The following is a 57671-nucleotide window of genomic DNA, read 5'->3' as shown; positions in this document are numbered from 1 at the left end:
GCGACGGCGGACCGATGAACCTGGTCATGGACATCTCCCAGCCCAACAACCTGGTCGGGCTCATCGTGGGTGCCGCGGTCGTCTTCCTCTTCTCGGGGCTGGCGATCAACGCGGTCTCGCGGTCCGCGGGAGCCGTGGTCTTCGAGGTGCGGCGGCAGTTCCGTGAGAAGCCCGGGATCATGGACTACACGGAGCAGCCGGAGTACGGCAGGGTCGTCGACATCTGCACCAAGGACGCCCTCCGGGAGCTGGCCACCCCCGGCCTGCTCGCGGTGATGGCGCCCATCGCCCTCGGCTTCACCCTGGGTGTCGGCGCGCTCGGCGCGTTTCTCGCGGGCGCCATCGGCACCGGCACGCTGATGGCGGTCTTCCTGGCCAACTCCGGCGGCGCCTGGGACAACGCCAAGAAGCTCGTCGAGGACGGTCACCACGGCGGCAAGGGCAGTGAGGCGCATGCCGCGACGGTGATCGGCGACACGGTCGGCGATCCCTTCAAGGACACCGCGGGCCCGGCGATCAACCCGCTGCTCAAGGTGATGAACCTGGTGTCGCTGCTGATCGCGCCGGCGGTCATCAAGTTCTCGTACGGCAGCGACAAGAACCTCGCCGTGCGGATCCTGATCGCGGCCCTCGCGCTGCTGGTGATCGCGGGCGCGGTGTATGTCTCCAAGCGCCGTGGCATCGCCGTGGGCGACGAGGAGAGCGCCGAGCGGGTGGCCAAGTCGCCCGACGCGGCGGTGGTTTCGTAGCCGGTCGCACGACACCCGCTTCAGTGCCTGGTCAGTACGGGACAACGGGGCGGGGGGGGGGGGGGCGCGCGGGGCGGCGGCCGCCCCCCCGCCCGGGTTGTGGGCGCGCTGGGGGCGCGGCGGCGGGCGGGGGGGGGACCCACCCACACGCGGGCGCGGGGGGGGTGTGGGGGGCGGGGGCCCCCCCCCCCGCGGGGGGGGGGGGCCCCGCGCGGCCCCCCGGGGGGGGGGGGCGGGGCCCCCCCCCCCCCCCCCCCCCCGCCCCGTCCGTTTTCGTCCCTCTCTGCGTGACCCTTATCTCTCCTGGTGCAATCAACCGGAAAGAGGTGCGAAGGCGACAATCGGTACGCGGCTGTCGCCGGGTTGGCGTGTATGTTCCGGGGCCGAGAGCCATGGAAGGGACCAATCCGGTGAACAAGAAGCTCGCGGCCGCGCTGTCCGGCGGTGCGGTACTGGTACTGGCGCTGTCCGGGTGCACCAGCAGCGACAAGAGCGACACCAACGACAAGCTCGACGGCTGGGCCAAGCAGGTCTGCGACGCGGTGCAGCCGCAGGCGAAGAAGATCGCCGACGCCAGCGCCGCGATCCAGAAGGAGACCTCGGACAACAGCACGCCCGAGCAGGTCCAGAAGGCGGACGCCCAGGCCTTCCAGGACATGTCCGACGCCTACAAGGCGATCAGCGCGTCCGTGCAGCGGGCGGGCGCGCCCGAGGTCGAGAACGGCGCGGCCAAGCAGAAGAACGCGGTCAAGGAACTCGACGGCATCTCCACGGCGTACGCCGCCCTGAAGAAGCAGGTGGACGGACTCGAGATCAAGAACCAGGCCAAGTTCGCCGACGGGCTCACCGGCATCGCGACCCAGCTCGACAAGCTGAGCAAGAGCGGGAACAACGCGCTCAAGGAGCTGGAGGCCGGCGACGTCGGCGCGGCGATGGCCAAGCAGGGAAGCTGCAAGACCGCCTCCGCGCCCGCCTCGGCCCCGGCGACGACCGGCTGAACGGCGCGTTTCGGTTGCCCGGTGGGGCGGTGAGGGCCGCCCCACCCGAGCCACAATGGGGGCGTGAGTAACTCCAGTCTGTCCACGCTGCCCTCCACCGATCGCACCGATGTCACCGCACGGCTGCGGGATGCCCTGCTGGCGGCCTCCTTCACCGCCGACGGGCTGCTCGAACTGCTCGGTGCGCCCGCGTACGCGGCGCTCGCCCGCAGCGAGACCGTGCCCGCGCTACGGGCCACGCGCGGGGACACGCCGTTGGAGACCCTCGTACGGCTGTTCCTGCTGCAACAGCCCGTGCCGCCCGCGCGGCTGGCGGACGTCCTGCCCGTGGACACGTGCCTGGACGCCGGCTGGCTGGCGCGCACCGGGGGCGGCGAACTGGCCGCGACCCTGGACGTCCGGCCGTACGGCGGCTCCGGCGACGAGGACTGGTTCATCGTCTCCGACCTGGGGTGCGCGGTCGGCGGGGCGGGCGGCATCGGCAGCGGGGACGAGCAGGTCGTCCTCGGCGTCGGCGGCGCGTCCACCACCCTCGCCGGTATCACCGTGCGCACCCCGGTCGGCTCCGCCCTGGACCTCGGCACCGGCTCCGGGATCCAGGCCCTGCACGCCGCCCAGCACGCCACGCGTGTGACCGCGACCGACGTCAACCCGCGCGCCCTGCACATCGCCGCGCTGACCCTGGCACTGTCCGGCGCGCCCGCCGCGGACCTGCGCCAGGGCTCGCTGTTCGAGCCGGTCCGGGACGACGAGACATACGATCTGATCGTTTCCAACCCGCCCTTCGTGATCTCGCCGGCCGCCCGGCTCGTCTACCGCGACGGCGGGATGAGCGGGGACGATCTGTGCCGCACGCTCGTTCAGCAGTCGGGGGAGCGGCTGAACCCGGGCGGGTTCGCGCAGTTCCTCGCCAACTGGCAGCACGTCGAGGGGGAGGACTGGCAGGACCGGCTGCGCTCATGGGTGCCGCGCGGCTGTGACGCCTGGATCGTCCAGCGGGAGATCCAGGACATCACCCAGTACGCCGAGTTGTGGCTGCGGGACGCGGGTGACCACCGCGGCGACTCGGCGGAGTACCAGGCACGCTACGACGCGTGGCTCGACGAGTTCGAGGCGCGCAAGGTCCGGGCGGTGGGCTTCGGCTGGATCGCCCTGCGCCGGACGGACGCCGCCGAGCCGTCGATCACGGTCGAGGAATGGCCGCACCCCGTCGAGCAGCCCCTCGGCGACACGGTGCGCGCGCACTTCGACCGCGTCGACTACCTGCGGCAGCACGACGATGCGGCCCTGCTCGCCGGGCACTTCAGGCTGGCCGCCGAGGTCGTCCAGGAGCAGGTCGGGCTGCCCGGGGCGGAGGACCCCGAGCACGTCGTGCTGCGCCAGAACCGCGGGATGCGGCGTGCCACCAGGGTGGACACGGTCGGCGCGGGCTTCGCGGGCGTCTGCGACGGCACGCTGAGCGCGGGGCGGATCCTCGACGCCATCGCCCAACTGGTCGGCGAGGACCCCGTATCGCTGCGCGACCGGACGCCCGCGCAGATCCGGCTGCTGGTGGAGCAGGGGTTCCTGGTCCCGGCCCGGTAGCGGGATCCTCGGGGGCGGTGCCTGGAGCGGCCGGGGGCGGGGCGGCCCGGGGGCGGTGCGGAGTGCCCTGCGCGGTGCCTGGAGCGGCCGGGGGTGGGGCGGTGCGGCGCGAGGCGGGGCAGGCCGGGGCCGGAGCGGTGTGCGGTGGGACGGGGCGCGTACGGCGCACTGGGCCGGGTCGGACCGGCGGGTGCGCCGGTACGGCCGCCTCCTGCGAGCTGTGCACGCCGGTGCGTCCCGGAGAGGCGCACGTCTCCCGCACGTTCCGGATGCTCCGGATGCTCCGGGAACGCCTACGTCTCCCGTGAGCTCCGGAAACGCTCACGGCTCTCGGACACTCGTGCGCCGGAACCGGCCAACATCCTGTCCGTCGGCCGATTCCGGACGGTCGGGGCTGCGGCCGACTCCGGGTCGCCTTCGCCGGGGTCGCGGCCGGGGCCCGGAGCCGGGATCAAGGGCGGATCGGGATCGAAGGCGGATCGGGATCGGGCCCCGGCCAGGCAGCCGGGCCCCGGGCCGGTAGTCGAGCCCCGGGCCAGGCAGGGGCGGATGGGTGACGTAGACCGGGCGGGCCCTGGCGTGTTCACCCGGGGTTCGCGTGGGCGCCGTCCGGATGTGGCAGCCTCCCGTCGCTGGACAGAGCGGGAGCGGGAGGAACGGACCATGGAGAGCGGACCGGCGATCTTCGCGGGCACGGTGTTCGCCCTGTTCGGGGCCGGGCTGCTGACCTGGACCGCGACCCGGCTGCACCGCGGTGAGCCCGTCGCCGCGGGTGTGAGCCGCGTCGCATCCGCCGCCCTCGCGAGCGTCACCGGTCTGGCCGCGCTCGCCGCCGGGGCGTGGTGCCTCACGCGCCTCTGACATCACGGTTCCCGGGTTCACGCCGACCGGGACTCCGGTAATGGGGAGATCACACTCCGGAAAGGCCCGGCAGGGCTGTCCGTCACTCCGGGCGGCAGGAATGCCGGTAGTCGGGTTACCGTTCGAGTGGCCGTTGCGGGCTTTTCCCGTTTGACACGGGGGCGGGATGTACCGTCACACTCCGCAGCGTCACCATGACCCGACCCCGGGACGAAGGCCTGGGGAGGCCCCAGCCGACCGGAGAGAAGAGCGAAGTTGTCCCCGACCAGCGAGACCGCGCACGGCGGCCGCCGACTCGTCATCGTCGAGTCGCCTGCCAAGGCGAAGACGATCAAGGGCTACCTCGGCCCCGGCTACATCGTCGAGGCGAGCGTCGGGCACATCCGCGACCTTCCGAACGGCGCCGCGGAGGTGCCGGAGAAGTACACGGGCGAGGTGCGCCGCCTCGGGGTGGACGTCGAACACGACTTCCAGCCCATCTACGTGGTCAACGCCGACAAGAAGGCTCAGGTCAAGAAGCTCAAGGACCTGCTGCGCGAGTCCGACGAACTCTTCCTCGCCACCGATGAGGACCGCGAGGGCGAGGCCATCGCCTGGCACCTCCAGGAGGTGCTGAAGCCCAAGGTCCCGGTCAAGCGGATGGTCTTCCACGAGATCACCAAGGACGCGATCCAGCAGGCCGTACGCAACCCGCGCGAGCTGAACCAGCGACTCGTCGACGCCCAGGAGACCCGCCGCATCCTCGACCGCCTCTACGGCTACGAGGTCTCGCCGGTCCTGTGGAAGAAGGTCATGCCGCGGCTGTCCGCGGGCCGCGTCCAGTCCGTGGCGACCCGCCTGGTCGTGGAGCGCGAGCGGGAGCGCAGGGCGTTCCGCTCCGCCGAGTACTGGGACCTGACCGGCACCTTCGGCACCGGGCGCACGGGCGACTCGTCCGACCCGTCGACGCTGGTGGCACGGCTGGCGGCGGTCGACGGCAAGCGCGTGGCGCAGGGCCGTGACTTCGACTCGCTGGGACGGCTGAAGAGCGCCAACACGCTCCACCTCGACGAGGCGAACGCCCGTGCGCTCGCCGCCGCCCTGGAGAACACCCGGTTCTCGGTCCGGTCGGTCGAGTCCAAGCCGTACCGCCGCTCGCCCTACGCGCCGTTCCGCACCACCACCCTCCAGCAGGAGGCCAGCCGCAAGCTCGGCTTCGGCGCCAAGGCCACCATGCAGGTCGCGCAGAAGCTGTACGAGAACGGCTTCATCACGTACATGCGTACGGACTCCACGACCCTGTCGGAAACGGCGGTCACCGCGGCACGTGCCCAGGTCACCCAGCTCTACGGCGCGAACTACCTGCCCGAGCAGCCGCGCACCTACGCGGGCAAGGTCAAGAACGCGCAGGAGGCGCACGAGGCGATCCGGCCCTCGGGCGACCGGTTCCGCACCCCGGCGGAGACGGGCCTGACCGGCGACCAGTTCAAGCTGTACGAACTGATCTGGAAGCGGACCGTCGCCTCCCAGATGAAGGACGCCACCGGCAACTCGGTCACCGTCCGCATCGGCGGCACCGCCGCCGACGGCCGGGACGCCGAGTTCAGCGCCTCCGGCAAGACGATCACCTTCCACGGCTTCCTGAAGGCCTATGTCGAGGGCGCGGACGACCCGAACGCCGAGCTGGACGACCGCGAGCGGCGGCTGCCGCAGGTCGCCGAGGGCGACCCGCTGACCGCCGAGGAGATCACCGCCGACGGCCACGCGACCAAGCCCCCGGCCCGCTACACCGAGGCGTCGCTGGTCAAGGAGCTGGAGGAGCGCGAGATCGGCCGTCCGTCGACCTACGCGTCGATCATCGGCACGATCCTCGACCGCGGCTATGTCTTCAAGAAGGGCACGGCCCTGGTGCCGTCCTTCCTGTCCTTCGCGGTCGTCAACCTGCTGGAGAAGCACTTCGGGCGGCTCGTCGACTACGACTTCACCGCCAAGATGGAGGACGACCTCGACCGCATCGCCCGCGGTGAGGCCCAGGCCGTGCCGTGGCTGAAGCGGTTCTACTTCGGCGAGGGCACCGTCGAGGGCGTCGCGGCGGACGCGGGCAACGGCGACGGCGACCACCTGGGCGGCCTCAAGGAGCTGGTGACCGACCTGGGCGCGATCGACGCGCGCGAGGTGTCGTCCTTCCCCGTCGGCAACGACATCGTGCTCCGGGTCGGCCGCTACGGCCCGTACATCGAGCGGGGCGAGAAGGACTCCGAGCAGCACCAGCGCGCCGACATCCCGGCCGATCTGGCACCGGACGAGCTGAGCGTCGAGCTGGCCGAGGAGCTGCTCGCGAAGCCGAGCGGCGAGCGCGCGCTGGGCACCGACCCGGAGTCGGGCCGCCCGATCGTCGCCAAGGACGGCCGCTACGGCCCCTATGTGACCGAGATCCTCCCCGAGGGCACCCCGAAGACGGGCAAGAACGCGGTCAAGCCGCGCACGGCCTCGCTCTTCAAGTCCATGTCCCTGGACACCGTGACCCTTGAGGACGCGCTGCAACTGATGTCGCTGCCGCGCGTGGTCGGCGCCGACGCCGAGGGGCAGGAGATCACCGCGCAGAACGGGCGGTACGGCCCGTATCTGAAGAAGGGCACCGACTCCCGGTCGCTCCAGTCCGAGGACCAGCTCTTCACGATCACGCTGGAAGAGGCGCTGGCGATCTACGCCCAGCCCAAGCAGCGTGGCCGCGCGGCCGCCAAGCCGCCGCTGAAGGAGCTGGGCGAGGATCCGGTCAGCGGGAAGCCCGTCGTGGTGAAGGACGGCCGCTTCGGGCCGTACGTCACCGACGGCGAGACCAACGCGACCCTGCGCTCGGGCGACAGCGTCGAGACGATCACTCAGGAACGCGGCTTCGAGCTGCTCGCGGAGAAGCGCGCCAAGGGGCCCGCCAAGAAGACGGCGAAGAAGGCCCCCGCGAAGAAGGCACCGGCCAAGAAGGCGGCGTCCACGGCGGCGAAGAAGACGACCGCAAAGAAGACCGCGGCGAAGAAGACCGCGACCGCGGCCAAGAAGACGGCTGCCACTAAGACCGCGGCCAAGAAGACGACGGCCACGAAGACCGCGGCGGCAAAGACCGCGGCGGCAAAGACCGCGGCGGCGAAGACGGCGGCCTCGGAGGACAGCGCCGAGGACTGAGCGCTGAGCGGGTGCGGGGCCGTGCCGCTTCTTTGCGGACGGCCCCGGTTCGCCGTAGCGCGTTTCCCGTTCAGCTCCTGCGGGTCCGTTCAGCTCCTTCGGTCCGTGCGGTCCGTGCGGTCCGTGCGGTTCGCGCGGTCCGTGCGGTTCGCGCGGTCCGTGCGGTTCGCGCGTCCGGTCGGGCTAGACCGGACGGGCGAGACCCGTCGGGTGTCCGTACCGCGGCCCCGTACGGGTCCCGTCGGCCTGGCCGGGCGGGCCGTCCGGGCGTGCCGTCCGGCTGGGCCGTGCCGGGCGCGCCGTCCTGCATCGTTTCGATGACGAGGCGTGCGCGCGTTCGGGCACCTGCCACGGGCTGTCGGTACCTGCCGATAGGCTGAACGCATGACGCGAGCCGAGCAGCCTACGGCCCAGATTCCGGCCCCCGACGACGCCCTGGTCGCAGATTCCCGCGAGCGTGCCGTCCGCGCCCTGCTGCGCCGACCGCAGCTGAAACGGTTGTGGAGCGTGCAACTCGTGGGCGGCGTGGGCGACGCCCTTGCCCTCTTCGTCCTTGTCATGCTCGCCCTCCAAGCGGCCATCACCGAGGGCCCCTTCGGCGGCGGCTACCGGGGCGTGGCCTTCGCGATCGCGACCGTCTTCGGTGCGCGCATCCTTGCCGTGCTGCTCTTCGGAGCCGTGCTGCTCGGCCCGCTCACCGCGCTGACCTCCAAGGAAGGTCCGCTCGACCGCCGCTGGACCATGGTCGGCGCGGACGGCGTCAGGGCCGCCCTGCTGATCGTGGCCCCCCTCTGGACCGACTGGACCCCGGGCAACGCGCTCGCGTTGCTGCTGGTCACCGCCTTTGTCACCGGTGTCGCCGAGCGCTTCTGGACGGTGTGCCGCGAGAGCGCGGCGCCTGCCCTGCTGCCCGCCCCGCCGCCGGAGGGCGCGTCCGTGCGCCCGCTGCCGGACCATCTGGACGCCCTGCGGCGCCTGTCGCTGCGTACGGGATTCATGGCGGTGCCGCTGGCGGCCGCCGGGCTCGTCCTCGTCTCCCTGGTGAGCAATCTGCTGGGAGCGGGCGTCCTCTGGTTCGGCCAGCACCAGGCGGCGCTGGCCTCGTATGTCGCGGCGGGCCTCTTCGCGGCCTCCCTCTCCGTCGTCACCTCCCTCGAACTGCCCGACGCCCGCACCCCGCGCCCCCGGTCCCCCCTGGAGGGCCTGCGCCGGCCCCGGACGGACGGCGGCGTCGACAAGGGCCGTACGGGCGTGATCCCGCTGCTGATCCCGGCCTGCGCGGCCGTCGCCGGGGCCGTGGCGGCCGCCGTCGCGGTCTCCGTGCTGCTGGCCAAGGACCTCGGCGGCGGTCCGGTGCTGTACGGCCTGCTGGTCCTCGCGCTGACCGGCGGCACGGCCGTCGGCATCCGTACGGCACCCCGCGTGCTGCCGTCGCTGTCGCGGCGCCGACTGCTCGCCCTGGCGATCGCCTTCACCGGAATCGCGCTCCTTGCGGCCGGTCTGGTCCCGGACGTCACCTCCGTGCTGCTGATTGCCGCGCTCGCGGGCATCGGCGCGGGCGTCGCGGCGAACACCGGGCACACGCTGCTCGACCAGGAGACCGAGGACCACCGCCGGGCCCGCATCACGGAGCACCTCCAGGCGGTCGTACGGGTCTGTGTCGCCGTCACCGCGCTGGTGGCGCCGGTGGTGGCCGCGGCGATCGGCCCGCACCGGCTCCAGAACGGCAGGTTCGTCTTCGCGCACGGTGGCGCCGCCTTCACCCTGATGCTGGTCGGCGCGCTGCTGCTGCCGGTGGCGGCACTGGTCCTCGCCAAGGTCGACGACCGCTCGGGGGTGCCGCTGCGGCACGACCTGCGCGACGCCCTGCGCGGCGACGACCCGGTGGAAACGCCTGCGGGGAACGGTTTCTTCATCGCCCTGGAGGGTGGTGACGGGGCCGGGAAGTCCACCCAGGCCGAGGCGCTCGCCGAGTGGATCCGTGCCAAGGGGCACGAGGTCGTGCTGACCCGTGAGCCGGGGGCGACGCCCGTCGGCAAGCGGCTGAGGTCGATCCTGCTGGACGTCTCCAGCGCCGGTCTGTCCCACCGCGCGGAGGCCCTGCTCTACGCGGCGGACCGTGCGGAGCATGTCGACACGGTCGTCCGGCCCGCCCTGGAGCGGGGCGCGGTCGTGATCTCCGACCGGTACATCGACTCCTCCGTGGCCTACCAGGGAGCGGGCCGGGATCTGTCCCCCACCGAGATCGCCCGGATCAACCGGTGGGCGACCGACGGTCTCGTCCCCCATCTCACCGTGCTGCTGGACGTGGCCCCCGAGACCGCGCGCGAGCGGTTCACCGAGGCCCCGGACCGGCTGGAGTCGGAGCCCGCCGAGTTCCACGCGCGGGTGCGGTCCGGTTTCCTCACGCTGGCCGCCGCCGACCCCGGGCGGTATCTGGTCGTCGACGCGGGCCAGGAGCCCGAGGCCGTCACCACCGTCATCCGCCACCGGCTCGACCGGCTGCTGCCGCTGTCCGAGGCCGAGGTGAAGGCCCAGGAGGAGGCGCGCCGCAAGGCCGAGGAGGAAGCCCGCCGCAAGGCCGAGGAAGAGGCCGCGCGCAAGGCGGAGGAGGAGCGGCAGGAGCGCGAGCGTCAGGAACAGCTCGCCAAGCTCCGGGCCGAGGAGGAGGAGCGCAAGCGGCGCGAGCTGGAGGAGGCCCAGCGCCGCGAGGCGGAACGGCAGGCCGAGCTGGCCCGGGAGCGGGCCGAGGAAGCCCGTCGGCGCGCTGAGGAGGAGAAGGCGCGGCTGCTGGCCGAGGAGCAGGCCCGGCAGGCCGAGGAGGCCCGGCGCACGGCGCAGGAGGAGGCCCGGCGTCGGCAGGCCGAGGAGGAAGCCCGGCTGCGGGCCGAGGCCGAGGAACTGCGGCTGGAGAAGCAGCGCAAGGCCGAGGAGGCGCTGCTGCGGGCCGAACAGGCGCGGCGGGCCGCGGCCGAGGCGGCGGCTTCGACCTCGTCCGCGTCGTCACGCTCGGAGGCCCCGCGTACGGAGGCCCCGCGCACGGAGGCCTCGCGTACGGAGGCCTCGCGTACGGAGGCTCCGCGTACGGAGGCCCCGCGTACGGCCCTGCGTAAGGAGGCCCCGCGCAAGGAGGCTCCGGACACAGGGGCTTCGGACACGGGGGCTTCGGGTACCGAGGGTTCGGATGCGGCCGGTGGCGGTCGGTCCGCTTCCGGAGGCGGTTCCTCGCGACGCGGGACCCCGGCTGCCCGGCCGGACAGCGAGACCACCGTGCCCACGCCGTTCCCGGCATCGCCGGGTGCGTCCGGCGGGGCGGCGGACGAGACGGCGGTGCTGCCGCCGGTGCGTCCGGTGGAGAGCGAGGCGGAGACCACGGCGCAGCTGCCGAGGCCGCCGGCGCCGGAGAGCGCCGACGAGACGGCCGTGCTGCCCGCGGTCGCACCGGGAGCCGCCGACGAGACGGCCGTGCTGCCGCCGGTGGTGCCGGGTGCCGCCGACGAGACAGCGGTCCTGCCGTCCGTGCGGGGCGGTGGCCAGGCCGGTCCCGCGGACCGCTCGGACACCCCCGCGGACCGGGTGCCTCCGGGCTACTTCCGGGACGAGCGCGCGGAGCCGCGGACCGACGGAGCCGACGACCGTACGCGGGAGCTGCCCCAGCTGGACACCGAGGGCCGCCCCCGCCGCCGCCCCCGCCCGGACTGGGCGGAGGAGACCCCGCTCGACGACCTCCCGACCCTGGCGGACGAACTGCTCGGCCCGCGCGAGGACGGCGACTGGAACGACGCCGGTAACGACGCGAGCAGCAGGAACGACCGGAAGGGCAGGAACGACAGGAACAACAGGGGGGACAGGGACGACGAGCGGGGCCCCGGCCGCCGCTGAGAAGGCCGAAGAACCCGAGGAAGCCGGGAAGGCCGGGAAGGCCGAGGAGGCGGGCTTCGGGCCCGTTGTCAGTGGCGGCCCGCACAATGGACCGCGACAGGCGAGTTCACACGTAACGCAGGTGTGCAGGTACGACGGCAGGGTGGAAAGGCGGTGTCCCGTGACCGTATGGGACGACCTCGTGGGACAGGAGAAGGTGAGCGAGCAGCTCGGCGCGGCTGCCCGTGACGCCGACGCCCTCGTCACCGCGGCCGCCGTGGGCGCCCCACCGCCCGAGGCGTCCAAGATGACGCACGCCTGGCTGTTCACGGGCCCGCCCGGCGCGGGCCGTGCGCAGACCGCGCGGGCGTTCGCCGCGGCACTCCAGTGCGTGAGCCCCGACCGCGCGCTCGGCGGTGCCCCCGGCTGCGGCTTCTGCGACGGCTGCCACACCGCCCTGATCGGCACGCACGCGGATGTGACGACGGTCGCCGCCGTGGGCACCCAGATCCTCGCCGACGACATGCGCGACACGGTCCGCAAGTCCTTCACCTCACCGGCGAACGGCCGCTGGCAGGTGATCCTCGTCGAGGACGCCGAACGGCTGAACGAGAAGTCGGCGAACGCGGTCCTGAAGGCCGTGGAGGAGCCCGCCCCCCGCACGGTCTGGCTGCTGTGCGCCCCCTCCCTGGAGGACGTGCTCCCGACGATCCGCTCCCGCTGCCGCCACCTCAATCTGCGGACCCCGTCCGTGGAGGCGGTCGCGGACATGCTCGTCCGGCGGGACGGCCTGGATCCGGAGGCCGCCTTCGCCGCCGCCCGCGCCACCCAGGGCCATGTCGACCGCGCCCGTCGGCTGGCCACGGACGAGCGCGCCCGCTCCCGCCGGGCCGCCGTGCTGAAGCTTCCGCTCCGCCTCGACGACATCGGCGGCTGCCTCAGAGCGGCTCAGGAGCTGGTCGACGCGGCCGGCGAGGACTCCAAGCAGCTCGCCGAAGAGGTGGACGTCAAGGAGACGGAGGAGCTGAAGGCGGCGCTCGGCGCGGTGCAGGGCGGCCGGATGCCCCGCGGCACGGCGGGCGTGATGAAGGATCTGGAGGACCGGCAGAAGCGCCGTAGAACACGGACCCAGCGCGACAGCCTGGACCAGGCCCTGACCGACCTCACGGGCTTCTACCGCGATGTGCTCGCCCTCCAGCTCGGCTCCCGTATCGCCCTGGCCAACACGGACGCGCAGGACGCCCTCGACCGCCTGGCCCGGGGCAGTTCACCGGAGTCGACGCTACGCCGCATTGAGGCGATCGCCGCCTGCCGGGACGCCCTGGACCGCAATGTGGCGCCCCTGCTGGCGGTGGAAGCCATGACCATGGCCCTGCGCACCGGCTGAGATCTTCCGGGTCCTGGCGGTGTGCGGGGGCTCCGGCGCATTGACCGCGTCACTCGTACGAGCGGCGTCCGCGACGGTCGGCGATTGGCTCATTGCACAGGGTTACGCTCACGGGATGCAGACCAGGCGCATTTCCGGACCGTCCCCCACGCCCCGTAACCGCCGTCCACGCCGTCTCACCTCGCCCGTGTCCCGCCGCCTCCTCGGCCTTCTCCGGCCGTCCCGGATGCTGCGGACGGGCGGCGCCCTGCTCGCCGCCACCGCCCTGCTCGCATCGGCCTGCTCCGCCAGGGACGCGACCACCGCGACGACCGCGGACGCGGCCCTGGCCGCGCTGCCCCGCTCCACGCCGACGGCGCTGTCCCCGTACTACGCGCAGAAGCTCACCTGGACCGCCTGCAAGGTCCCCGGCTTCGAGTGCGCCACGATGAAGGCGCCCCGCGACTACGCCCGCCCGGCTGCCGGCGATGTCAGCCTGGCCGTGGCCCGCAAACGCGCCACCAGCCAGGGCACCCGTCTCGGCTCTCTGCTGGTGAACCCGGGCGGCCCGGGCGGCTCGGCCGTCGGCTACCTGGAGCAGTACGCGGGCGTCGGTTACCCGGCGGAGGTCCGCGCCCGCTACGACATCGTGGGCGTCGACCCGCGCGGCGTGGGCCGCAGCGAGCCGGTCGAATGCCTCACCGGACCTCAGATGGACGCCTACGCGGCGACCGACCTCACCCCCGACAACCAGGCCGAGGTGGACCGGCTCGTCGCCGCGGACAAGAAGTTCGCGGAGGGCTGCGGCCGCCGCTCGCCGACGCTGCTGCGCCATGTCTCCACGGTCGAGGCGGCCCGCGACATGGACATCCTCCGCGCGGTGCTGGGCGACCGGAAGCTGAACTACGTCGGGGCGTCCTACGGCACCTTCCTCGGAGCGACCTACGCCGGGCTGTTCCCGGAGCGCGTGGGCCGGATGGTGCTGGACGGCGCGATGGACCCGTCCCTGCCCGCCCGTAGGCTCAACGAGGGCCAGACGGCGGGCTTCGAAACGGCGTTCCAGTCCTTCGCGAAGGACTGCGTCCGCCGGACCGGCTGCCCGCTCGGTGTCCCGGGCACACCCCCGGCCAAGGTCGGCGAACACCTGAGCGCGTTCTTCCGGCAGCTCGACGGCTCCCCGCTCCCGACGGGCGACCGCAGCGGCCGCAGGCTCGGCGAGGCCCTGGCCACGACCGGAGTGATCGCCGCGATGTACGACCAGGGGACCTGGCCCCAGCTGCGCACCGCGCTGACCGCCGCGATGAAGCGCCACGACGGCTCCGCCCTGCTCGCCCTCTCCGACAGCTACTACGAACGGGACGCCCACGGCCGGTACGCCAACCTGATGTTCGCCAACGCCGCCGTGAACTGCCTGGACCTGCCGTCCGCCTTCTCCGGCCCGCAGGACGTGGAGAAGGCGCTCCCGGCCTTCGAGAAGGCGTCGCCCGTGTTCGGCGAGGGACTCGCCTGGGCGTCGCTGAGCTGCGCGTACTGGCCGGTGCGGGCGACCGGACGGGCGCACCGCATCACGGCCCAGGGCGCGGCGCCGATCGTGGTGGTCGGCACGACCCGCGACCCGGCGACCCCCTACCCCTGGGCCCGTTCCCTGGCCTCCCAGCTCTCCTCCGGCAGGCTCCTCACCTACGAGGGTGACGGCCACACGGCATACGGCCGCGGCAGCAAGTGCATCGACGCGGCGATCGACACCTACCTGCTCCGCGGCACACCCCCGGCGAAGGACACACGCTGCTCCTAGCCGCCCCCACCCCCCGGAAGCACCCCCCGGGGGGTGGTCGGACCGCCTCGGGAAACTGTGTAGACTTACCGCGTTGCTGATCGCACCATAGTGCGCGCAGCCCGCCGCCTTAGCTCAGATGGCCAGAGCAACGCACTCGTAATGCGTAGGTCTCGGGTTCGAATCCCGAAGGCGGCTCCATTCAGGCCCAGGTTAGATGCTATTTGACCTGGGCCTTTTGCTTTCCCTTGGTGATGGTCGACGGGCTTTCGCGCGGGTGAGGGGAGCGCATGCGGACAGCGGGAGCTTAGAGGTGCTGTTCGGGGAGCGAGCGGGGCCGGTGGCCTGTTGCGCTGAGTACGCGAGACCCAGCTGTGCAACGTTCCGGGATGGATGCCCAGATCCTCGGCCACCTCCGGAACCGGCTTCCCGAACTGGGTTGTTTGCCGCGGGTCAAGCCCACAGTGCGGCGAGGTCAAGGCGTGTGCTGTGGACGCCGTCTCGCCCGGCGGCCACCAGGTGGCCGTCACGGGTGACCGCCAGGGCTTGGCTTTGGTGCAGCGTCGGCAGGTCAGCCATCCGTCCGCTCAGCAGATGCCAGAGGTGGAGTCGCTGGTCGGACCAGGCAACGGCCAGCACAGGTCCGGCGTCCGTGTCGGCTGCGGCAAGGGCGGTCGGCAGAGCATCGCGACGCTCCACCGGGCTGGGTATGGCTTCTCCGGTTGTGGAGTCCCAGAGCCTGACGGTGCCGTCCAGGCTGCCGCTGATCACCAGGATGCCGTCGGTTTCGGCAGGTTCCAGGCAGGCTACGGCGGTCACGGAGGTGCGGTGCAACTGGATCGTGCGCGGGTCCACGGCTGGGTCGTGGAGTGGCCAGATGTGAATGCGGCCGTGGTTGTCGGCCACTACGACATGCTGACCGGTGGTCGCGACGGCGGTCGGCCGGTTTGCGGGGGAGACCAGCGAGGCGGCGTTGTGGTGCAAGGTGAGTCGGTCGGCACCGATGGGGACTGTGCTCGTGGTCGTGAAGCGGATCGGGTGCAGGGTTCCTGAACGGTCAAGTGCCAGCAGGCAGTCCGAGGACAGCGCGGTCAGCGCCGCGGGCGTCCAGAGTGCCCCGAAGCCGGGGGTGGCGACGGTGTGTCCGTCGGCGAGCGCATGCTGGTTCAGTCGGCCCAGCGCGTCCGCGGTCACGGCGGTGTCTGCCGATGCGGCGTCGCCGGGCAGGAGGGCGAGGGCGTCCGCCTTGCGGTGCGTCAGTGACCAGCGGGTGGCCCAGGAGCCTGACTCGGCCAATGGCCGCAGGTACTCGGCGAGAGCGGGATCCCGGCCGACCGCGGCTGTGTGCAGCAGCGCGGCCCGTTCGGTGTCCGTAAGGCCGGGGGCGGACAGTATGGGGGCGGCCCGTGTCCAGATGGCCCGCAGACTTTTGGGCGCGGGGACGGTGTGATCGGCAAGCGTGGCTGTGATGGCTGGGACTGAGCCGAGCGCCAGGTAACCGGGGTCTGCGAGCAGTTCGCCGACCCTGCCGGTGATGAGCGCCCGGTCGAGCGCGTGCTCGCGCTCGTCGGGCGCGGCAGTTCGCCAGTCCCGCTGCCCTGCGGTGGCGGGCCGGGAGGCAGGGAGCCGGCTCTCGTCGCTCTGCTCGGCCAGGTGTGTGCCCGACTCGTCTGGTCCGGCGGTATGACCGAGGTCCAGGATCATCGCCTCGTCGGCGTGTGCCAGGGCGGCGGTGTCGGCTTCGATGATCATGCGGACGTTCGGGAGTTGCAGCAGCGGTGTGATGAGGTCGCTGACGATCGCGCCCGGTGAGGAGGCTGGCAGACGCGCGGGGCCCCGGCCGGCCCGGTGCAGGTCGGTGACGACGAGAAGCACGGGCCGCGGGTCGGCTGCGAGGCGTTGGGCCAGCTGGGCCGGTTCGAGGGGGCCGTAGCCGAGGTGCCGGCCCAATTGCCAGGCCAGCGTCCGGGCGATCTGTCCTTGAGCGAAGCCCACCGCGTGGACGGTGATGCCGGGATGCTCCCCTGACGTGGCCAACAGCCAGGCCAGCAGGCGGGTCTTGCCGGCCCCACGGGGTCCGGTGACCCAGATGGTGCGGGGCTGGTCGCGCTGGAGGCCGGTGGCCCAGGCGAGCAGGGTCGGGGCGAGACGGGCCGCCGGGGCATCCAAGGGGAGCCCGGCCGCGATGCCGGATGCCGTCATGGCCGGTCCGCTCCGGTGGGTTTGGCGACGGCCTCCCGCAGTCGCCGGATTCCGGAGGCCCGTTCGGCGGCGGTGTCGCCGTAGGCGACGTTGTGGGTCAGCGAGGCGTCCGGGAACATCAACTGCAGCCACAGCGCGCAGTAGTGGCCCGGCATGAAGCACGCTTGCAGCTCGGTGTGGATGCGGGTGATCTGTTCGGGTTCGATACCAGCCGCGTACATGGCTGACCAGGTCCGCTCCTCGGGATGCACGCAGATGGACCCCGACTCGGTAACCCGGTGCCTGTCGCCGTCCGGGGCAACGAACTCGAATGTCGCGTAGACCTCGACGCTGCTGGTGGTGCGGATGTCTTCCAGCACCAGGGGCCACCAGTTCTCCGGGTCGGCGAAGGCCTGCGGGTCGGCGGCCCGCAGTGCCCGTTCCGTGGCGTGGAAGGTGGTGGCCGCCTCCTCGGGGTCATCGGTAGCGGCGATGGCTTCCAGAAGGGCGTCAAGCTCTAGCAGGCCGTCGGCGAACGCCTCAGGGGTGGAGTTCACGAACCGCTCGGGCTCGTCGTAGCCGATGAGGATGCCTCGGACGGTTCCCTCCGGGGTGACGCACAGCTCGAAAGCGCGGTCCGAGCCGAGCCTGGCCCAGGACAGGTGACCAGGCGCGTCGAGGTCCTTGCCGATGGACTCCGCGTACTCGCGGAGGGAGGCGGGCTCCTCCCGCAGGGTGTGGAAGTACGGGTTCACCCGAAGCGGCAGGGTCAGGGCGCCGATCCGTGCCAACACGGCAGCTTCTGGCATAGTCGGCACGGTGTGCCGGCCCTCGAATCGCCGGACTCCGGTCTCGCCGAACCGGACGGCGAGTCGCTCGCCGGAGCTTGTCACGTCATTCTCCTCAACGGGTGGTGGGCAGATCCGCGCGCGGCGCTAATCCTGCAGAAGGTTGCGCACATGCCTTAGGACCGCGAACCAGGACGATTCTGGATTCTCCATGGCAACGGGGTCGGCTTGGCGCATCCGGTGCACGAGCCTGTCCGCGGCGCCCTCGGGGTCGACGCCCTCGTCGGTGCTGGCCTCGGCGTCGTACTCCGGCCGTTCCTCCTCCAGCGCGTGCAGGAAATACGCCAGGGCGTCGACGCTGCTGTTGAGCAGGTGCGGAGCACCGTCCTCCGGGATGCAGTACACAATGCCGGTGGCGGTATCCACGATGACGTCGTCAAGGGCGATCCCTCCGAGCGTCAGCCAGGTCGACATGCCGAATGGGCAATTCGGGTACTTCTCCGCGACGGCCTGCCACGCCTCACCGCCGATCCGCAGGTCACCGTCGAGAAGGAACGGGTCCATCTCGAACCAGCCCACCTGGTCCGGGAGACCGACCTCGCGCAGGAAGACCCGGGTCGGCTCGTGCGCGATGGCAGTCAGCACGCCGTCGTCCAGAGCGACCAGATCGTCGGCGCTGAAGACCGACTCCATCCGAGACCGGTCGATCAAAGGGCTCATAAAATTCTGCACTTCCGGTCGGGATGGTCATCTGCCGACCCATATCATAGCATTCGCGGGAACTAATGCTCATTATTATGCAGCCCTTGGAAATTTGTCCAAGGGCTTCTTTCTTCCGGTCGCTCACCCGGGTATATTCTATTGAGCCGGTCCTCAATCTCGCGGTTTCCGTGCTCGACTGATTCCAAAGACGGACCGTACTCGATGCTGTGTGTGACGTTGGTATGGGGCATCCATTTCTGCACCCAGGCCGAGCAGTCGCTGCTGTTACTGCACGGTGCCCGCTCGGTGTAGAGATCCTTCACGTGGTGGCCACTCCCATTTTCAAGGAATGGTATCCCGAGCACCTTCTCGGAGTGGATCGGATTGTTGCTCCGGCCGACCATAATGAATTCTCGCTCACCCCCTTCCTGATCGTATCGGACCCGCATGGCGGCGTAGTTGTTGCTGGAGAAGACCGGCTCACCGGTCAGCTTGTGGGGCGTGTAGTTTCCGTAGCTTCCCTGTTCGTGCCGCGCCAGTGCGGTCGCCCGGGACAGGTCATCCTCATGGAACGGGACCTCCGTTGAGTGCTTCCGGGCTCGCGAGGCCCTCTCCTCATTGGTGCTTGCGCCCCAGGCGTAGGGGTTGTTCGGATTTTTTGGCCGACGGGGAACGGTGTCTTTATTCGCTCCATTCAGTTTCAGTGGCACGCCCAGCAGATCCCGATCCGCGTCGGTCAAATCGGCTGGGCCCTTCCCGGTGAGCCGTTGGATCTTCCCCCTGTCACCCAATAGGTAGACAGGCCTGTCTCCCAGTTGCCCCCGAAGCTCATCCCTGCTGGGCTCACAGCGGTGAATCCTGTGGAAATCTTCGGCGTGCTTCTTATCAATCTCAACGGTGTTGTCGGCAACCTTCTTCAGGTTCTTCCCCGTCGAGTGATAAAAATCCTTCACAGCCTTGCCGGCGTCCTCGCCGAGCGCTTTTCCCAGTTTCTGAGCCCCGTGCTCCAGCGCCTTGACGATTGGGTTGGTCACCGGACACTCACCCCCGCGATGTTGAGCTGGAACGCCTCCGCCTGGGCGGGGACCTTCTCTGCGCGGTCGTGCATGGTCACCGCGCGCGCTCCAAGCGCCTGAAACTGGATCGACCTGTACGTGTCGGCTCGCTGCCGACAGGGCCGCCGAGCACCTGCTCGGCGGCCTTCGCGATCGCCACCTCCGCCAGAACGCACATCGTCATTGCCGCGGCCTGATGCGCCACATATGTCGCGGTCGGCATCATCGGCTTCCTGCACAGCCCCATCCTTCGTCCTCGGCAGCTACTCAGGTGATCGCGACGCAATAGCAGGCATCAACCAACTCGTCCGTGTAGCTGGTCAACTGCCGCGCCTGCTCGGCCAGCAACTGCTCGCACGCGGCTCCCTGGTAGGCACCGCCACGCACTGCCGCGGTGGCATCCGGCGCGCGCTCACTCGAAACTCACCCCGGCCAACCTGGTCCGGAGCATTTCGGCGTGCGATGCGACCGTCCCGGCATGAGCGCGCATCAACTCCGCGTGCGTGTGCATCTGCTCCGGATCGATCGAGAAGCCCTCGCTCATCGGCCCGGTCCCGCCCTCGGTGCCGACGGACACCCCGAGCGCCGACTCGGCCGCCTGGAACACCAGCCCCGTCACCGCCCGCCCGACGACCTCGACCAGAGGATCGACAGCGGCCTCGATGACCTGCCCGATGATGTACTGCTCCAACTGCAGTTCCAGGAAGTCCATCAGCTTCTCGGCCGCCTCTACGACCAGTACCTCAGCGGCCTCGGCGAGACCGAGAGACGCCACCGCCGCCGCCTGGTCCGCGACGAAAGCGGCGGCCAGCAGGGTCAGTTCGGCGATGGCCTCCACCTTCATCCCCACGATCACGTCAGCCGCCACGTCCAGCGCGGTGGCCACGGTGTGACAGGCCTGGATCAACTCACTCATGTGGCTGTTGGACAGCTGTGCCCACTTCGCGAGCAGTGCCTCGTAGGAGGCCCCTTGGTAGGACGCGCCCAGCCGCTTGATCGTCGCGGTGGAGTCCTGATGCGTGTCGTCCACGTTCTCTGCGAACTCCCGCACGTGTGAGGCCAATTCACAAACCTTGTCCTCATTGACGTTCGGCCAGTTCACCCCGATGAACTGAAGGAACGACACCACCTCACCTGGCAGCTCTATCGCCATCCTGCCCCCCGTCGGTCATGTCCCCGACAGCCCATCATGCGTGGGGGCTCATCGTGAATACAAGGTGAGGCGAGCACAAACCGACCAACCGCATGTGCTTTGATCAGGCAGAACGTCATTCAGCAACATAGCCGGGCACCCCGCAGCACGAACGATCGCGGTGGCGTAATGCTGAGGTCTCGAGCTCGAATCCCGAAGGCGGCTCATCTGAAACCCCAGGCCGGATCCGGTTCGACCTGGGGTTTTGTCGTTCAATACGTGCGGCTACGGCGGCGGGAGCGGGCCGCGTGGGCGTCGGCGGTCTCGGTTCTGGTCTCAGTTGGGCCCGGGTCGGGGTCCGGGGGGCACGAAGAGTTCGCCCGTCTCTGCATCGATGGCAGGAGCCGGGGGCGGCAGGTTCTATGGAGTGGGGGTGGTCAGCCCCAGAGGTCGAGCGGAAGCGGCTGGACGTCGCTGAGTTTCTCCAGGAGCCCGAGGCCAACCTCCCACTCGTCGTGGGCTAGGTAGTCCCAGACGTCGTTGACCGTAGCGCCGTTCTCGGCGGCGATCTCTGCGGAGACCAGGGGGGAGGCGGTTTCCAGCAGCTTGGGGAGGTCCATGCGTTGATTCTGGACCGCGGTCTCCAGGCGGTGGCAGGAGGTGCTCGATGGCCTCCATTGAGCAGATCGCGCCCCTGGCGACCTTCGGGATCGGCTTGACCGAGGGCTCTGAATCGGTCGGCAGGAGTGCGGGGTGGGGGTTCTGGGGGCCGGAGGGGGGAAGGGCCAGGTCCGATGGGAGACCTGGCCCTTTCTTGTTTCTGTTCCCGTGGGTGGGGCGGGTGGGGTCAGTTGGTGTGCAGGGATGTGCGGAGGGTGTCGACGGCCAGGGTGATGGCGGCCTCGGCGGCGTGGGTTTCGCGGAGGGCGTTGAGCATCACGAAGTCGTGGATGACGCCCTGGAAGCGCACGGCGGTGACCGCTACGCCCGCCTCCCGCAGCTTGTTGGCGTAGGCCTCGCCCTCGTCGCGCAGGACGTCGGCCTCGCCGGTGATGACCAGGGCCGGGGGCAGGCCGGTGAGCTGCTCGGTGGTGGCGCGCAGCGGGGAGGCGGTGATCTGGGCGCGCTCGTACTCGTCGGTCGTGTACTGGTCCCAGAACCACTGCATTGCGTCGCGGCGCAGGAAGTAGCCGGTGGCGAACTGGTGGTAGGAACCGGTGTCGAAGCTCGCGTCGGTCACCGGGTAGAACAGCACCTGCTGGACCAGCGGGACATCGCCGCGTTCCTTGGCCATCAGGGTCAGCGCGGCGGTCATGTTGCCGCCGACGGAGTCGCCCGCGACCGCGATCCGGGAGGCGTCCAGGCCCTTGGCCGCGCCCTCCTCCACGACCCAGCGGGCCACCGTGTAGTTCTGCTCGATGGCGACCGGGTAGCGCGCCTCCGGGGAGAGGTCGTACTCGGGGAAGACGACTGCCGCGCCGGTGCCGACGGCCAGTTCGCGGATCAGGCGGTCATGGGTGCGGGCGTTGCCGAAGACCCAGCCCGCGCCGTGGATGTAGATGATCACGGGGAGGGTGCCCGTGGCGCCCGCGGGACGGACGATGCGGGTTCTGACCGCTCCGGTGGGTCCGCCCGGGACGGTCACCCACTCCTCGTCGATGTCCGGCCTGGCGATCTCGCCCGACTGCACCTCGTCGACGGCCTTGCGGCCCTCTTCCGGGCCGAGGTCGAACAGATAGGGCGGGTTGGCGGTGGCCTCGGCGAAGGCGGCGGCGGCCGGCTCCAGGACGACGGGGTTGGCGGGGCTGAAGGTCTGTTCGGCGGACATGGCTCTCTCCTGAAGGCGGGGACGACTGGCGGTCGCGGCTGACGACCACGCGTGGCGGATGACAGTCGGCGGTCGGTGCCCGGTCCGGGTGGCGGGCACGCATTGAAGATAGCGCTCGATTAAGTCGTGCACAACCTAATCGAGCGCGATACGGTCGTGGTCGTCCGGACGAGTACGCTGGAGGACTCGTCCGGAGTTCAGGAGTGTCAGTGATGGACCAGGGTGCAGGGCGTCCCGCGGAGCAGGAGCAGGAGCAGGAGCAGGAGCAGGAGCAGGAGCGGGAGCAGGAGCAGAAGCGGGGCTCGCTGCTGCTGGAGGATCAGCTGTGCTTCGCCCTCTATGCCGCTTCCCGGGCCGTGACCAGCCGGTACCGGCCGCTGCTGGACGAGCTGGGGCTGACCTATCCGCAGTATCTGGTGATGCTGGTGCTGTGGCGGCAGGACGGGGTGACCGTCCGTGAGCTGGGCGCGGCGCTCCAGCTCGAGTCCAGCACGTTGTCGCCGCTGCTCAAGAGGCTTGAGGCGGGTGGTCTGATCCGCCGCGAACGGCGTGCCGACGACGAGCGCTCCGTCTCCCTGCGTCTCACCGGCACTGGGGCGGAGCTGAGGGACCGGGCTCGCGCCGTTCCGGTGGCGATCGGGGAGGCCATGGGGCTGACCCCGGAACAGGACGCCACCGCAAAGCAGTTGCTCCGCCTGCTGACGGCGAACGTCACCCGCAGCTGACCGCTCGCCGGGGAAGGGCGGGGCGCACGGGCGCGGCGCTCAGCGGCGCCGTGCAGCCATGCGCTGCCGTACGGCCTCATAGGTGAAGAGGGCTGCCGATACGGCGACGTTGAGGGAGTCCACCTGGCCGAACATCGGGATCTTCGCCCTGGTGTGACTGCCCGCGAGCCACTGGTCCGACAGGCCGTACTTCTCGCTGCCGACCAGGATCGCGGTGGGGCCGGACATGTCGACGTCCGCCATCAGGACATCCGTGTCGGGGGTCGCCGCGACGGCCTTCACCGAGTGCTCGGTCAGCCAGCGCATGACCTCCTCGGAGTCGGCGGAGGCGATCGGGACGGCGAACACGGTGCCCTTGCTGGCCCGGATCACATTGGGGTTGCCCCAGTCGGTGACCGGGTTGGCCGAGATCACGGCGGTGACTCCGGCCGCGTCGGCGGTGCGCAGCATCGAGCCCAGGTTGCCCGGCTTCTCGACGCTCTCGCACACCAGGAAGAGGGAGGTCTCGTCGACCTCGATCCGGGAGAGGTCGGTCTCGATGTCCGGTACGACGGCGAGCCAGCCGTCCGGGCCCTCGCGGTAGGCGGCCTTGTCGAAGGCCTGGCGGCTCAGGCTGTAGAGGTCGGCACCACGTTCGGCGGCCCGCGCCAGGACGTCCCTCGGGTCCGTGCCGCCGGTCAGCGCGGGGCAGAAGTACAGCTCGCGGGGGCGTACCCCGGCCCGCAGGGCGAGATCCAGTTCCTCGTAGCCCTCCACCAGGGTCACCCCGGAATTCTGCCTGTTCCGCCGACGGCGGAGAGCGGCGAGTTCCTTCACATGGGGATTGCTCGGGCTGGAAATTTCCTTGGGCGAACCGGCCCGCGGGATGGACGGCATCGGCGGTGGGAATCACGGTGCCTTTCGGGCCCCGATCCTCCGTCCCCTTTCTCTTCTGCTGCTCCTGGGCGCTGCGCGCGGTCGTGGTCAGGGTACCCGACCCGCCGGGCCGCTGCCCGTGGCCGCCGGGCGCTGGGGGGAGGTTCGCGGGGGTGGGGAGAGCGGGGATTTGCGGCAGTGAATTCATGGGAATTCGGACCGCATTGTCGCTGCGTTCGGTGAGGGCGATGAATGGTGCATCGCTGCATCGGTGATGTGTGGATGGGTGGATGTGTGGGAGGGGCGGGGGAGCGGCCTGCGTGCAGAGGCGGGGCGGGGCGGGTCGGGTCGGGGTGGGGCGGCTGGTGCGGAGGTGGGCGGAGGTGAGGGGAAGTGGGCGAAGGTAAAGCGGGTAAAGATGCCGGTCCGTTCGGGAAATTCATCGGGTGCGGGGAGAACCGGGGGACACCGAGCGACCTCTTGGTTAACGGCTAGCATCGCGTGGACAGTCGTGGGCCGGGATGGGGTGGGTGGTCGTGTCGCAGCCGCAGCATGAGGTGGGGCCCCGCATCGCCGTTGCCGTCGTCACGATGGGCAACCGCCCGGCCGAGGTCGACGCCCTCCTCGCCTCCGTCGCCAAGCAGGATCTCGCCCCGGCCCGCATCGTCGTCGTCGGCAACGGGTGTCCGCTGCCCGAGTTCGCCGAGCGCCTCGGTCTTCCCGGCGAGGTCACCTGCATAGAGGTGGACGAGAACCTGGGCTGTCCCGGTGGCCGCAATGTCGCCCTCGCCCGGCTGCGGGAGTTCGGGGACGTCGATGCCGTGGTCGAACTGGACGACGACGGGCTGCTGGTGGAAGCCGATGTGCTCCGCCGGGTACGTGATCTCTACGCGGCCGACGCGCGGCTCGGCATCGTCGGGTTCCGTATCGCCGACGAGCACGGGGAGACCCAGCGTCGGCATGTGCCGCGGATCGGCGCCGCCGATCCGATGCGCGGCGGCCCGGTGACCGGCTTCCTCGGCGGTGGGCACGCGCTGTCCATGGCGATGCTCGCCGAAACCGGTGACTGGCCCGCCGAGTTCTTCTTCGCGCACGAGGAGACGGACCTCGCCTGGCGGGCCGCCGACGCCGGCTGGACCATCCTCTACGCGCCCGAGCTGCTCCTCCAGCACCCCAAGACCTCACCCGCCCGGCACGCCATCTACTACCGGGTCACCGCGCGGAATCGGGTGTGGCTCGTACGGCGACGGCTGCCCCTGCCGCTCATCCCTGTGCATCTGGGGGTCTGGATCGCCGTCACCCTGCTGCGGACCCGGTCGGTCGGCGGCTTGCGGGCCTGGTTCGGCGGGTTCATGGAGGGGCTGCGGACCCCGGGCGGCGAGCGGCGCCCCATGCGCTGGCGCACGGTGTGGCGCCTGACGCGGCTCGGTCGTCCTCCGGTGCTCTGAGGAGTCCGGGAGGGCCGAGGACCCCGGGGCAGCCGAGGAGCCCGGGAGAGCCGAGGATCCGGGGGGAGTTGACGAGCCCGGGGGAGTCGTGGAGTCCGGGGGATTCGCGGCAGGCGTCCGCACGGTCTCCCCGCCGCGCCCCATGACGAAAGACCCGGTCGTTCACCTCCGCCGACCGGGTCCTCGTGCTTCCGGAATCCGGCCGCGGCGGCGACACTCCCCCGAGCTGCGCATCCACGCGCGCACCGTCGGGCCAGATCCGATGCAGGGATCACATCAGGCCACGCCAACAGATCGCTAACATGTGGCCAACGGTTCCGGAATGAGCCGTGAGCTGGTCGGTTCCTACCCGGGAACGGGCGGACCATGCGGCGGGAAATCGCCGTATGCGGATGTGAACTATCAGATGGAAAACGGCGGTTGGCCGTACGGCAGAGCGGCGCGGCGATGGGGCGATCGTGCCGCGCCGTGGAACGAGGCACGGCCGGGCCGTGCGGAAGGACAGCGGGGCGGCTATGCGGTACGGGCTGCGGTTCGGGCTGCTGGGGCCGCCCGTCGTATACGACGCCGACGGCGAGAACCGGCCGGTCGGCAGCGCCAAGATGCGTGCCCTGCTGGTCGCGCTTCTGCTGGAGCCGGGCCGGGTCGTCTCGGTCGACGCACTCAAGGACGCCCTGTGGAGCGGCGCCCCGCCGGCCAGCGCCCACGCCTCCTTGCAGAACCATGTGACCAGGCTCCGCCGCCTTCTCGGCACGGACGGCTCCCAGCGGCTGCGCGCCGTGGCGCCCGGCTATCTCCTCCGGGTCGACGACGGTGAGCTGGACATACGTGTCTTCGAGGGGCATGTGGCCGCGGCCCGCGCCGCGCACACCGGCCGAGACTGGGACCGCACCCTCGGCGAGGCGTCCGCCGCGCTCGCGCTGTGGCGCGGCACCCCCCTCAGCGGGCTGCCCCCCGAGACCCGCGGACACGCCCTGGTGCGGCGCCTGGCGGAGGCGCGGCTGCTGGCCCTGGAATGGCGGTACGACGCCGAACTGCACCTCGGCGGCGCCCGGCTCGGCGGGCTGGTGCCGGAACTGGCCGCGCTGGTGGCGGAACACCCGCTGCGGGAGGGCTTCCACCGGCTGCTCATGCTCGTACTGCACCGCACCGGCCGTCCGGCCGAGGCGCTGGCCGTCCATCGGGATCTGCGCGAACGGCTGATCGAGGAACTCGGGGTCGAGCCCGGAGGCGCGGTGCGCGCGGCCCACCTGGAGATCCTGGGGGACGACGGCCCGGGCACCGGACGTATGGAGGCCGCAGGAGGGCGTACGGGTCCCGGGGGCCCCCGACCCGCTCAGCTCCCGCCCGCCCCGGCCCACTTCACCGGGCGGGCGACGGTTCGCGACGAACTGCTGCGCTTTCTCGGGACCGAGCAGGACACCCCGCGTGTCGCCGTGCTCAGCGGTATGGCCGGGGTCGGCAAGAGCGCGCTCGCGCTGACGGTGGCGCAGGGGCTGAGGAAACGTTTCGCCGATGGTCAGCTCTATGTGAACCTGCACGGCGCCACACCCGGCATGACCCCGCTGACCCCCGAGCAGGCCCTCACCGCACTGCTGCGCGACCTCGGCGCCGAGCCCCGCCGGATTCCCTCGCAGCCGGACGCCGCGGCCGCGTTGCTGCGGTCCCTGCTCGCCCCCACCCGCACCCTGATGGTGCTGGACGACGCGGCGAACGCCGCCCAGGTCAGGCCGCTGCTGCCAGGTGGGCCCGGTTGTGCGGTGATGGTGACGAGCCGTTCCCCGCTCACCGCGCTCGACGGCGCCCACCGGGTTCCGCTGGCGCCGCTGTCCGGCGAGGAGAGCGCGGCCCTGCTGCGCGCGGTCTCCGGCCGGGACGGTCTCGACGCAGGGCATCCGCTGGTCGAACTCGCCGGGCGGCTGCCGCTCGCCCTACGCGTGGTGGCCGCCCGGCTCGCCGCCCGCCGGGCGCTCGCCCCGGACGTCCTGGCCAGTCAACTGGCCGCCACCGAAGGGCGGTTGCACCACCTGGAGTACGACGACCTGAGCGTGCGCAGATCGCTCGCGGTCGCCCATGACGCGCTGCGGGCCTCGGAGCGCGAGGCGGACCGGGACGCGGCGCGTGCCCTCGGCCGTATCGGCGCGCTGGATCTGCCCGGCTACGGGGCGGCCCTGCTCGCGCGGCTGCTCGGCACGGACGAGCGGCGGGCCGAGGCCGCCCTCGACCGGCTCGTCGATGTCGCCCTCCTGGAGGAGACGGCGTACGGGCGGTACGCGCCGCACGACCTCGTCCGGGACTTCGCCCGCGAAACCGCCATGGGCGAGACGACGCCCCCTGACACCCCGGCCCCGGCCCCGGACCCGGCCCCGGCCGAGGAGACTGCGGCTTCCCGTCCCGTGGCCCCGGCCGAGGAGACCGTTCGTCGGGCTCCGGCCAAGGAGTCCGTTCCTCGCCCCCCGGCCCCCGCCCCGGCCTGCGGAGACACCCCCCGCACGCAGCCCTGTCCCGCGGAAGTGGCCCTGCGCTGGTACACCGCCATGGCCACCCGGGCCTACGAGGCCACCGTCGAGCCGGGTGCCGAGCGTGAGGACCGGCTTCGGGCCACCCCGTCGCAGCCCGGGACGTATGCCGCGGACGTGGCGGCCGCGCCCGTCTTCGGGTCCGGCCGGGCCGCCGCCGACTGGATCGTCCTCGAACTGGACAACGTCGTCGCCCTGGTGGAGCGCCATGCCGACACCTCGGCCCATGTCCCGCTGATCGTCCGGCTGATCGCTCCCCATCTCCAGCGCCGCGGCCATGTCGCCGAGCTGGAGGTGCTCGTCCGCGCCGCTCTGCACGGGGTGCGCCGACTCGGTGACACCCCCGCGGAGGCGTTCGCGCTGCTGGACCTGGCCGGGATGAACTTCCTGAAGGGCCGCGGCAATGAGGCACTCGCCCGGCTCGACGAGGCGCTGGCGATCTGGCGGCGCCACCACGACCTCTCCTGTCTGCTCCGGGGCCTCAACCACCGTGCGGTGCTGCTGGAAACCCTCGGCCGCTACGAGGAGACGGGCGAGACCCTGCGCCAGTGCCTGGGGTACCTCCGGGTCCTCAACGACCCGATGCAGGAAGCCCTCACCTACAGCAACCTCGGCAACCTCTACGCGCACACGGACCCGCGGGTGGCCGTCGAACACCACCGCCGCAGCCTGGAGATCGGCGAGCGGATGGGCCATGTCGTCGTCCGCCACACCGCCCACTGCAACATCGGCTTCGACCGTCTCACACTCGGTGAACCGGACGCCGCCGTACCGCACTTCGAGGAGAGCCTGCGCATCCTCGGCGGCCATGGGCACTGGCAGGGCGAGTCACAGACCCGGCTCGGGCTGGTGCGGGCGCTCAGGGAGCGGGGCGATCTGGCGCGGGCCGTACAGGAGTGCGATGAGCTGCTGGCGCTGGCCGGCCGTCGCGGTGACTGCTACGCCGGGGGGCTCGCCCGCCATCAGCGGGGCCTGCTGCATCTCGCGGACGGTGAGGCGGAGGAGGCCCGTCGGCAGTGGACGGCCGCACTCGCCGCGCTCGACGGCACGGACAGTCCGGTCGCGGGGGAACTGCGGGAGCGACTGGCGCGGAAGTGAGCCGGGCCGAGCACCCCCGCCGAAAGAGACCTCCTACTTCGCGTCCGCGTAGCACTCGACGACCGCCGTGGTGAAGGGAATCCGGACCGGTGTGTCGCCGAAGGCCAGCCGCATCGCCAGGTCGGAGGCCTCCCGGATCGCCGCGGCCACCGTCTCCGCCTCCTTCGCGGGGCAGTGCACGATCACCTCGTCGTGCTGGAAGAAGACCAGCTCGGCGGCGAGGCCCGCGCAGGACCGGCGCAGTGCGGCGAGCAGCACCAGGGCCCAGTCGGCGGCGCTGCCCTGTACCACGAAGTTGCGGGCGAAGCGGCCGCGGGCGCGGGAGTTCGTCGAGGCGTATCCCGGCATCCGCTGCTGGGGTTCGCCGGGCGGGCCGGTCTCCGGGCCGTCCTCCTGGGGGAGGCCCGCCTCCTCCGTGGTGTCCGCGGAACCTCCGGCGGCGGGCGGGCAGGTCCGGCCCAGCCAGGTCCGTACGAGCCGGCCCTCCTCGCCCGCGCGCGCCGCGTCGTCGACATAGGCGACGGCCTGGGGGAAGCGGCGGCGCAGCGCGGCCAGGTTCTTCAGGCCGTCACCGGACGTCTGGCCGTAGATCGCTCCGAGCACGGCGATCTTGGCCTGGTCGCGGTCGCCGGAGAAGGCGCGGTCCGACACCGACTGGTAGAGGTCGGCCTCCCGGCCCGCCACCTCCATGAACGCCGGGTCGCGCGAGATCGCGGCCAGCACCCGCGGCTCCATCTGGGCGGCGTCGGCCACCACCAGCCGCCAGCCCGGGTCGGCGACCACGGCCCGCCGGATGACCTTGGGTATCTGAAGGGCGCCACCGCCGTTGGTGACCCAGCGGCCGGTGACCGTGCCGCCCGGCAGGTACTCGGGACGGAAGCGGCCGTCGCGCACCCAGTCCTGGAGCCAGGACCAGCCGTGGGCCACCCAGATGCGGTACAGCCGCTTGTACTCGAGGAGGGGCCGTACGGCGGGGTGGTCGACGGACTCGATCTCCCAGCGGCGGGTGGACTTCACCCGGATCCCGGCCCCCGCGAAGGCCCTGAGGACATCGGCGGGCAGCTCGGGTCTGACTCGTCGGCCGAAGGCGGCCGAGATGTCCTCGGCCAGTTCGGCCAGCCGCCGGGGCTCGCCGCCGCCCGCATACCGCTCGCCGAGCAGCTCGTGGAGCACCTCGCGGTGGACGTCGGCGCTCCAGGGCAGCCCGGTGCGGTTCATCTCGGACGCCACGAGCATTCCGGCGGACTCGACGGCGGTGAGCAGCCGCATGCGCTCCGGATGGGCGGCGGCCTCGTGCCGGCGCTGCTGGTCCGCGTACACCTCGACGAGGTCCTTCAGCGGGACCCGGACCGGGCCCGCTTCGAACAGGGAGGACTGCGAGCCGGGCTCGGCGGAACGGAGCGGCGGATCCGTTGGCACGGGGCCGCCGCGCAGCCGGGCCAGCGCGGCGGCGGCGGACCGGGGCTCACCGAGACGGCCCTCGTGGCCCAGGAGGAGGGTCTCGGCGGCCTCGACGTCGTAGCACCGGTCGACTCGCACCCCCGTGGCGAGCAGACGCGGCTGGACGTCGGCGGTGGACCGCCACACCCAGCGGGTGACCTCGGGCCGCGCCCGCACGGCCGCGCCGAGATCCTCCTCCCTGACCACAGGCCCGGCGGGCAGCCCGTCCGGGCCGAGCGCGACGGTCTCCACGCCGCCGTCCTCGGCCGGAGCGAGAGCCCAGCGCCCGGTCATGCACAGAGTCTGGCAGGGGGGTCTGACAACGGCCCCCGACCTGCCCGCGGACCCGGACCGCTCACTCCTCCAGATCCTGCGCAGCGGGGCCGCTCACTCCTCCCGCCTCTCGGTCACTCCTCCCGATCCTCCCGCCCCTCCGGCTCCTTCTACTGCTCCTCCTCCTGCCCCTCCGCCCCCGGTGCCGGGGGCCCGAAGGACTCGCTGATCCCGGCCAGCAGGGCCGTGAGGTACTCCTCCGTCGTCGTCTTGTCCAGGCCGAGGGAGGACAGCGGGCCCTGGCCGTTCTCCAGTTCCAGGAGCGCCAGCAGGATGTGCTCGGTGCCGATGTAGGTGTGGCCCAGGCGGAGGGCCTCGCGGAAGGTGAGTTCGAGGGTCTTCTTGGCGGCGGGGGCGTAGGGCACGAGGTCCGGGACCTCCTCGGCCCGGGGCGGCAGCACCGCGGCGGCCGCCTCGCGCACCGCCTCCAGCGGGACGCCGCGGGCCAGCACCGCACGGGCGGCGAGCCCGTCCGGTTCCGCCAGCAGGCCGAGGACGAGGTGGCCGGGCACCGTCTCGGCGCTGCCCGCGTCCTTCGCGGCCTGGTGCGCGGCCATCACCACATGGCGCGCGCGGGGCGTGTAGCGGCTGAACCCCTGGCCGGGGTCGAGGTCCGCCGACTCCTTGGGGACGAAACGCTTCTGGGCCGCCTGCCGGGTCACGCCCATGCTCTTGCCGATGTCGGTCCAGGAGGCTCCCGACCGCCGGGCCTGGTCCACGAAGTGGCCGATCAGATGGTCCGCCACATCGCCGAGGTGCTCCGCGGCGAGTACCGCGTCCTGGAGCTGCTCCAGCGCGTCGGTGTGCACCGTCCTGATGGCTTCGATGAGGTCGTCGAGGCGCAGTTTCGCTGTGGTGTGAGGCTTGGCCGTCATGTGTCAACGGTAGGTTGACAGTCTCAAGAGTGTCAACCGGAAGTTGACACCTGTCCGGGCATGTCACGATCGAACGCGTGAGTACGACGACCACCGTGGACCGCGCCTTCCGCGCCGCCCTCTACGACGACGCCGACGCGGCCCTGGACACCGGCGCCTCCCTGCTCGCCGCCGACCCCGCGGCCGACGGCGAACTGGCCCGGCGCGGCGAGGAGTTCCTCGGTGCCGCCTGGCGGCGCAACTGGCAGCCCGCCGATGTCGTACGCGTCGTACGGCGCGAACTGGACGACCCGCATGTCCGCCTGGTCTCGGAGCTGATCCTCCGGGAGGCCGGGCGGCGGCCGTCCCCCGGCCCGCGCTGGACCGCCCAGCTGCGGGAACTCGACGGGGAGCCCCCGCGCCTCCCGGACCGCTTCTCCCACGCGACCGCCGTGCTGGAGCTGTACCGCCTGCTGCTCCGCCTCCCCGCGCTCGAACCGCTGGACGTGCCCGGGCGGTCCGGTGCCCCGCAGCAGCCGGAGTCCCGGATGCTCGGCCGTATCCGCGCGCTGCTCGCGAAGGCGGAGGCGACCGGCTATCCGGAGGAGGCCGAGGCACTCAGCGCCAAGGCGCAGGAGCTGATGGCCCGGCACAGCATCGACGAGGCGCTGCTCGCCGCCCGGACGCACAACGCGAACACCCCCGGTGCCTGCCGCATCGGCGTGGACCCGCCGTACGAGACGGCCAAGGCGGTGCTCCTGGACGCGGTGGCGGCCGCGAACCGCTGCCGTGCCGTGTGGCACGAGGCCTTCGGCTTCTCCACGGTCATCGGATTCGAACCCGACCTGGAGGCCGTCGAGTTGCTCCACACCTCGCTGCTGGTGCAGGCCACCGCCGCCATGACCCGGGCGGAGGCGGCGCAGCGCAAGGGCGGCCGGAAGCGTACGAAGACCTTCCGGCAGTCGTTCCTGGCCGCGTACGCGCACCGAATCGGCGACCGGCTCCGGGCCGCCGCCGAGGGCCAGGTGGACAGCACCGAGGGCGAATTGCTGCCAGTGCTGGCGGCCCGGGACGTGGCCGTCGCCGACCACATGGAGCAGATGTTCCCGGACTCGGTCACCACCCGGATGCGCGGGGTAACCGACGCAGCGGGCTGGGAAGAGGGGGCCGCGGCCGCCGACCGCGCCCGGGTCACGGAGGGGCCCCGGGCGGGGGAGCGGCCCCGGCTCACCTGAGGGATGATCCGGTCAGTCGCCCGCGACCTGGATCGGGCCCACCGAGGCATCGGGGGTGTCCTGGGACTTCAGCGCCACATCGCCGTACGACCACGGGTAGCTCTTGGCGTCACCGGCGCCCGGGACGGTGATCTTCACCGCTCGCGCGGGCGCGCTGTGCGAGCCGCCGCTCCCGCGGACGTAGGTGAGGGTGAAGGTCGCCGCCTCGCCCTTCTGGAGCGCCACCTTCACGGGAGTGGCGCCCTTCTCGTTCGCGACGTTCCAGGAGGACGAACCGCCGGTGAGCGCGACGCCCGGGAAGCCCTGGAAGGTGCACTGCTTGCTGCCGCTGTTGGTGACGGTGACCGGGACGTTCCCGGTGTCGCCCGCCGTGGTGGCCGCGTTGCCGGGGCCGACCTTGACGGCGACCGTGCAGCCGGCGGCCTTCGCCTCGTCGCCACCGCTCTTGCTGTCGCAGGCGGTCAGGGTCAGCGCCGTGGCGAGCACGGCGACTGCGAGGGGGACGCGGATCGTACGCATGAGGGTCCTCTGGGATCGTGACGGTGTCCAAGGATCATCACGCAGGCGCCCGGCGGTACATTGCGCGCCCCCACGGAAACCCGGATGCGCCGCCCCGCGCACCCCTCGTACCCCGCCCCGGTCGGGACGTCAGGAGTCGGGACGTCAGGATCCGAGGCCGGACGTCGGCAGTCCGCTGGGCAGTTTGCCGCCCTCGGCCTTCAGATAGGTCTCCGTGCCGAGGCCGCCCTCCCAGGTGACCTTCATACCGGTGGAGTTCACGGAGTCGACCATGCCGGTGGCCCGGCTCTTGCTGCCGTCGGTGCACTTGAGGTGGATCATCTGCATGCCCGCCTCCTCGCCCGCGGTTCCGCTGCACACGGTGCCGCCGGTGGCGAAGAGCCCGGCCTGCTTACCCGTGATCACCAGGGCCACGGCCTTGCCGCCGGTGGTGGCCAGCCAACTGCCCTCCAGCGTGCCGCCCTTGGGGCTCGCGGAGCCGCCGGAGTCCGACGCCGACCCGGTCGCACCGGGCGTGGCGGAGCCGCCGTCGCCGGAACCGCTGTCCCCGGAGCCGCCGCTGCACCCGGTCAGCAGGAGTGCGGCCACGAGACCCGCGGACGCCAATGCGACACGGGCCTGCCCGCGGGTGAGGAGGATCGCCGTGGTCACTGAGGTCTCCCAAGATTGCCGGACGGGGGCCGGGGGCGGCCGCAGCAAGCTATCAGGGCGCCCGGCATGCCCAGAGGGGGAATCCGGCGTGGGCTTGCTCACTCGACTCCGGGGCCCGGAAGCGGACCGGGAATGGGACCGGGAAGTGGGACCGGGAAGTGGGACCGGGAAGTGAGGCCGGGAAGCGGGAACAGGAAGCGCCCGCAGCGCGTCTCTCTCCTCGTACGCAAGCTTCATGACGTGGACGGAGGCCGCATGGGCGGCGGCCTCCGGGGCAGACGCTCGACGGGCCGCAGTCAGACGGCAGTCACGCCGCAGTCAAGGCACCGTAAAGGCTGTAATCGCAGGGACACCCCGCGTGCACGTGCATATGCCCATGCACCTGCATGTGAACGGAGTTATGATCCGGGACAGTTGACCACTGCATCGATGGCCATACCAGCCAATGCACCACCCGGGAGCGACCTGTGGACCACGACGTGTACGACGTGGATGACGTGTACAACGGCATGGCTGCGACGGAGCTGCACGGAGCGGCCTGGCAGAAGAGCAGGCACAGCAACTCGCAGGGGTCGTGCGTGGAGTTCGCCCGGCTGCCCGGGGGAGAGGTGGCGGTGCGGAACTCGCGCTTCCCCGGCGGCCCCGCGCTCGTCTACACCCGCGCGGAGATCGAGGCGATGCTGCTCGGCATCAAGGACGGGGAGTTCGACCATCTGATCGCGTGAGGGCGGGGGTCTCCGCCCGCTCCGCCCGGTTCGTTGCCCGCGCACCTCGGGATGCGCGGGCAACGCGCGTAGAAGCACTACGCGTAGAAGCACTCAGCGGAGTAACGCAGATGAAGAACAAGACGCCTACACGCGTAGATCCGCTGCCTCAGAGAGCGACGAAGGGGATCACTCGGTGCACTTCGGCGCGGTCGGCAGTCGGAACAGGGCCCAGACCACCTTGCCGTGCAGCGTGCCCGCCAGCGGATGCCAGCCCCAGCTGTCGGCGAACGAGTCGACCAGGAACAGCCCGCGGCCCGATTCGGCCGAGAAGTCCTCGGAGTCACCCGCGACCGGACTGTCATGACTGGGGTCGCGCACGGCGCACACCAGGCGCGCGGTCCAGCGCATCAGATGCAGCCGCACCGGCGCGTACTGCTCGTCCGCGCACCGCGAGGGCGCGGGCAGAGCATGGCGCAGTGCGTTGGTCACGAGTTCGGAGACCACGAGGCAGACATCGTCGAAGCGCTCGTCCGCGTCCCATTCGCTCAGGGTTCTGCGGGTGAACTGCCGTGCTTCCCGTACCGCTTCGAGACGGGCCGGCAACGCGCAGGAGGCTGCGCCGGCCACGGCCGTGAGGTCGAGCGGCGGAAGTCCCTGCCGTAAGGGCTCGAGCATGGTCGATCCATTCGTCCCCATGCGAGGCACTCCCGGGTGTCGCGGTCGGTGCGATGCAGCGGTGGCGCGGGACCATGGTTTCGGATGAGCCAGGCAGATGCAAGGGCAGATGCACGTGCACGCGCCAGAATTGAACGCTCTCGTACCGCTTTCTGTTTGTTTCTTCGACCACTTTCTTCCCTGGTGCTTGCCCCCCTCTGATCTTCGTTCGGTCTCAGCTTTGTCTGCTTTCCATTTCTGTAACCGTACGAGTACTGCTCGAAGTGCTTTAGTGGCAGACTGCGCGGTCTGAAGGACGGTTGGGGAGGCTGACAAGTGAGCGCTGGGGACTCGAGCGGGTCAGTGGTGCGGCGCATTCTGCTGGGATCCCATCTCAGGCGTCTCCGCGAGGCCCGCGGCATCACCAGGGAGGCGGCCGGCTACTCGATCCGGGCCTCGGAGTCGAAGATCAGCCGCATGGAGTTGGGACGGGTGAGCTTCAAGACACGTGACGTCGAGGATCTGCTGACGCTGTACGGGATCGTCGACGAGGCCGAACGGACATCCCTGCTCTCCCTCGCGAAGGAGGCCAATGTCGCGGGCTGGTGGCACAGTTACTCGGATGTGCTGCCGAGCTGGTTCCCCACCTATGTCGGCCTGGAGGGCGCGGCCCATCTGATCCGCTCGTACGAGGTCCAGTTCGTGCACGGCCTGCTCCAGACCGAGGGGTACGCGCACGCGGTCGTCGCCCGGGGTATGAGGGGCGCGAGCGCGGCGGACATCGACCGGCGGGTGGCCCTGCGGCTCGAACGGCAGAAGTACCTGCTGTCGGAGAACGCCCCCCAGTTCCACGTCGTCCTCGACGAGGCGGCCCTGCGCCGCCCCTACGGCGACCGCGAGGTGATGCGCGGACAGCTCCAGCATCTGATCGACATCTCGGAGCGGCCCAACGTCCGGCTCCAGGTCATGCCGTTCGGACTCGGCGGCCACTCCGGTGAGAGCGGTGCCTTCACCATTCTCAGCTTCCCCGAGTCCGACCTGTCCGACGTGGTCTATATGGAGCAGCTCACCAGCGCCCTGTATCTGGACAAGCGCGAGGACGTCCTCCAGTACGAGTCCGCGATGAAGGAGCTCCAGCAGGACAGTCCGGGTCCGGACGAGAGCCGCGACCTGCTGCGGGGACTGCTCCGGCTTTCCTGAAGCTTCCCCCGGTCGCACCCGGTCGCCCCGGCCGTCCCGCGGTCGCACCCGGCCGTCCCGCGACGTTGTCCCCTGCCGTCCCCGGTGTTGTCCCAGCAGCCCCACAACTCCCGTGTGACACAAGTAGCATGACGCCCAATCAGACCGTGACGCGATCGCGGGAGCGTGAACGGGTTCCTGCTTCGGCTGCGAGGGATTGAGGGATCACATGTCGTCCTACTTCACCGATCTGGCTCGGCAGTACATCGGCGGCGAGTGGCGCCCGGGCACGGGCTCCTGGGACATCATCGACTTCAATCCGTACGACGGTGAGAAGCTGGCGTCGATCACGATAGCCACGGTCGAGGAGATCGACGACGCCTACCGTGCCGCCGAGGCCGCTCAGAAGCAGTGGGCGGCCACCAACGCCTATGCCCGCCGCGCGGTGTTCGAGAAGGCCCTCGGGCTGGTCGAGGAGCGCGAGGCGGAGATCACCGAGCTGATCGTCGCCGAACTGGGCGGCACCCGGCTGAAGGCGGCCTTCGAGCTGCACCTCGCCAAGGAGTTCCTGCGCGAGTCGGTCCAGCTGGCGCTGCGCCCCGAGGGCAGGATCCTGCCGTCGCCGGTCGACGGCAAGGAGAACCGCCTCTACCGGGTGCCCGTCGGCGTGGTCGGTGTGATCAGCCCGTTCAACTTCCCCTTCCTGCTGTCGCTCAAGTCCGTCGCGCCCGCGCTCGCCCTCGGCAACGGCGTGGTGCTCAAGCCGCACCAGAACACCCCGATCGTCGGCGGCTCCCTGGTCGCGAAGATCTTCGAGGACGCGGGGCTGCCGGGCGGCCTGCTGAACGTGGTGATCACGGACATAGCCGAGATCGGCGACGCCTTCATCGACCACCCGGTCCCCAAGGTCATCTCCTTCACCGGCTCCGACGCGGTCGGCCGCCACGTCGCCACCGTCTGCGCCGCGCACTTCAAGCGCTCCGTGCTCGAACTCGGCGGCAACAGCGCCCTGGTGGTCCTCGACGACGCCGATGTCGACTACGCGGTCGACGCGGCCGTCTTCAGTCGCTTCGTCCACCAGGGCCAGGTCTGCATGGCCGCCAACCGCGTCCTGGTCGACCGCTCGGTGCTGGCCGAGTTCACCGAGAAGTTCGTCGCCAAGGTGACGTCCCTGAAGGCGGGCGACCCGCGCGACCCGGAGACCGTCCTCGGCCCGGTCATCAACTCCTCGCAGGCGGACGCCCTCTCGGGCACGGTGGAGCAGGCCCTGGCGGAGGGCGCCACGGCGCTGGTGCGCGGCACCACCACGGACAACCTGGTGCGGCCGACCGTCCTCACGGACATCCCGGCCGGATCCGCGGTCCTCCGGCAGGAGATCTTCGGCCCGGTCGCCCTGCTCATCCCCTTCGACGGCGAGGAGGAGGCCGTCCGGCTCACCAACGACACCCCCTACGGCCTCAGCGGCGCCGTCCACACCGGCGACGTCGAGCGCGGGGTGGCCTTCGCCCGGCGGATCGAGACGGGCATGTTCCATGTGAACGACGGCACGGTCCACGACGAGCCGCTGGTCCCGTTCGGCGGCGAGAAGCACTCGGGCGTCGGGCGGCTGAACGGCGAGACCACGGTCGAGGCCTTCACCACCCAGAAGTGGATCTCGGTGCAGCACGGCCGCAGCGCGTTCCCCTTCTGAATCAGCCCCTTCTGAATCAGCCCCTTCTGGATCAGCCCCTTCGGATCCGATCCGGCGACGAGAAACACCCGGCCGCCCCCGGCCCACCGACACCGCCCGGCCGCCCCCGGCCCACCGACACCGCCCCCCGGGCGCCCCGGCGGGCCGGTGTCGGCGAGGGCCCTGACCTCAGTGGTGGAAGCTGGTGGCGGCCGCCTTGTCACGGGTCAGCGGGTGCGGCTGCTGCCGCAGCTCGGGCAGCAGCCTGGTCAGATCCTCGAGGAACAGGTCGGCCAGGTCCGTGGAGAAGCCGTTGCGGCACACGACCCGCAGCACCGACAGATCCTCGCGGTTGGCCGGGAAGGTGTACGCGGGCACCAGCCAGCCGGACTCCCGCAGCCGCCGGGAGACGTCGAAGACGTCGTACGCCGTCACGTCCGGCGTGGTGGTGAACGCGAAGACCGGCAGCTGGTCGCCCCGGGTCAGCAGCCGGAAGTCGCCCAGTTCCCCGATCCGGTCGGCGAGCCCCCGCGCCACCTTCCGCGAGGTCTCCTGGACCGCACGGTAGCCCTCCCGGCCCAGCCTCAGGAAGGTGTAGTACTGCGCCACCACCTGGGCCCCGGGCCGGGAGAAGTTGAGCGCGAAGGTCGGCATGTCGCCGCCCAGGTAGTTGACCCGGAAGACCAGCTCCTCGGGCAGGGCCTCCTGGTCGCGCCACAGGGCCCAGCCCACGCCCGGGTAGACCAGCCCGTACTTGTGGCCCGAGGCGTTGATGGAGGCGACCCGCGGCAGGCGGAAGTCCCAGACCAGGTCCTCGTCGAGGAAGGGCGCGATCATCCCGCCGGACGCCCCGTCCACATGCACCGGGATGTCCAGACCCGTGCGTTCCTGGAGCTGGTCCAGCGCGGCGCAGAGGTCGGCGATCGGCTCGTAGGATCCGTCGAAGGTGGAGCCGAGGATGCCGATCACCCCGATGGTGTTCTCGTCGCACAACTCGACGGCGGCCGCGGGGTCCAGATGGAACCGGTCGCCCTCCATGGGCACCTGGCGTGCCTCCACCTCCCAGAAATTGCAGAACTTCTCCCAGCAGACCTGGACGTTCACCCCCATCACCAGGTTGGGGCGGGCCTCCTTCGAGGGATAGCGGTCCGCGTTGCGGGTGGCCCAGCGGCGCTTGAGGGCCAACCCCGCGAGCATGCACGCCTCGCTGGAGCCGGTGGTCGAACAGCCGATCGCCGACTGCGGGTCCGGGGCGTTCCACAGGTCGGCGAGCATGCACACACAGCGGCGTTCCAGTTCGGCCGTGCGGGGATACTCGTCCTTGTCGATCATGTTCTTGTCACGGCACTCGGCCATCAGCTGCCCGGCCTCGGGCTCCATCCAGGTGGTGACGAAGGTGGCCAGATTCAGCCGCGAGTTGCCGTCCAGCATCAGTTCGTCGTGGACCAGCTGGTAGGCGGTGGTGGGCAGCATCGGCCGGTCCGGCAGCCGGTGCTTCGGCGGTGCCTCGTTCATCTCGACGACCGGGTTGGCCTCCCCGTAGAAGGGGTTCATCGACCTGTGGTGCCCGTTGGCCTTCTCCCGGCCTCTGTGCAGCGGCATGGTGTGTCGTCTCCCGTCCTGTCGTGATCGTCGTGCGGGCGCGGGCCCGCGGATCGGTGCGGCGGTGAAGCGGAGCGGTGTGCATGCGGCGGTGAGCGGGGCGGCGCGCGATGCGCCGCGCACGTCCCTGCCCCATCATCGGTGCCGAACCGGAACACGCCTTGCACCTCACGCGGCGTGAGGCGCGAGCCTGGTGCGCGCAAGGGAAGGAGCGGAGTTGAGCTACTCGGTCGGCCAGGTGGCCGATGTCGCCGGAGTGACCGTGCGCACCCTGCACCACTACGACGAGATCGGCCTGCTCGTACCCGGTGAGCGCACCCACGCCGGTCACCGGCGCTACGGTGACGCGGACCTCGACCGGTTGCAGCAGATCCTGTTCTACCGGGAGCTGGGCTTTCCGCTCGACGAGGTCGCCGCCCTGCTCGACGATCCGGACGCGGACCCGGGCGCACAGCTGCGCCGGCAGCACGAGCTGCTCACCGCCCGGATCGAGAGGCTGCGCAGGATGGCGGCGGCCGTGGAGCACGCCATGGAGGCACGCACGATGGGTATCCGTCTCACGCCCGAGGAGAGGTTCGAGGTCTTCGGGGACCAGGACCCGGAGCAGTACGCGGAGGAGGCCGGGCGCCGCTGGGGCGGCACGGCCGAGTACGCCGAGTCGCGGCGGCGCACCGCGCGCCACTCGAAGGACGACTGGCGGCGCATCCAGGCCGAGGCGGCCGACTGGGGCGGGCGCTATGCCGCCCTGATGGCCGCCGGTGAGCCCCCGGAGGGGGAGCGGGCCATGGACCTGGCCGAGGAGCACCGGCTCCACATCTGCACCTGGTTCTACGCCTGCTCGTACGACGTCCATCGCTGCCTCGGTGAGATGTACGTTTCGGACGAGCGTTTCAGGACGTTCTACGATGCCGTGCGGCCGGGCCTCGCCGCGCACCTCAGGGACGCGATCGGGGCGAACGCGGACCGCCACGGCGGCTGAGCGGGCGGCGGGCGTGCATCCCCCGGACATCCGTGGAACCCGTCGGGGCCACCGCGCGTTGATAGCTTTGTCCGGCCATCGCTGTCGTGCCGCCCGTCCCCCGGGGTGCGCCGCGCCTCCCCTCACCCCCTCAGGAGCCCGGAACCGTGATGACGCTTGCCCTCGGCCCGAGCTGGCTGGATCCGAATTACCTCCTGGACACCTTCGGAATCTGGGGTCTGCTCCTCATCGTCTTCGCCGAGTCCGGGCTGCTGATCGGCTTCTTCCTGCCGGGCGACTCGCTGCTGTTCACCTGCGGTCTGCTGATCACGTCCCATCAGCTGGGCTTCCCGCTGGCGGGGGCCATCGCGCTGATCTGCGTCGCCGCGATCCTGGGCGACCAGGCGGGCTACATGTTCGGCAAGAAGGTCGGCCCCTCGCTCTTCAACCGCCCGGACTCACGTCTCTTCAAGCAGGAGAACGTGGTCAAGGCGCACGAGTTCTTCGAGAAGTACGGCCCGAAGTCGCTGGTGCTGGCCCGCTTCGTGCCGGTGGTGCGCACCTTCACACCGATCGTCGCCGGTGTCAGCGGCATGCGGTACCGCTCGTTCCTGGTCTTCAACGTCATCGGTGGCGTCCTGTGGGGGGCGGGCGTCACCCTGCTGGGTTCCTGGCTGGGCAACATCGGCTTCGTCCGGGAGAACATCGAGCTGATCCTCATCCTGATCGTGCTGGTGTCGGTGGTCCCGATCGCCATCGAGTTCCTGCGGGCCCGCGCCAAGGCCAAGAAGGCGCCGACCGCCCAGCAGCAGGCTCCGCAGCCCCCGCCCTTCCCGGGAGCCCCCTACGGCCAGCAGCAGGCCCCGGTCATGGACGACGCGACCACCCGCCTGCGCGCCGTACCGCCCGCCCCCCAGGACCCGGCCCGGGCCTACGGCCACCCCGACCCGGCCTACGGCCACCAGGGCCAGGGCTACGGCGGCCAGCAGGCCCAGGGCTACGGCCAGCAGGCCCAGCAGGCGCAGCAGGCCCAGCAGGCGCCGGGGGCCTACGGCCAGCAGGCGTACGGCGAGCAGGGCCAGGGCTACGGTCAGCAGCAGGGCCAGGGCTACGGCGGCCAGGGGCAGCAGCAGCCGTACGGCACCGGCCAGGGCGGCAGCGGTTACGCGGACCACTACGGCGGCCACGGCGGCCCCTACGCCCAGCAACCTCCGCAGGGCTACCCGCAGCAGCCCCCGCAGGGCTACCCCCAGCAGCAGCCGTACGGCTCCGGGCAGGACGACCGGCAGCAGCAGCCCCCGCAGCCGAACCCCTACGGCCAGGGCCACCGGCAGAACTGACCGCCGCCGCGGACACCGCGGGCCGGGCGGGGCGTCAGAAGCCGCGGGTCCGCTTGGCCGCCCGGCGGCCCGCCGCGTCGCCGCCCGGAATCCGCAGGAACAGCCGGGAGATCTCCGAACCGAGGTTCACCCCGATCGCGATGGCCATGGCGAGGGAGGCGGCCTTCGCCAGGGACACCAGGCCCTTGTCGACGTTGCTCTGGGCGATCGACAGCAGACCGAAGTAGGTGGCCGAACCGGGCAGCAGGGGCCCGATGGCGGCGGTCGTGTACGGCAGCGCGGACGCGAACCGGTAGCGCGACAGCAGCTGCCCGAACAGGCCCACCAGACCCGCCGCCACGGCCGTGGAGGCGACCGGCGAGAAACGGCCCGGGTAGTGCATGGCGCCGTAGACGCACCAGGCGACTCCGCCGTTGAGGGCCACCAGCAGCACGGTGGATCGTTCCTGCTGGAGCAGTACCGCGAAGGTCAGGGACAGCAGCATCGAGGCGATGATCTGCACCACCGGGCGCTGCGAGACGCTCAGGGCGGTGTCCGGATTGAGCTGGGCGCCCAGCTTCACCCCGAAGTACAGGACCACCAGCACGCCGGTGACGATGCCCACGAAGAAGTACATGACCTCCAGCAGGCGGGCCGCCGCGGTGATGTAGAAGCCGGTCAGCCCGTCCTGCACACCCGCCACCAGGGCCCGTCCGGGCAGCAGGGCGAACAGTCCACCGGTGATCACGGCGGAGGCGTTCACATCGACATGGGCGACGGTGAGCGCCACACCGATCGCGGCCGGGGGCATCGCGGCCACGGTGAACTGGTAGAACTCCGGCAGCCCGCGCCCCGCGCACAGCCAGGCCAGCCGGTCGCCGAGCATCGCGCCGACCGCCGCGGCGATGAACACCACGAGGTCACCGCCGACCAGGATGGAGGCCGCACCGGCGAGCAGTCCGCCGGCCCCGGTCAGTGCCCAGCCCGGATAGGGGTGCCGGTTCCTGCGTATCTCAGCGAGCCGCCGGTAGGCCTCCTCCAGGGATATCGCGGTCTCCGGATCGCTGAGGTCGTCCACCAGCCGGAAGACGGCCGCCAGCCGGTTGTAGTCCGTGCCGCGGCGGCGCACCGTGCGGGACGCCGACACCGGGTCCTCCACCAGGGACGGCTGGTAGGAGACCGACAGCAGGGTGAAGGTGACGGTCGGCTCGCAGCGGTCCAGCCCGTAGGACCGGCAGACCGCGAACATCGCGGCCTCCACGTCCTCGGCGCCCTCGCCGCCCGCCAGCAGCAGTTCGCCGATACGGAGGGTCAGGTCGAGCACGCGCGGCACGGCGGGGCCCGTCTCCCCGGTCTTCTGCACGAGTTCCGGCGCGGGCCGCTCGGTCACCGGCATGCGCAGCATGGTGCGCATACGGTCCTGCCAGGGCGCCTCCTTGGTCAGCCGGACCACGGGTATGCCGGAGGCGGGGGTGAAGGCGGCCGGGGCGTCGTGGACGCTGTAGGTGCTCGGCACGGTGAACGCCGAGCCCTCCGGTTCGGCTGGCGGCGGCTGGACCTCCAGACCGTCGGGCACCAGGAACTCGGAGGTCGTCTCCGACTCCCTCTCGGTGCTCTGCACGTCCAGACCCTTGGGAACGGCGAACTCCGAGGTCGTGGACGAATCGGCGGTGCCGGCCGCCGGGACCTCGAGTCCCAGCGGGATCGTGAACTCGGAGGTGATCAGGGAGGCGTCGTCGTCCCCCGGCCCGGGGGGCGCGAACGCGCTCCTCGCCTCGTCCGACCGCGGCTTGCGGTCCTCCGTGTCCGGCTCCGCCACCTGCGCCTCTCTCGCCTTGCCCGCAGCCATGTGCCCCGCGCGTACCACCCGTACGCCTCAGCGCGTACCTCCTGTACGCCTCAGTATGCGCACCCGGACGCGAACGGGCCGCGTCACCCCCGTGGGGATCACGCGGCCCGTGCGGCGGTCGGCAGGGGTCAGTGGCCGCCCTGCTCCTCGAAGCGCTTGTAGGAACGCTCGATCTCGGCCTCCGCGTCCGTGCGGCCCACCCAGTCGGCGCCCTCGACGGACTTGCCGGGCTCCAGGTCCTTGTAGACCTCGAAGAAGTGCTGGATCTCCAGACGGTCGAACTCCGAGACGTGGTGGATGTCCCGCAGGTGCTCCACGCGCGGGTCGGACGCCGGGACGCACAGCAGCTTGTCGTCGCCGCCCGCCTCGTCCGTCATCCGGAACATGCCGATGGCGCGGCACTTGATGAGGCAGCCCGGGAAGGTCGGCTCCTCAAGGATGACCAGCGCGTCCAGCGGGTCGCCGTCCTCGCCGAGGGTGTTCTCGACGAAGCCGTAGTCGGCCGGGTAGCTGGTCGAGGTGAAGAGTCGACGGTCCAGGCGGATACGACCGGTCTCGTGGTCCACCTCGTACTTGTTCCGCGAACCCTTCGGAATCTCGATCGTGACGTCGAACTCCACCGGTGGCTCCTCCATGATCAACACATAGTTCTGGTGGTTAAGTGTCCCTCACGCAGGTGTGTGATCGCGAAAGGGGCTGGTGGTCGTGCCGGAGCTGAGGGCCTGGCGGGCCGCGCGACGGCGTCTGGCGCCGGTCGCACGAGCCGTGCGACCACGCCTCGCACATGCGTCCCGGGCCGTGCGACCGCGAGTACGGCGGATCGCGCAGACCGTGGGACCCCGTACGGCACGGCTCACCGGAGTGGTGAAACCGCACGCCGCACGGCTTGCGCAGCTCGCGCGCCCGCGCGCCGGGAGGCTCACCACCCCTCAGCTGGCGGCGGTCGCCGCCGTCCTGGGCCTGGCGCTCGCGGTCGGTACCGCGACCGCAGCCGGTCCCTGGGACTCCTCCGGCCAGCGTACGGCCGAGCGCGACCGGGCCGCAGCGTGGGACCGCGAGGGTGGCGCAGATCACGGCCGGGGCGCCGGGGCCGCGGCCCAGTCACCGGCGCCCGCGCCGAGCGCCGCCCCCGTGCTGTCCGGAGTCGGCGCCGGCCGGGCGCCGGGCGCGCGCCCCCTGGCGGCCGCCCTCGACAAGCTCCTGGCGGACTCCTCCCTCGGCCCCCGCCGCAGCGCCGCCGTCGTCGACGTGGAGACCGCCGGGCGGCTGTACGGCAAGGACGCGGACGAGGCGCTGACACCCGCCTCCACCACCAAGATCGCCACCGCGGTGGCCGCGCTCTCCGCCCTCGGTCCCGACCACCGCTTCACCACCCGCACGGTGCTCGACCCCGGCACCCGCACGGTGGTGCTCGCCGGCGGCGGCGACCCCACGCTGACGGCCCGCGCCCGCGCCGACGGCTGGGCGAGCCTGCGCACCCTCGCCGACTCCACCGCCGCCGCCCTGAAGAAGCGCGGACTGACCACCCCGGCGCTCGCCTACGACGCCTCCCTGTTCACCGGCGAGGCGCTGCACCCCATCGGGGTCAACCCCAACCTCGCCCCGGTCACCGCCCTGACGGCCGACGAGGGCCGCAGGGACGACACCACCAGCGGGCCCGCCGACCGCAGCACCGATCCGGCGGGGGACGCGGCCCGCACCTTCGCCGCACTGCTGCGCGCCCGCGGCATCAAGCCCTCCCGGACCGACATCCCGGCGGCGAAGTCCGCACCCCGCGCCGAGACCCTCGCCCGGGTCCAGTCGCCGCCCCTGTCCGCCGTGGTCGAACGGATGCTCACCAACAGCGACAACGACATCGCCGAGACCCTCGCCCGTCAGACCGCGCTGGCCGACGGCCGCCCGGCGAGCTTCGCCGGGGGCGCGGCCGCGATCGCCGACCGGCTCGGCAAGGAGCGGCTGCCCCTCGCCGGGAGCCGGTTCCACGACGGCAGCGGGCTGAACCGCGACGACCGGCTCACCGCGGATCTGCTGACCTCACTGCTGGCCACCGCGGGCTCCCCCGCCCACCCCGAACTCCGCGCGGTCCTGACCGGGCTGCCGGTGGCGGGCTTCACCGGCACCCTCAGCGACCGCTACACCGACCCGGCCGAACGCTCCGGCATCGGCCTCGTACGGGCCAAGACGGGCACCCTCACCGGGGTCAACACCCTCGCCGGGACGGTCGTCGACACCGACGGACGGCTGCTGGCCTTCGCCTTCCTGACGGACGGCTCGATGGACGCCACGGCCGCCCGGACGGCCCTGGACCGCACGGCGGCGGCACTGGCGGGCTGCGGCTGCCGCTAGGGCCTCTCCGTTTGGATCAGGCCGGGCTCGCGGGCCCTGGCACCGCGCCTCGCGGCGTTGTCGTCGGTTGCCATGGCTCCGCCACGACGGCCTCCTCCGCCTTGCGATGCACGGCACCAGACCCCGCTCCCTGATCCGGCCCGATCCCAACGAAAGACCCCAGGGCCCATCCGGCCCGATCCACACGAGAGACCCCGGGGGCTGTCCGCGCTGCGCTGCCCTGCCCCGAGCGGCGGTGCTCACGTACCGTTGACGCATGACGAGCATCGGTGGTGCGGGATCTGCTGGGATGGTCGACTGGAATCTCGCGGTGGCGACCGCGACCCGGCTCGTACGGCCCGGTCCCGAGGTGAGCCGTGAGGAGGCCCGGGCCGTCGTCGCGGAGCTGCGCCGCCACGCGAAGGCCTCGGAGGAACACGTCCGGGGCTTTACTCGTATGGGCGAAGAGGGCCTGCACGACACCCCCGTCCTGGTCGTCGACCGGCCCGGCTGGGTGCGGGCGAACGTCGCCGGATTCCGGGAGATCCTCAAGCCCCTCCTCGACAAGATGGAGCTGCGGCGCGGGAACACCCCCGCCGGATCCGTCCTCGGCGCCGTCGGCGGCAAGGTCACCGGCGTGGAGCTGGGCATGCTGCTGTCGTTCCTGTCCTCCCGGGTGCTCGGCCAGTACGAGACCTTCGCCCCGGCCACCCGCGACCTGCCCGCGGGCGGCAACGGCGGCGGACGGCTGCTGCTGGTCGCACCGAACATCGTGCACGTCGAACGCGAACTCGACGTCCGCCCGCACGACTTCCGCCTCTGGGTCTGCCTGCACGAGGAGACGCACCGCACGCAGTTCACCGCGGTGCCCTGGCTGCGCGACCATCTGGAGGGCGAGATCCAGTCGTTCCTCGCGGAGACCGACATCGACCCCATGACGGTCCTGGAGCGCCTGCGGGACGCCGTCCAGTCGCTCGCCGGGGGCCGTACGGAAGGCGAGGAGGGCGACGACGGCCACTCCTTCGTGGAACTCGTCCAGACACCCGCCCAGCGGGAGATCCTCGGCCGGCTGACCGCCGTGATGTCCCTCCTGGAGGGGCACGCGGACTTCGTGATGGACGGCGTCGGCCCCGCGGTCGTGCCCTCCGTCGCCGAGATCCGCGAGAAGTTCCAGCAGCGCCGCGCCAAGGGCGCCTCCCGGCTCGATCTCGCCCTGCGCAGACTGCTGGGCCTGGACGCCAAGCTGCGGCAGTACCGTGACGGGGAGCGGTTCGTACGAGCCGTGGTGGACCAGGTCGGCATGGACGGCTTCAACCGCGTGTGGACCTCCCCCAACACCCTCCCCACCAAGGCCGAGATCGCCAAACCGGCGGACTGGGTCGCGCGGGTGCACCGCCGCGCCGAGCCGTGAGCCGTGCGCGGGAGGTGTGAAACGAATCCGGCCGTCGGCAGGTGAACGCCCCGCCAATCACCCGTCCGAGGGACCGTGGGCGATGGGTAGGCGTGCAATGCTCGGGGAACGGCCCGTTTCTGTCACCATTTACACACTCTGAGTGACCAGCAATCGGGCTCACCCCCCGACAACTTCATGAAGGGAACCGGACATGGGTCCCCATCCTGCGGTCGCGGCGATACGCCTGGCGGTCCGCCGCGTCCTCCACGACCTCCTCACCGAGCACACCTCAGAACAGAACACCGGCCGGACCCCGCCCGGATGCAGCCACATCCCCTCCCACGAGCGTTCCCTCGCGCCGCTCGTGCTCGTGGCATGCTCCGGCGGCGCCGACTCGATGGCCCTCGCCTCCGCCCTCGCCTTCGAGGCCCCCAAGCTCGGCGTCCGGGCCGGCGGCATCACCATCGACCACGGCCTCCAGGACGGCTCCGACCTGCGCGCCGACGAGGTGGTCCTGCGCCTGCGCGAACTGGGCCTCGACCCGGTCGTCTCCGTCGCCGTGACCGTCGGCCGGGACGGCGGCCCCGAAGCGGCCGCCCGCGACGCCCGCTACGCCGCCCTGGACGCCACCGCCGAGCGCCACGGCGCCCTGGCGGTCCTCCTCGGGCACACCCGCGACGACCAGGCGGAGACCGTGCTGCTGGGCCTCGCCCGGGGCTCCGGCATCCGCTCCCTGTCGGGCATGGCCGCGGTCTCGGGGGCCGGCGGCCGCTACCGGCGCCCCTTCCTCCACCTCGACCGCCAGACCGCCCGCAAGGCCTGCATGGCCCAGTCCCTGCCCGTCTGGGACGACCCCCACAACACCGACCCCGCGTACACCCGCTCCCGGCTCCGCCACGAGGGCCTGCCCGCCCTGGAGAAGGCGCTCGGCAAGGGAGTCGTCGAGGCACTCGCCCGCACCGCCCAGCTCTCCCGCGACGACGCCGACGCCCTCGACGCCTGGGCCAGCCAGGCGGAGACCGCCGTGCGCGACGCCACCGGCCTGCTGGAGTGCGCGAAGCTCTACGCCCTGCCCCCCGCCGTACGCCGCAGGATCCTGCGCCGCGCCGCCATCGAGGCGGGCGCTCCGGCCGGTTCGCTCTTCGCCCGTCACATCGAGGAAGTCGACCGTCTGATCACCGGCTGGCGCGGCCAGGGAGCCATCAATCTCCCGGGCAAAGTCGTGGCCCAGCGTCAGGGTGGCAGACTGGTGATTCGGCACGGCTGAAAACGCGCCCCCTGCGGGAGGCGCCCGGTCAGCTCTTCGGGGCGGACCGGTCGGCCGCGCGAGCGAGCCAAGGGGTGTGCCGCTGTCGCGAGGGACAGCGGGGCGCCGGCCGCGAGGGCCCCGGCCGTCGCGGCCGCCCCGCGGGGGTGTCCGCGGACGGGCGATCCGTTCCGCAGCGGCACAGACGCCCCGACGGCGCGCGGCAATCAAAAGCGGCGGGACGACCGAAAGTGATGCGGGTGGACGCGAAAGACATGGGTGCCGACCTCAAGCAGGTACTCATCACCAAGGAAGAGATCGACGCGAAGCTGGCCGAACTGGCCGCGAAGGTCGATGCGGAGTACGCGGGCAAGGACCTGCTGATCGTCGGCGTCCTCAAGGGCGCGGTGATGGTCATGGCGGACCTCGCCCGGGCGCTGTCCACCCCCGTCACCATGGACTGGATGGCGGTGTCCTCGTACGGCGCGGGCACCCAGTCCTCCGGTGTGGTGCGGATCCTCAAGGACCTCGACACCGACATCAAGGGCAAGCACGTCCTGATCGTCGAGGACATCATCGACTCGGGCCTGACCCTGTCCTGGCTGCTCTCCAACCTCGGCTCCCGCGAGCCCGCCTCCCTGAAGGTGTGCACGCTGCTGCGCAAGCCGGAGGCGGCCAAGGTCGCCATCGACGTCGAGTGGGTCGGCTTCGACATCCCCAACGAGTTCGTGGTCGGCTACGGCCTCGACTTCGCCGAGAAGTACCGCAACCTTCCGTTCGTCGGTACGCTCGCGCCCCACGTCTACGGCGGCTGATCCTCCCGGGTCCGGCCGTCGGTGACGGCCGGACCCCCCGGACGAGGCTGTTTCTGGACGTTCGGGAACCCCAGCGGGTCTCGCGCCGTTGGAGCATGCGTGGGCGGTGTACCAGCGGTCCCCGCGGCTGCGGGCGACCATCCTGGGGTACCGTCAGAAGAACTGTCTTTATCAAACTCACTATGGCAGGAGGGACGGGGCGGCACCGCTCCGTATGGATGGACGTGAAGCGATACTTCCGTGGGCCGGTCATGTGGATCGTGCTGGCCGTCCTTGCCGTGGTCGTGTTGATGCAGGTCGTCGGCTCCTCCGGCGGCTACAAGACGGTGGACACAGGCCAGGTCGTCGCAGCGATCAATGAGAACAAGGTCCAGTCGGCCAAGCTGACCACCGGCGACGAACAGATCATCAAGGTTTCCCTGAAGAACGGCCAGAAGGTCGAGGGCAGCTCGAAGATCCAGGCGAGCTACATCGGCAACCAGGGCGTGACCCTGGCGAACACCCTTCAGGACAAGTACCAGACCAAGCAGATCCCGGACGGCTACACGGTCTCGCCGTCCAAGCAGAACCCGTTCGTCGGGATCCTGCTCTCCCTGCTGCCCTTCGTTTTGATCGTGGTCGTCTTCCTGTTCCTGATGAATCAGATGCAGGGCGGCGGCTCCCGGGTCATGAACTTCGGGAAGTCCAAGGCCAAGCTGATCACCAAGGACACCCCGAAGACGACGTTCTCCGACGTCGCGGGCGCGGACGAGGCCGTCGAGGAACTCCACGAGATCAAGGAGTTCCTCCAGGAACCGGCCAAGTTCCAGGCGGTCGGCGCCAAGATCCCCAAGGGCGTCCTGCTCTACGGGCCTCCCGGTACGGGCAAGACGCTGCTCGCGCGCGCCGTCGCGGGCGAGGCGGGCGTGCCCTTCTACTCGATCTCGGGTTCCGACTTCGTCGAGATGTTCGTCGGTGTCGGTGCCTCCCGGGTCCGCGACCTGTTCGAGCAGGCCAAGGCGAACGCCCCGGCGATCGTCTTCGTCGACGAGATCGACGCGGTCGGCCGCCATCGCGGCGCCGGCCTCGGCGGCGGTCACGACGAGCGCGAGCAGACCCTGAACCAGCTGCTCGTCGAGATGGACGGCTTCGACGTGAAGGGCGGCGTGATCCTCATCGCCGCCACGAACCGCCCCGACATCCTCGACCCGGCGCTGCTGCGCCCCGGCCGCTTCGACCGCCAGATCGCGGTCGACCGCCCGGACATGCAGGGCCGTCTGGAGATCCTCAAGGTCCACCAGAAGGGCAAGCCGGTCGCCCCGGACGTCGACCTCGCCGCCGTCGCCCGCCGCACCCCCGGCTTCACCGGCGCCGACCTGTCGAACGTGCTGAACGAGGCGGCCCTGCTCACGGCCCGCAGCGACCGCAAGCTGATCGACAATCACATGCTGGACGAGGCGATCGACCGTGTGGTCGCGGGCCCGCAGAAGCGGACCCGGATCATGTCGGACAAGGAGAAGAAGATCACCGCGTACCACGAGGGCGGACACGCCCTGGTCGCGGCGGCCTCGCCGAACTCCGACCCGGTCCACAAGATCACCATCCTGTCCCGTGGCCGTGCGCTCGGCTACACGATGGTGCTCCCGGACGAGGACAAGTACTCCACGACGCGCAACGAGATGCTGGACCAGCTGGCCTACATGCTGGGCGGCCGCGCGGCCGAGGAACTGGTCTTCCACGATCCGACCACGGGTGCCGCGAACGACATCGAGAAGGCCACCTCCACGGCCCGCGCGATGGTCACCCAGTACGGCATGACCGAGCGTCTGGGCGCGATCAAGTTCGGCGGCGACAACACCGAGCCCTTCCTCGGACGTGAGATGGCCCACCAGCGCGACTACTCGGAAGAGGTCGCCGCGCTGGTGGACGAGGAAGTCAAGAATCTCATCGAGAACGCGCACAACGAGGCCTGGGAGATCCTGGTCGAGAACCGCGACGTCCTCGACAATCTGGTGCTGGCTCTGCTGGAGAAGGAGACGCTCGGCAAGGAGGAGATCGCCGAGATCTTCGCCTCGATCGTCAAGCGCCCGCCGCGGCCCGCCTGGACCGGTTCCTCGCGCCGCACGCCGTCCACCCGTCCGCCGGTGCTCTCCCCGAAGGAGCTGGCGCTGACGAACGGGGCGAACGGTGCGACCCCGTCCATCGCCAAGGCGACCGAGGCCCTCCCCACCGAGACGGCCCCGGAGGACCGCAGGGAGAGCTGATCCCCGCTGTCCGCGGGCCCCGCAGGGCCCGGAATTTCTGCCGCGCCCCCCAGGGTTCTAGCCTTGGGGGGCGCGGCATTTCCCTGAGCCGCACGACAGCCGCACATCAGGCGCGTGATCCGCACGTGTCGCAGGCGCAGGAACGAGGCACCAGATGACCGACCCGGTGACGCTGGACGGCGAGGGCACGATCGGCGAGTTCGACGAGAAGCGCGCGGAGAACGCCGTACGGGAGCTGCTCATCGCGGTCGGCGAGGACCCCGACCGGGAGGGCCTGCGCGAGACACCGGCGCGGGTGGCCCGGGCGTACCGGGAGATATTCGCCGGGCTCTGGCAGAAGCCGCAGGACGTCCTGACGACCACCTTCGACCTGGGCCATGACGAGATGGTGCTGGTGAAGGACATCGAGGTGTTCTCGACCTGCGAGCACCACCTGGTGCCGTTCCGGGGGGTCGCGCACGTCGGCTACATCCCGTCCGCCACCGGGAAGATCACGGGCCTGTCGAAGCTGGCCCGGCTGGTGGACGTCTTCGCGCGCCGCCCGCAGGTGCAGGAGCGGCTGACGACGCAGATCGCGGACTCCCTGATGGAGATCCTGGAGCCCCGCGGGGTGATCGTCGTGATCGAGTGCGAGCACATGTGCATGTCGATGCGCGGTATCCGCAAGCCGGGTGCGAAGACCATCACCTCGGCGGTGCGCGGCCAGCTGCGGGACGCGGCCACCCGCAACGAGGCGATGAGCCTCATCATGGCGCGCTGAGCCCCTGGGCGGCTTCTGAGACCCGCCGGGCCCCGGCGGGCCGGGACACCGGGGTGGTCGCTGGGTCCCGGCGAGTCAGGAGACCGGGGTGGTGCTGCCGCTGCCGTCGTGTTCGTCGTCCTCCGGGAGGCGGCAGACGCGCTCCAGGAAGAAGGCGGCCGCTATGACGGCGATGCCCGCCACCACCGAGAAGCCCGCGTAGATGGCCTGGTCGCGGATCGCGGGGATGTCCAGGGACCCCAGCAGAAAGGCGCCCACGCCGCCGTACATACCGGCGACCAGGGCGGCGACCAGGGCGCTCGCCTGGCCGAAGACGACCGCGCGGGCCGCCATCAGCGGGTCGACGCCCTTGGCGCCGGGGCGGCGCTCCCGCTGGGCCTTGAACCGGGCCCGCAGCGAGAGCGCCGTGGCCAGCAGGACCACGGCGATCAGGGCGAGGACCACGGGCGCCGCCAGGGGGACCCGGGGGAGGGTGCCCACCGCGTTCCACAGGCGGGCGGCTGCCCAGGAGAGCACTCCGGCCACCACGAACACCGCCGCCAGCGTCCTGATGCGCAGCTCTTTCACGATGCCCCTTCGTCTGCCGGCGGCCGCCCGTGCGCGGTCGTCACGTCCGCGGTCGCCCCGCACGGTGGCCCGTGCACGGTCGCGGAGCCGGGAAGATCCCGGCCCGGTAGACCTTAACGACTACTCGGGCAGCCGGAGTTCCTGGTCGGGGCGGGGCGTGACACCTTCCCGGGTGACATCGGCGAGCAGATCCTCCACCGGGCCGCGGGCGGGCAGCAGGGCGGTCGTGTCCAGGTCGTGCCAGGGCGCGAGGACGAAGGCCCGCTCATGGGCCCGGGGGTGGGGGAGCGTCAGCACCGGGTCGTCGGAGACGACTTCCGCGTACGTGATGATGTCGACGTCCAGGGTGCGCGCGCCCCAGTGCTCGTCCCGCACCCGGTGGAAGGCCTCCTCCACGGCGTGCGCCCGCTCCAGCAGCGAGGACGGGGGCAGGGTGGTCTTCACCACGACCACCGCGTTGAAGTACGTGGGCTGGCTGCCCGGGGCCACGCCCCAGGGCTCCGTCTCGTACACCGGCGAGACCGCCTTGACCCGGACGCCCGGGGTGTCCTCCAGGGCGTCGATGGCGCCCTGGAGGTTCTCCAGGCGGTTGCCCAGGTTGGAGCCGAGGGAGATCACGGCCCGTTTGGGGTTCTGGAGCGTGGTGTCGGCGGCGTCCACCCGTTCCAGCACGGAGGCGGGCACCGGCTGTACGGTCGGGTCGCTCTGACCCCCGGGGAAGAAAGTGCTCATGCTCGGCTCCGGGTGATGGTGACGGTCACGTCGTCGAAGGGGACCGTGATCGGCGCGTCCGGCTTGTGCACGCAGACCTCGACCTCGCGGACCGGGGCGTGCTTCAGGCAGGAGAGCGCTATGCGCTCGGCAAGCGTCTCGACGAGGTCCACGGGCTCCCCTTCGACCAGGGCCACGACCTCCTCGGCGACGATGCCGTAGTGCACGGTCTTCGACAGGTCGTCGTCGGCCGCGGCCGGACGGGTGTCCAGACCCAGGACGACGTCCACGATGAAGGTCTGGCCCTCCTCGCGTTCCTTGGGGAACACGCCGTGGTGCCCGCGGGCCTTCAGGCCGCGCAGCGCGACACGATCCACGCGAATCACTCCTGCAATCGTCGGTAACGGCAGGGACGCACCGAGTGCGGTCGGTACACCGGCCTCGAACGAATCTACCTGCGGGCACCGGCGGCGTTCGCTTCGGAAAGCGTGCGCTGCTCTCGCGGCCGTGGGCTTCATCGGGTGTTTTCCCTGGGGAATGCGGTGGCTTGCGGGGCGGCGGGCGGCGCCTACCCGGGGGTAGGTGATTCCCGCCACTCCCCGCCGCCTACCCAGTCCTCGGGGATATGCCACCTGCTCACCCGGGGGATTCCTCCTCCTCGTCCTCGGTGGAATCGGTCAGTACGGGCGAGGCGTGGTGGGACCAGAGCTTCCAGCCGTCGGGGGTGCGGCGGAAGAGGTTCGTGGCGACGACCAGCTGGCCCAGGAGAGGGCCCAGCTCCTCGCCCTCCCCGGGGGCGGGACCGCCGCTGAGGATGTTCTCGGTGCAGCTCACCAGGGCGGTGTCACCGGTCACCGACACATGGACGTCGGTCAGGAAGAACTGGATGTAGTCGGTGTTCGCCATGATCAGGGCGTAGGAGCGCAGGACCTCGCCGCGGCCGGTCAGCACGGGCCAGCCGGGGTGGACGCAGGAGATCACACCGGCGTCGGCCGGGTCGTGGAACTCCTCGTCGACGCCCAGGTCCGCGGGCGTCAGCCAGAGGGAGGAGACCTCCTCGAAGTCACCCCGCTCCAGCGCCTCGTAGAAGGCCGTGTTGGCCTGCTCGACCTCTTCGACGTCGGTGTGGGCGGTGCTCACCGGGCTCCCTCGGGCGACCCGGTGGCGGGGCGTGCACCGCCTGTGACGGTGCCCGGCGCGGGGTCGCCCGTGTGTGCCCTTTCGATGGCGCGTGCGACGCGTACCGCGTCGGCCGTCGCGTGCACCTCGTGCACCCGGACCGCCCAGGCACCGGCCTGCGCGGCGAGAGCGGAGACGGCGGCCGTGGCGGCGTCGCGCTCGCGGGCGGGCGGGGGCGCGCCCCCGGGGCCCGCCAGGACGCGGCCCAGGAACCGCTTGCGGGAGGCGGCGACGAGCAGGGGGTGGCCGAGGGAGTGCAGCCGGTCGAGGCGGGCGAGCAGGGCGAGGTCGTGTTCGGCCTCCTTGGAGAAGCCGAGGCCGGGGTCGACGACGATCCGGTCGGGGGCGACGCCGCCCGCGAGCACGGCGTCCACCCGGGCGCGCAGCTCGTCGACGACCTCGGTGACGACGTCCTCGTAGACGCCCTGTACGGCCCCGCCCGTCAGGAGGCCGCGCCAGTGCATCACCACGAAGGGGGCTCCGGAGGCCGCGACGACGGGGATCATCGCGGGGTCGGCGAGGCCGCCGCTGACGTCGTTGACGAGGGCGGCACCGGCTGCCAGGGCCTGTTCGGCGACCGAGGCGCGCATGGTGTCCACGGAGAGGGTGACGCCCTCGGAGGCGAGACCGCGCACGACGGGGACGACGCGCCTGATCTCCTCGGCCTCGTCGACCCGCGCGGCTCCGGGGCGGGTGGACTCCCCGCCGACGTCGACGAGGTCGGCGCCCTGGGCGACGAGGTCGAGGCCGTGCTTGACAGCCGCGGTGGTGTCGAACCAGCGGCCGCCGTCGGAGAAGGAGTCGGGGGTGACGTTCACCACGCCCATGACCGCGCAGCGGTCCCATGCAGGAAGGCCCGCCACGTGGCCCCGCCCGGTCTTCGTGCTCATACGTTCAGCGTAGGCCCCCGGTGGCCCCGGGCTCGGCCCGCGGGTCCCGGTTCGGGACCGGGAACGGAAACGGGGAGGTGTACGGCGGGGCGGGCGGGGTACCTGGGGGCAGCCCGGCGGGGTGGGGATGTCCGGGCGGGAGCTCCTGGGCCGGGTGGGCCGGAGCCCCCGCCCGGACTGCCCGGCGGGGGCGACCTGAGGTCGGCAGGTGTGTCAGGCCGGGTGGACGCCGTGGTCGTGCAGGGCGTGGGCGCAGGGGCGGCGGACCGGGGTCGCGCGGCGCAGCAGCGGCAGCGCCAGGTTCACAAAGCCCTCCGCCTGCATCGCGGCCAGGCCGATGCGCGGCAGGTCGCGCGGGGAGGCGTAGACCACGAAGCGCGGCTCCCAGCGCGGCTGGAACTTGGCGTTGAACTTGTACAGGGACTCGATCTGGAACCAGCGGGAGAGGAAGACCAGCAGCCCCCGCCAGGCCCGCAGCACCGGTCCCGCGCCGATCTTCTCGCCGCGCGCCAGCGCCGCACGGAACATGGCGAAGTTCAGCGACACGCGCTCGATGTCCAGCTTCGGGGCGGCCTGGAGGGCGGCCACGATGAGCAGCTCGTTCATGCCCGGGTCCGCCGAGCGGTCACGGCGCATCAGGTCCAGCGAGGCGCCGTCGGTGCCCCAGGGCACGAAGTGCAGGATCGCCTTCAGGTCGCCGTAGGGGCCCGGGACGTCGTCCTGCTTGTGCGCCGTGGCGATCAGGCAGTCGCCGTCGGCGGGGTCGCCGATCCGGCCGAGCGCCATGGAGAAGCCGCGCTCGGTGTCCGTGCCGCGCCAGTCCTCGGCCGCGCGCCGTATCCGGTCCAGTTCACCTTCGCTGAGGTCACGGATGCGCCGCACCCGGGTTTCGTAACCGGCTCGCTCGATGCGCTTCACCATCTGGCGTACGTTGCGCATCGCACGCCCGGTGAGGGAGAAATCCTTGACGTCCACCACCGCCTCGTCGCCCAGCTCGAGGGCGTCCAGGCCGGTCTCGCGGGTCCAGACCTCGCCGCCCGTCTCCGAGCAGCCCATGACCGCGGGGGTCCAGGAGTGGGCCTTGGCCTCGTCCATGAACCGTTCGATGGCGCCGGGCCAGGCCTCCACGTCGCCGATCGGGTCGCCGCTGGCCAGCATCACGCCGGAGACCACCCGGTAGGTGACCGCCGCCTTGCCGCTGGGGGAGAAGACGACCGCCTTGTCGCGGCGGAGCGCGAAGTGGCCGAGGGAGTCGCGGGCACCGTGCTTCACCAGCAGGGCGCGCAGTTGGGCCTCGTCCTCCTCGGTGAGCCGGGCGGCCGGGTGTTCGGGGCGGAAGGCCAGATAGATCGTGGTGACCGCGGTCAGCAGACCGAGCGCGCCGAGCGAGAAGCCCACCGTCCAGGAGGTGTCGCCGGTGTAGTCGACCGGGCCCTCGAAGCCCACCAGTCCGAACAGGACGTGCTCGATACGGTCGGACAGGCTCGGGTTGCCGACCATGCGGTGCGTGTGGACACTGACGATGATCAGGCCGAGGCCCAGTGAACCGGCGCCCATCAGAACGAAGTTGGCCAGCGCCCGCCAGCGGCTGCGCGGGTCGGGCAGGGCCGCGAACTCACTCCGGTGGCGCAGCAGCGGCAGCAGCAGCGCCAGGGAGAACAGAACCCCGATAATGGAGTGGCGGTAGCCGAACTGCGCCATGGCGCCCGCCGGCAGGAGCACTGCGGCCGCCCGCCAGGCCCGGCGCTTGCGCCGCCGCAGCCCGTGGGCGAGCAGCAGCAGCAGAACGCCCGCGCTCAGCGAGAGGGCCGCCGCGAACGGACCGAAGGCGCCGGGCAGCACCTCGACGATGCGGTGCATGCGACTGTGACGGAAGCGCGGGAAGACGCC

At 71.4% G+C, this 57671-nt stretch carries 45 protein-coding genes and 1 tRNA gene (2 of these 46 only partly in view); 24 read left to right on the top strand and 22 right to left on the bottom strand.

Going from position 1 to position 57671, the window contains the following annotated elements:
- The 9 genes from ACIHAA_RS21050 to ACIHAA_RS21010 all read left to right on the top strand — a co-directional run.
- Window positions 1-749, top strand: the 3' end of a protein-coding gene (locus tag ACIHAA_RS21050) for a sodium-translocating pyrophosphatase (protein WP_399819294.1). The gene continues 1654 nt to the left of window position 1, outside the view; the window shows 749 of its 2403 coding nt (coding positions 1655-2403); the start codon falls outside the window, past its left edge; its stop codon occupies window positions 747-749.
- 392 nt (window positions 750-1141) lie between these two features.
- Window positions 1142-1747: a small secreted protein gene (locus ACIHAA_RS21045; protein WP_399819292.1), complete on the top strand. Its 606-nt coding sequence runs from the start codon at window positions 1142-1144 to the stop codon at window positions 1745-1747.
- Between the two features lie 63 nt (window positions 1748-1810).
- Window positions 1811-3331 (top strand): methyltransferase, encoded by a 1521-nt coding sequence (locus ACIHAA_RS21040; protein WP_399819290.1) that lies wholly within the window; start codon window positions 1811-1813, stop codon window positions 3329-3331.
- 663 nt (window positions 3332-3994) lie between these two features.
- Window positions 3995-4192 (top strand): hypothetical protein, encoded by a 198-nt coding sequence (locus ACIHAA_RS21035; RefSeq protein WP_399819288.1) that lies wholly within the window; start codon window positions 3995-3997, stop codon window positions 4190-4192.
- A 255-nt stretch (window positions 4193-4447) separates the two neighbouring features.
- Window positions 4448-7351 (top strand): type I DNA topoisomerase, encoded by a 2904-nt coding sequence (gene topA / locus ACIHAA_RS21030; protein ID WP_399819286.1) that lies wholly within the window; start codon window positions 4448-4450, stop codon window positions 7349-7351.
- 384 nt (window positions 7352-7735) lie between these two features.
- Window positions 7736-11233, top strand: coding sequence for a dTMP kinase (tmk, locus tag ACIHAA_RS21025; RefSeq protein ID WP_399819283.1), 3498 nt, complete (start codon window positions 7736-7738; stop codon window positions 11231-11233).
- Between the two features lie 160 nt (window positions 11234-11393).
- Window positions 11394-12599 (top strand): DNA polymerase III subunit delta', encoded by a 1206-nt coding sequence (locus ACIHAA_RS21020; RefSeq protein WP_399819281.1) that lies wholly within the window; start codon window positions 11394-11396, stop codon window positions 12597-12599.
- Between the two features lie 115 nt (window positions 12600-12714).
- Entirely contained in the window at window positions 12715-14373 is a 1659-nt protein-coding gene (locus ACIHAA_RS21015; RefSeq protein ID WP_399819279.1) for an alpha/beta hydrolase, read from the top strand.
- A gap of 103 nt (window positions 14374-14476) precedes the next feature.
- Window positions 14477-14553, top strand: a tRNA-Thr gene (locus ACIHAA_RS21010).
- A gap of 252 nt (window positions 14554-14805) precedes the next feature.
- Here ACIHAA_RS21010 and ACIHAA_RS21005 read toward each other — a convergent pair.
- From ACIHAA_RS21005 to ACIHAA_RS20975, 7 genes are all read right to left on the bottom strand, one after another.
- On the bottom strand, window positions 14806-16554 hold the full coding sequence (locus ACIHAA_RS21005; protein ID WP_399819277.1) for a hypothetical protein: 1749 nt from the start codon (window positions 16552-16554) through the stop codon (window positions 14806-14808).
- Window positions 16551-17426 (bottom strand): nucleic acid/nucleotide deaminase domain-containing protein, encoded by an 876-nt coding sequence (locus ACIHAA_RS21000; RefSeq protein ID WP_399819275.1) that lies wholly within the window; start codon window positions 17424-17426, stop codon window positions 16551-16553. The genes ACIHAA_RS21005 and ACIHAA_RS21000 overlap by 4 nt, the downstream gene beginning before the upstream one ends.
- A gap of 42 nt (window positions 17427-17468) precedes the next feature.
- Window positions 17469-18041: an SUKH-4 family immunity protein gene (locus tag ACIHAA_RS20995; RefSeq protein WP_399819273.1), complete on the bottom strand. Its 573-nt coding sequence runs from the start codon at window positions 18039-18041 to the stop codon at window positions 17469-17471.
- A 62-nt stretch (window positions 18042-18103) separates the two neighbouring features.
- Window positions 18104-19057: a nucleic acid/nucleotide deaminase domain-containing protein gene (locus tag ACIHAA_RS20990; protein WP_399819271.1), complete on the bottom strand. Its 954-nt coding sequence runs from the start codon at window positions 19055-19057 to the stop codon at window positions 18104-18106.
- A gap of 433 nt (window positions 19058-19490) precedes the next feature.
- Complete coding sequence (locus tag ACIHAA_RS20985; RefSeq protein ID WP_399819269.1) at window positions 19491-20231, bottom strand: WXG100 family type VII secretion target; 741 nt, start codon at window positions 20229-20231, stop codon at window positions 19491-19493.
- A 416-nt stretch (window positions 20232-20647) separates the two neighbouring features.
- Window positions 20648-20830: a hypothetical protein gene (locus ACIHAA_RS20980; RefSeq protein ID WP_399819267.1), complete on the bottom strand. Its 183-nt coding sequence runs from the start codon at window positions 20828-20830 to the stop codon at window positions 20648-20650.
- A 227-nt stretch (window positions 20831-21057) separates the two neighbouring features.
- Window positions 21058-22038 carry an alpha/beta hydrolase gene (locus tag ACIHAA_RS20975; RefSeq protein ID WP_399819265.1) on the bottom strand — a complete coding sequence of 327 codons (981 nt, stop codon included), beginning with the start codon at window positions 22036-22038 and terminating at the stop codon, window positions 21058-21060.
- A gap of 305 nt (window positions 22039-22343) precedes the next feature.
- Between ACIHAA_RS20975 and ACIHAA_RS20970 the strand changes: the two genes are divergently transcribed.
- Window positions 22344-22763, top strand: a complete 420-nt coding sequence (locus ACIHAA_RS20970) for a MarR family winged helix-turn-helix transcriptional regulator (protein WP_399819499.1) — start codon at window positions 22344-22346, stop codon at window positions 22761-22763.
- Between the two features lie 39 nt (window positions 22764-22802).
- Here ACIHAA_RS20970 and ACIHAA_RS20965 read toward each other — a convergent pair whose 3' ends face one another.
- Complete coding sequence (locus ACIHAA_RS20965) at window positions 22803-23639, bottom strand: TrmH family RNA methyltransferase (RefSeq protein ID WP_399819263.1); 837 nt, start codon at window positions 23637-23639, stop codon at window positions 22803-22805.
- Window positions 23640-24208: 569 nt separating this feature from the next.
- On the opposite strand from ACIHAA_RS20965, the gene ACIHAA_RS20960 reads away from it, so the two are divergent.
- Window positions 24209-25066 carry a glycosyltransferase family 2 protein gene (locus ACIHAA_RS20960; protein ID WP_399819497.1) on the top strand — a complete coding sequence of 286 codons (858 nt, stop codon included), beginning with the start codon at window positions 24209-24211 and terminating at the stop codon, window positions 25064-25066.
- A gap of 515 nt (window positions 25067-25581) precedes the next feature.
- Complete coding sequence (locus ACIHAA_RS20955) at window positions 25582-28683, top strand: BTAD domain-containing putative transcriptional regulator (protein WP_399819262.1); 3102 nt, start codon at window positions 25582-25584, stop codon at window positions 28681-28683.
- A 33-nt stretch (window positions 28684-28716) separates the two neighbouring features.
- On the opposite strand, the gene ACIHAA_RS20950 is transcribed toward ACIHAA_RS20955, so the two are convergent.
- The gene (locus ACIHAA_RS20950; protein ID WP_399819260.1) at window positions 28717-30417 is read right to left on the bottom strand and encodes a bifunctional 3'-5' exonuclease/DNA polymerase; all 1701 of its coding nucleotides are present in this window, start codon (window positions 30415-30417) and stop codon (window positions 28717-28719) included.
- Window positions 30418-30566: 149 nt separating this feature from the next.
- Window positions 30567-31331, bottom strand: a complete 765-nt coding sequence (locus ACIHAA_RS20945) for a Clp protease N-terminal domain-containing protein (protein ID WP_399819258.1) — start codon at window positions 31329-31331, stop codon at window positions 30567-30569.
- A gap of 77 nt (window positions 31332-31408) precedes the next feature.
- Between ACIHAA_RS20945 and ACIHAA_RS20940 the strand changes: the two genes are divergently transcribed.
- On the top strand, window positions 31409-32545 hold the full coding sequence (locus ACIHAA_RS20940) for a DUF2786 domain-containing protein (RefSeq protein WP_399819256.1): 1137 nt from the start codon (window positions 31409-31411) through the stop codon (window positions 32543-32545).
- A 12-nt stretch (window positions 32546-32557) separates the two neighbouring features.
- Here ACIHAA_RS20940 and ACIHAA_RS20935 read toward each other — a convergent pair whose 3' ends face one another.
- Both ACIHAA_RS20935 and ACIHAA_RS20930 read right to left on the bottom strand, forming a co-directional pair.
- Entirely contained in the window at window positions 32558-33064 is a 507-nt protein-coding gene (locus ACIHAA_RS20935; protein WP_399819254.1) for a DUF4232 domain-containing protein, read from the bottom strand.
- Window positions 33065-33208: 144 nt separating this feature from the next.
- Window positions 33209-33715: a hypothetical protein gene (locus ACIHAA_RS20930; protein ID WP_399819252.1), complete on the bottom strand. Its 507-nt coding sequence runs from the start codon at window positions 33713-33715 to the stop codon at window positions 33209-33211.
- 467 nt (window positions 33716-34182) lie between these two features.
- Between ACIHAA_RS20930 and ACIHAA_RS20925 the strand changes: the two genes are divergently transcribed.
- A complete protein-coding gene (locus ACIHAA_RS20925; RefSeq protein WP_399819250.1) occupies window positions 34183-34440 on the top strand; it encodes a DUF397 domain-containing protein in 258 nt (85 codons plus the stop codon).
- Between the two features lie 168 nt (window positions 34441-34608).
- Here ACIHAA_RS20925 and ACIHAA_RS20920 read toward each other — a convergent pair whose 3' ends face one another.
- Complete coding sequence (locus tag ACIHAA_RS20920; RefSeq protein ID WP_399819248.1) at window positions 34609-35097, bottom strand: ATP-binding protein; 489 nt, start codon at window positions 35095-35097, stop codon at window positions 34609-34611.
- 342 nt (window positions 35098-35439) lie between these two features.
- Here ACIHAA_RS20920 and ACIHAA_RS20915 point away from each other — a divergent pair, with 342 nt between their 5' ends.
- Together ACIHAA_RS20915 and ACIHAA_RS20910 are read left to right on the top strand one after the other, a co-directional pair.
- Window positions 35440-36276: a helix-turn-helix domain-containing protein gene (locus ACIHAA_RS20915; RefSeq protein WP_399819495.1), complete on the top strand. Its 837-nt coding sequence runs from the start codon at window positions 35440-35442 to the stop codon at window positions 36274-36276.
- A 208-nt stretch (window positions 36277-36484) separates the two neighbouring features.
- Window positions 36485-37945 (top strand): aldehyde dehydrogenase family protein, encoded by a 1461-nt coding sequence (locus tag ACIHAA_RS20910; RefSeq protein ID WP_399819246.1) that lies wholly within the window; start codon window positions 36485-36487, stop codon window positions 37943-37945.
- A gap of 168 nt (window positions 37946-38113) precedes the next feature.
- On the opposite strand, the gene ACIHAA_RS20905 is transcribed toward ACIHAA_RS20910, so the two are convergent.
- Window positions 38114-39526, bottom strand: a complete 1413-nt coding sequence (locus tag ACIHAA_RS20905) for a glutamate decarboxylase (protein WP_399819244.1) — start codon at window positions 39524-39526, stop codon at window positions 38114-38116.
- Window positions 39527-39743: 217 nt separating this feature from the next.
- On the opposite strand from ACIHAA_RS20905, the gene ACIHAA_RS20900 reads away from it, so the two are divergent.
- The gene (locus ACIHAA_RS20900) at window positions 39744-40505 is read left to right on the top strand and encodes a MerR family transcriptional regulator (protein WP_399819242.1); all 762 of its coding nucleotides are present in this window, start codon (window positions 39744-39746) and stop codon (window positions 40503-40505) included.
- Between the two features lie 149 nt (window positions 40506-40654).
- Window positions 40655-41824: a DedA family protein gene (locus ACIHAA_RS20895; RefSeq protein WP_399819493.1), complete on the top strand. Its 1170-nt coding sequence runs from the start codon at window positions 40655-40657 to the stop codon at window positions 41822-41824.
- Window positions 41825-41858: 34 nt separating this feature from the next.
- On the opposite strand, the gene ACIHAA_RS20890 is transcribed toward ACIHAA_RS20895, so the two are convergent.
- Together ACIHAA_RS20890 and ACIHAA_RS20885 are read right to left on the bottom strand one after the other, a co-directional pair.
- The gene (locus ACIHAA_RS20890) at window positions 41859-43652 is read right to left on the bottom strand and encodes a threonine/serine exporter ThrE family protein (RefSeq protein ID WP_399819240.1); all 1794 of its coding nucleotides are present in this window, start codon (window positions 43650-43652) and stop codon (window positions 41859-41861) included.
- A 128-nt stretch (window positions 43653-43780) separates the two neighbouring features.
- The gene (locus ACIHAA_RS20885; protein WP_399819491.1) at window positions 43781-44272 is read right to left on the bottom strand and encodes an inorganic diphosphatase; all 492 of its coding nucleotides are present in this window, start codon (window positions 44270-44272) and stop codon (window positions 43781-43783) included.
- Window positions 44273-44351: 79 nt separating this feature from the next.
- Here ACIHAA_RS20885 and dacB point away from each other — a divergent pair, with 79 nt between their 5' ends.
- The 6 genes from dacB (at window position 44352) to folE (ending at window position 52434) form a co-directional block, all read left to right on the top strand.
- The gene (gene dacB, locus ACIHAA_RS20880; RefSeq protein WP_399819238.1) at window positions 44352-45998 is read left to right on the top strand and encodes a D-alanyl-D-alanine carboxypeptidase/D-alanyl-D-alanine-endopeptidase; all 1647 of its coding nucleotides are present in this window, start codon (window positions 44352-44354) and stop codon (window positions 45996-45998) included.
- Between the two features lie 256 nt (window positions 45999-46254).
- The gene (locus ACIHAA_RS20875; protein ID WP_399819236.1) at window positions 46255-47388 is read left to right on the top strand and encodes a zinc-dependent metalloprotease; all 1134 of its coding nucleotides are present in this window, start codon (window positions 46255-46257) and stop codon (window positions 47386-47388) included.
- Window positions 47389-47581: 193 nt separating this feature from the next.
- On the top strand, window positions 47582-48637 hold the full coding sequence (gene tilS / locus ACIHAA_RS20870) for a tRNA lysidine(34) synthetase TilS (protein WP_399819234.1): 1056 nt from the start codon (window positions 47582-47584) through the stop codon (window positions 48635-48637).
- 233 nt (window positions 48638-48870) lie between these two features.
- Entirely contained in the window at window positions 48871-49431 is a 561-nt protein-coding gene (gene hpt / locus ACIHAA_RS20865) for a hypoxanthine phosphoribosyltransferase (protein ID WP_399819489.1), read from the top strand.
- 218 nt (window positions 49432-49649) lie between these two features.
- Window positions 49650-51674 carry an ATP-dependent zinc metalloprotease FtsH gene (ftsH, locus tag ACIHAA_RS20860; protein WP_399819232.1) on the top strand — a complete coding sequence of 675 codons (2025 nt, stop codon included), beginning with the start codon at window positions 49650-49652 and terminating at the stop codon, window positions 51672-51674.
- Between the two features lie 154 nt (window positions 51675-51828).
- A complete protein-coding gene (folE, locus tag ACIHAA_RS20855; RefSeq protein WP_399819229.1) occupies window positions 51829-52434 on the top strand; it encodes a GTP cyclohydrolase I FolE in 606 nt (201 codons plus the stop codon).
- A 75-nt stretch (window positions 52435-52509) separates the two neighbouring features.
- On the opposite strand, the gene ACIHAA_RS20850 is transcribed toward folE, so the two are convergent.
- The 6 genes from ACIHAA_RS20850 to ACIHAA_RS20825 all read right to left on the bottom strand — a co-directional run.
- On the bottom strand, window positions 52510-53001 hold the full coding sequence (locus tag ACIHAA_RS20850) for a DUF3180 domain-containing protein (protein WP_399819227.1): 492 nt from the start codon (window positions 52999-53001) through the stop codon (window positions 52510-52512).
- Between the two features lie 120 nt (window positions 53002-53121).
- Window positions 53122-53733, bottom strand: coding sequence for a 2-amino-4-hydroxy-6-hydroxymethyldihydropteridine diphosphokinase (gene folK, locus ACIHAA_RS20845; protein ID WP_399819225.1), 612 nt, complete (start codon window positions 53731-53733; stop codon window positions 53122-53124).
- Window positions 53730-54089, bottom strand: coding sequence for a dihydroneopterin aldolase (gene folB, locus ACIHAA_RS20840; RefSeq protein WP_399819223.1), 360 nt, complete (start codon window positions 54087-54089; stop codon window positions 53730-53732). The genes folK and folB overlap by 4 nt, the downstream gene beginning before the upstream one ends.
- Before the next feature lie 259 nt (window positions 54090-54348).
- On the bottom strand, window positions 54349-54852 hold the full coding sequence (locus ACIHAA_RS20835) for a nuclear transport factor 2 family protein (RefSeq protein WP_399819221.1): 504 nt from the start codon (window positions 54850-54852) through the stop codon (window positions 54349-54351).
- Window positions 54849-55781 carry a dihydropteroate synthase gene (gene folP / locus ACIHAA_RS20830; protein WP_399819219.1) on the bottom strand — a complete coding sequence of 311 codons (933 nt, stop codon included), beginning with the start codon at window positions 55779-55781 and terminating at the stop codon, window positions 54849-54851. The genes ACIHAA_RS20835 and folP overlap by 4 nt, the downstream gene beginning before the upstream one ends.
- Before the next feature lie 213 nt (window positions 55782-55994).
- A protein-coding gene (locus ACIHAA_RS20825) for a phosphatidylglycerol lysyltransferase domain-containing protein (RefSeq protein ID WP_399819217.1) crosses the window boundary here: on the bottom strand, window positions 55995-57671 show its 3' portion. It continues 126 nt past the right edge of the window; only the last 1677 of its 1803 coding nucleotides appear in the window; the start codon falls outside the window, past its right edge — the gene reads right to left on this strand; it ends in the stop codon at window positions 55995-55997.

The sequence above is a fragment of the Streptomyces sp. NPDC052040 genome (assembly GCF_044548405.1).
Lineage (GTDB): Bacteria > Actinomycetota > Actinomycetes > Streptomycetales > Streptomycetaceae > Streptomyces.
Note: the sequence above shows the minus strand (reverse complement) of the source record. Positions and strands in the feature narration are given on the sequence as shown.

Bases quoted from the DNA above. Each gene is read 5' to 3' on its own strand.
- ACIHAA_RS21045 (WP_399819292.1), top strand. From the start codon at position 1,142: ATGGAAGGGACCAATCCGGTGAACAAGAAGCTCGCGGCCGCGCTGTCC.
- ACIHAA_RS21035 (WP_399819288.1), top strand. From the start codon at position 3,995: ATGGAGAGCGGACCGGCGATCTTCGCGGGCACGGTGTTCGCCCTGTTC.
- tmk (WP_399819283.1), top strand. From the start codon at position 7,736: ATGACGCGAGCCGAGCAGCCTACGGCCCAGATTCCGGCCCCCGACGAC.
- ACIHAA_RS21015 (WP_399819279.1), top strand. From the start codon at position 12,715: ATGCAGACCAGGCGCATTTCCGGACCGTCCCCCACGCCCCGTAACCGC.
- ACIHAA_RS21005 (WP_399819277.1), bottom strand. From the start codon at position 16,554: ATGACGGCATCCGGCATCGCGGCCGGGCTCCCCTTGGATGCCCCGGCG.
- ACIHAA_RS20995 (WP_399819273.1), bottom strand. From the start codon at position 18,041: ATGAGCCCTTTGATCGACCGGTCTCGGATGGAGTCGGTCTTCAGCGCC.
- ACIHAA_RS20985 (WP_399819269.1), bottom strand. From the start codon at position 20,231: ATGGCGATAGAGCTGCCAGGTGAGGTGGTGTCGTTCCTTCAGTTCATC.
- ACIHAA_RS20980 (WP_399819267.1), bottom strand. From the start codon at position 20,830: ATGGACCTCCCCAAGCTGCTGGAAACCGCCTCCCCCCTGGTCTCCGCA.
- ACIHAA_RS20975 (WP_399819265.1), bottom strand. From the start codon at position 22,038: ATGTCCGCCGAACAGACCTTCAGCCCCGCCAACCCCGTCGTCCTGGAG.
- ACIHAA_RS20965 (WP_399819263.1), bottom strand. From the start codon at position 23,639: ATGCCGTCCATCCCGCGGGCCGGTTCGCCCAAGGAAATTTCCAGCCCG.
- ACIHAA_RS20960 (WP_399819497.1), top strand. From the start codon at position 24,209: ATGGGCAACCGCCCGGCCGAGGTCGACGCCCTCCTCGCCTCCGTCGCC.
- ACIHAA_RS20955 (WP_399819262.1), top strand. From the start codon at position 25,582: ATGCGGTACGGGCTGCGGTTCGGGCTGCTGGGGCCGCCCGTCGTATAC.
- ACIHAA_RS20950 (WP_399819260.1), bottom strand. From the start codon at position 30,417: ATGACCGGGCGCTGGGCTCTCGCTCCGGCCGAGGACGGCGGCGTGGAG.
- ACIHAA_RS20945 (WP_399819258.1), bottom strand. From the start codon at position 31,331: ATGACGGCCAAGCCTCACACCACAGCGAAACTGCGCCTCGACGACCTC.
- ACIHAA_RS20935 (WP_399819254.1), bottom strand. From the start codon at position 33,064: ATGCGTACGATCCGCGTCCCCCTCGCAGTCGCCGTGCTCGCCACGGCG.
- ACIHAA_RS20920 (WP_399819248.1), bottom strand. From the start codon at position 35,097: ATGCTCGAGCCCTTACGGCAGGGACTTCCGCCGCTCGACCTCACGGCC.
- ACIHAA_RS20910 (WP_399819246.1), top strand. From the start codon at position 36,485: ATGTCGTCCTACTTCACCGATCTGGCTCGGCAGTACATCGGCGGCGAG.
- ACIHAA_RS20905 (WP_399819244.1), bottom strand. From the start codon at position 39,526: ATGCCGCTGCACAGAGGCCGGGAGAAGGCCAACGGGCACCACAGGTCG.
- ACIHAA_RS20895 (WP_399819493.1), top strand. From the start codon at position 40,655: ATGACGCTTGCCCTCGGCCCGAGCTGGCTGGATCCGAATTACCTCCTG.
- ACIHAA_RS20890 (WP_399819240.1), bottom strand. From the start codon at position 43,652: ATGGCTGCGGGCAAGGCGAGAGAGGCGCAGGTGGCGGAGCCGGACACG.
- ACIHAA_RS20875 (WP_399819236.1), top strand. From the start codon at position 46,255: ATGACGAGCATCGGTGGTGCGGGATCTGCTGGGATGGTCGACTGGAAT.
- tilS (WP_399819234.1), top strand. From the start codon at position 47,582: ATGGGTCCCCATCCTGCGGTCGCGGCGATACGCCTGGCGGTCCGCCGC.
- hpt (WP_399819489.1), top strand. From the start codon at position 48,871: ATGCGGGTGGACGCGAAAGACATGGGTGCCGACCTCAAGCAGGTACTC.
- ftsH (WP_399819232.1), top strand. From the start codon at position 49,650: ATGGACGTGAAGCGATACTTCCGTGGGCCGGTCATGTGGATCGTGCTG.
- folE (WP_399819229.1), top strand. From the start codon at position 51,829: ATGACCGACCCGGTGACGCTGGACGGCGAGGGCACGATCGGCGAGTTC.
- folK (WP_399819225.1), bottom strand. From the start codon at position 53,733: ATGAGCACTTTCTTCCCCGGGGGTCAGAGCGACCCGACCGTACAGCCG.
- folP (WP_399819219.1), bottom strand. From the start codon at position 55,781: ATGAGCACGAAGACCGGGCGGGGCCACGTGGCGGGCCTTCCTGCATGG.